Origin of the sequence: Streptomyces sp. NPDC051219 (genome assembly GCF_040682335.1) — a bacterium.
Taxonomy (GTDB): domain Bacteria; phylum Actinomycetota; class Actinomycetes; order Streptomycetales; family Streptomycetaceae; genus Streptomyces.
Window position 1 is genome coordinate 1 of the sequence record NZ_JBFBAS010000028.1, and the last position, 56,737, is coordinate 56,737.

55 protein-coding genes and 3 pseudogenes (1 of these 58 cut by a window edge) are annotated in these 56,737 nt (G+C 69.3%); 21 read left to right on the plus strand and 37 right to left on the minus strand.

The window, feature by feature from the left end; all coding sequences use genetic code 11:
• Positions 1-814: 814 nt before the first annotated feature.
• The gene (locus AB0M62_RS26180) at positions 815-1,732 is read right to left on the minus strand and encodes a hypothetical protein (RefSeq protein ID WP_366076741.1); all 918 of its coding nucleotides are present in this window, start codon (positions 1,730-1,732) and stop codon (positions 815-817) included.
• A 102-nt stretch (positions 1,733-1,834) separates the two neighbouring features.
• Positions 1,835-2,188: a DUF3846 domain-containing protein gene (locus AB0M62_RS26185; RefSeq protein ID WP_366076742.1), complete on the minus strand. Its 354-nt coding sequence runs from the start codon at positions 2,186-2,188 to the stop codon at positions 1,835-1,837.
• A 561-nt stretch (positions 2,189-2,749) separates the two neighbouring features.
• Here AB0M62_RS26185 and AB0M62_RS26190 point away from each other — a divergent pair.
• Positions 2,750-2,998, plus strand: a complete 249-nt coding sequence (locus AB0M62_RS26190) for a hypothetical protein (protein ID WP_366076743.1) — start codon at positions 2,750-2,752, stop codon at positions 2,996-2,998.
• A gap of 63 nt (positions 2,999-3,061) precedes the next feature.
• On the opposite strand, the gene AB0M62_RS26195 is transcribed toward AB0M62_RS26190, so the two are convergent.
• Positions 3,062-4,618, minus strand: a complete 1,557-nt coding sequence (locus AB0M62_RS26195; RefSeq protein WP_366076744.1) for a serine/threonine-protein kinase — start codon at positions 4,616-4,618, stop codon at positions 3,062-3,064.
• A gap of 225 nt (positions 4,619-4,843) precedes the next feature.
• Here AB0M62_RS26195 and AB0M62_RS26200 point away from each other — a divergent pair.
• The 3 genes and pseudogenes from AB0M62_RS26200 to AB0M62_RS26210 all read left to right on the plus strand — a co-directional run.
• Positions 4,844-5,020 (plus strand): annotated as a pseudogene (locus AB0M62_RS26200) (hypothetical protein); the annotation flags it as partial.
• 8 nt (positions 5,021-5,028) lie between these two features.
• The gene (locus AB0M62_RS26205) at positions 5,029-5,253 is read left to right on the plus strand and encodes a hypothetical protein (RefSeq protein WP_366076828.1); all 225 of its coding nucleotides are present in this window, start codon (positions 5,029-5,031) and stop codon (positions 5,251-5,253) included.
• Positions 5,254-5,342: 89 nt separating this feature from the next.
• Positions 5,343-5,630, plus strand: a complete 288-nt coding sequence (locus tag AB0M62_RS26210) for a hypothetical protein (protein ID WP_366076745.1) — start codon at positions 5,343-5,345, stop codon at positions 5,628-5,630.
• A gap of 198 nt (positions 5,631-5,828) precedes the next feature.
• On the opposite strand, the gene AB0M62_RS26215 is transcribed toward AB0M62_RS26210, so the two are convergent.
• Positions 5,829-6,125 carry a hypothetical protein gene (locus tag AB0M62_RS26215; protein ID WP_366076747.1) on the minus strand — a complete coding sequence of 99 codons (297 nt, stop codon included), beginning with the start codon at positions 6,123-6,125 and terminating at the stop codon, positions 5,829-5,831.
• Positions 6,126-6,360: 235 nt separating this feature from the next.
• Complete coding sequence (locus AB0M62_RS26220; RefSeq protein WP_366076748.1) at positions 6,361-6,807, minus strand: hypothetical protein; 447 nt, start codon at positions 6,805-6,807, stop codon at positions 6,361-6,363.
• A gap of 661 nt (positions 6,808-7,468) precedes the next feature.
• On the opposite strand from AB0M62_RS26220, the gene AB0M62_RS26225 reads away from it, so the two are divergent.
• Positions 7,469-8,758: a PIN domain-containing protein gene (locus AB0M62_RS26225; RefSeq protein ID WP_366076749.1), complete on the plus strand. Its 1,290-nt coding sequence runs from the start codon at positions 7,469-7,471 to the stop codon at positions 8,756-8,758.
• 210 nt (positions 8,759-8,968) lie between these two features.
• On the opposite strand, the gene AB0M62_RS26230 is transcribed toward AB0M62_RS26225, so the two are convergent.
• The 5 genes from AB0M62_RS26230 to AB0M62_RS26250 form a co-directional block, all read right to left on the minus strand.
• Entirely contained in the window at positions 8,969-9,121 is a 153-nt protein-coding gene (locus AB0M62_RS26230; protein WP_366076750.1) for a hypothetical protein, read from the minus strand.
• Positions 9,121-11,208 carry a hypothetical protein gene (locus AB0M62_RS26235; protein WP_366076751.1) on the minus strand — a complete coding sequence of 696 codons (2,088 nt, stop codon included), beginning with the start codon at positions 11,206-11,208 and terminating at the stop codon, positions 9,121-9,123. The genes AB0M62_RS26230 and AB0M62_RS26235 overlap by 1 nt, the downstream gene beginning before the upstream one ends.
• 981 nt (positions 11,209-12,189) lie before the next feature.
• Positions 12,190-12,498 carry a hypothetical protein gene (locus AB0M62_RS26240; protein ID WP_366076752.1) on the minus strand — a complete coding sequence of 103 codons (309 nt, stop codon included), beginning with the start codon at positions 12,496-12,498 and terminating at the stop codon, positions 12,190-12,192.
• A 73-nt stretch (positions 12,499-12,571) separates the two neighbouring features.
• Complete coding sequence (locus AB0M62_RS26245; RefSeq protein WP_366076753.1) at positions 12,572-12,832, minus strand: hypothetical protein; 261 nt, start codon at positions 12,830-12,832, stop codon at positions 12,572-12,574.
• Entirely contained in the window at positions 12,829-12,954 is a 126-nt protein-coding gene (locus AB0M62_RS26250; protein WP_366076754.1) for a hypothetical protein, read from the minus strand. The genes AB0M62_RS26245 and AB0M62_RS26250 overlap by 4 nt, the downstream gene beginning before the upstream one ends.
• Before the next feature lie 460 nt (positions 12,955-13,414).
• Between AB0M62_RS26250 and AB0M62_RS26255 the strand changes: the two genes are divergently transcribed.
• The 3 genes from AB0M62_RS26255 to AB0M62_RS26265 all read left to right on the plus strand — a co-directional run bounded on the left by AB0M62_RS26255 (position 13,415) and on the right by AB0M62_RS26265 (position 14,833).
• A complete protein-coding gene (locus AB0M62_RS26255; protein ID WP_366076755.1) occupies positions 13,415-13,594 on the plus strand; it encodes a hypothetical protein in 180 nt (59 codons plus the stop codon).
• Positions 13,595-13,784: 190 nt separating this feature from the next.
• The gene (locus tag AB0M62_RS26260) at positions 13,785-14,630 is read left to right on the plus strand and encodes a hypothetical protein (RefSeq protein ID WP_366076756.1); all 846 of its coding nucleotides are present in this window, start codon (positions 13,785-13,787) and stop codon (positions 14,628-14,630) included.
• Positions 14,627-14,833, plus strand: a complete 207-nt coding sequence (locus tag AB0M62_RS26265) for a hypothetical protein (protein ID WP_366076757.1) — start codon at positions 14,627-14,629, stop codon at positions 14,831-14,833. The genes AB0M62_RS26260 and AB0M62_RS26265 overlap by 4 nt, the downstream gene beginning before the upstream one ends.
• A 63-nt stretch (positions 14,834-14,896) precedes the next feature.
• Here the strand turns inward: AB0M62_RS26265 and AB0M62_RS26270 are convergent, their stop codons facing one another.
• The 6 genes from AB0M62_RS26270 to AB0M62_RS26295 all read right to left on the minus strand — a co-directional run bounded on the left by AB0M62_RS26270 (position 14,897) and on the right by AB0M62_RS26295 (position 19,993).
• A complete protein-coding gene (locus AB0M62_RS26270) occupies positions 14,897-16,297 on the minus strand; it encodes a hypothetical protein (protein ID WP_366076758.1) in 1,401 nt (466 codons plus the stop codon).
• Positions 16,298-16,856: 559 nt separating this feature from the next.
• Positions 16,857-17,234: a helix-turn-helix transcriptional regulator gene (locus AB0M62_RS26275; protein ID WP_366076826.1), complete on the minus strand. Its 378-nt coding sequence runs from the start codon at positions 17,232-17,234 to the stop codon at positions 16,857-16,859.
• A 24-nt stretch (positions 17,235-17,258) separates the two neighbouring features.
• Entirely contained in the window at positions 17,259-18,293 is a 1,035-nt protein-coding gene (locus tag AB0M62_RS26280; protein WP_366076759.1) for a tyrosine-type recombinase/integrase, read from the minus strand.
• 186 nt (positions 18,294-18,479) lie between these two features.
• Entirely contained in the window at positions 18,480-18,710 is a 231-nt protein-coding gene (locus AB0M62_RS26285) for a hypothetical protein (RefSeq protein ID WP_366076760.1), read from the minus strand.
• Between the two features lie 108 nt (positions 18,711-18,818).
• Positions 18,819-19,487: a DUF1963 domain-containing protein gene (locus tag AB0M62_RS26290; RefSeq protein WP_366076761.1), complete on the minus strand. Its 669-nt coding sequence runs from the start codon at positions 19,485-19,487 to the stop codon at positions 18,819-18,821.
• Between the two features lie 317 nt (positions 19,488-19,804).
• Positions 19,805-19,993 carry a hypothetical protein gene (locus AB0M62_RS26295; RefSeq protein WP_366076762.1) on the minus strand — a complete coding sequence of 63 codons (189 nt, stop codon included), beginning with the start codon at positions 19,991-19,993 and terminating at the stop codon, positions 19,805-19,807.
• Positions 19,994-20,124: 131 nt separating this feature from the next.
• Between AB0M62_RS26295 and AB0M62_RS26300 the strand changes: the two genes are divergently transcribed.
• Positions 20,125-20,643: a TadE family protein gene (locus tag AB0M62_RS26300; protein ID WP_366076763.1), complete on the plus strand. Its 519-nt coding sequence runs from the start codon at positions 20,125-20,127 to the stop codon at positions 20,641-20,643.
• Between the two features lie 20 nt (positions 20,644-20,663).
• On the opposite strand, the gene AB0M62_RS26305 is transcribed toward AB0M62_RS26300, so the two are convergent.
• The 3 genes from AB0M62_RS26305 to AB0M62_RS26315 are packed head-to-tail and all read right to left on the minus strand — an operon-like array spanning position 20,664 to position 21,938.
• Positions 20,664-20,999, minus strand: a complete 336-nt coding sequence (locus tag AB0M62_RS26305; RefSeq protein ID WP_366076764.1) for a hypothetical protein — start codon at positions 20,997-20,999, stop codon at positions 20,664-20,666.
• A 36-nt stretch (positions 21,000-21,035) separates the two neighbouring features.
• Positions 21,036-21,572: a DUF4262 domain-containing protein gene (locus AB0M62_RS26310; RefSeq protein ID WP_366076765.1), complete on the minus strand. Its 537-nt coding sequence runs from the start codon at positions 21,570-21,572 to the stop codon at positions 21,036-21,038.
• Positions 21,573-21,620: 48 nt separating this feature from the next.
• A complete protein-coding gene (locus AB0M62_RS26315) occupies positions 21,621-21,938 on the minus strand; it encodes a hypothetical protein (RefSeq protein ID WP_366076766.1) in 318 nt (105 codons plus the stop codon).
• Between the two features lie 354 nt (positions 21,939-22,292).
• Here AB0M62_RS26315 and AB0M62_RS26320 point away from each other — a divergent pair, with 354 nt between their 5' ends.
• The 3 genes from AB0M62_RS26320 to AB0M62_RS26330 all read left to right on the plus strand — a co-directional run bounded on the left by AB0M62_RS26320 (position 22,293) and on the right by AB0M62_RS26330 (position 27,205).
• Positions 22,293-22,745, plus strand: coding sequence for a Tad domain-containing protein (locus tag AB0M62_RS26320; protein WP_366076767.1), 453 nt, complete (start codon positions 22,293-22,295; stop codon positions 22,743-22,745).
• Positions 22,745-26,269, plus strand: coding sequence for a hypothetical protein (locus AB0M62_RS26325; RefSeq protein ID WP_366076768.1), 3,525 nt, complete (start codon positions 22,745-22,747; stop codon positions 26,267-26,269). Before AB0M62_RS26320 ends, AB0M62_RS26325 begins: the two co-directional genes overlap by 1 nt.
• 540 nt (positions 26,270-26,809) lie before the next feature.
• Positions 26,810-27,205 carry a hypothetical protein gene (locus tag AB0M62_RS26330; protein WP_366076769.1) on the plus strand — a complete coding sequence of 132 codons (396 nt, stop codon included), beginning with the start codon at positions 26,810-26,812 and terminating at the stop codon, positions 27,203-27,205.
• A 7-nt stretch (positions 27,206-27,212) separates the two neighbouring features.
• Here AB0M62_RS26330 and AB0M62_RS26335 read toward each other — a convergent pair whose 3' ends face one another.
• The 3 genes from AB0M62_RS26335 to AB0M62_RS26345 form a co-directional block, all read right to left on the minus strand.
• On the minus strand, positions 27,213-28,460 hold the full coding sequence (locus AB0M62_RS26335) for an integrase (protein ID WP_366076770.1): 1,248 nt from the start codon (positions 28,458-28,460) through the stop codon (positions 27,213-27,215).
• 403 nt (positions 28,461-28,863) lie between these two features.
• Positions 28,864-29,178, minus strand: coding sequence for a helix-turn-helix transcriptional regulator (locus tag AB0M62_RS26340; RefSeq protein ID WP_366076771.1), 315 nt, complete (start codon positions 29,176-29,178; stop codon positions 28,864-28,866).
• Entirely contained in the window at positions 29,175-30,239 is a 1,065-nt protein-coding gene (locus AB0M62_RS26345) for a tyrosine-type recombinase/integrase (protein WP_366076772.1), read from the minus strand. Before AB0M62_RS26345 ends, AB0M62_RS26340 begins: the two co-directional genes overlap by 4 nt.
• A 148-nt stretch (positions 30,240-30,387) precedes the next feature.
• On the opposite strand from AB0M62_RS26345, the pseudogene AB0M62_RS26350 reads away from it, so the two are divergent.
• Positions 30,388-30,522, plus strand: a pseudogene (locus tag AB0M62_RS26350) (ATP-binding protein); the annotation flags it as partial.
• 545 nt (positions 30,523-31,067) lie between these two features.
• On the opposite strand, the gene AB0M62_RS26355 reads toward AB0M62_RS26350, so the two are convergent.
• The 4 genes from AB0M62_RS26355 to AB0M62_RS26370 form a co-directional block, all read right to left on the minus strand.
• Positions 31,068-31,577 (minus strand): hypothetical protein, encoded by a 510-nt coding sequence (locus tag AB0M62_RS26355; RefSeq protein WP_366076773.1) that lies wholly within the window; start codon positions 31,575-31,577, stop codon positions 31,068-31,070.
• A 95-nt stretch (positions 31,578-31,672) separates the two neighbouring features.
• On the minus strand, positions 31,673-32,965 hold the full coding sequence (locus AB0M62_RS26360; protein WP_366076774.1) for a DNA polymerase III subunit beta: 1,293 nt from the start codon (positions 32,963-32,965) through the stop codon (positions 31,673-31,675).
• Positions 32,966-33,990: 1,025 nt separating this feature from the next.
• Positions 33,991-34,368, minus strand: coding sequence for a hypothetical protein (locus AB0M62_RS26365; RefSeq protein ID WP_366076775.1), 378 nt, complete (start codon positions 34,366-34,368; stop codon positions 33,991-33,993).
• A 673-nt stretch (positions 34,369-35,041) separates the two neighbouring features.
• On the minus strand, positions 35,042-35,224 hold the full coding sequence (locus tag AB0M62_RS26370) for a hypothetical protein (protein WP_366076776.1): 183 nt from the start codon (positions 35,222-35,224) through the stop codon (positions 35,042-35,044).
• A gap of 358 nt (positions 35,225-35,582) precedes the next feature.
• Between AB0M62_RS26370 and AB0M62_RS26375 the strand changes: the two genes are divergently transcribed.
• The gene (locus tag AB0M62_RS26375; protein ID WP_366076777.1) at positions 35,583-36,566 is read left to right on the plus strand and encodes a hypothetical protein; all 984 of its coding nucleotides are present in this window, start codon (positions 35,583-35,585) and stop codon (positions 36,564-36,566) included.
• A gap of 187 nt (positions 36,567-36,753) precedes the next feature.
• On the opposite strand, the gene AB0M62_RS26380 is transcribed toward AB0M62_RS26375, so the two are convergent.
• The 4 genes from AB0M62_RS26380 to AB0M62_RS26395 form a co-directional block, all read right to left on the minus strand.
• Positions 36,754-37,323 carry an HNH endonuclease signature motif containing protein gene (locus AB0M62_RS26380; protein ID WP_366076778.1) on the minus strand — a complete coding sequence of 190 codons (570 nt, stop codon included), beginning with the start codon at positions 37,321-37,323 and terminating at the stop codon, positions 36,754-36,756.
• Between the two features lie 183 nt (positions 37,324-37,506).
• Positions 37,507-38,913, minus strand: coding sequence for a hypothetical protein (locus AB0M62_RS26385; protein WP_366076779.1), 1,407 nt, complete (start codon positions 38,911-38,913; stop codon positions 37,507-37,509).
• 53 nt (positions 38,914-38,966) lie between these two features.
• Complete coding sequence (locus AB0M62_RS26390; RefSeq protein WP_366076780.1) at positions 38,967-39,365, minus strand: hypothetical protein; 399 nt, start codon at positions 39,363-39,365, stop codon at positions 38,967-38,969.
• A complete protein-coding gene (locus tag AB0M62_RS26395; RefSeq protein ID WP_366076781.1) occupies positions 39,362-40,216 on the minus strand; it encodes an IS5 family transposase in 855 nt (284 codons plus the stop codon). The genes AB0M62_RS26390 and AB0M62_RS26395 overlap by 4 nt, the downstream gene beginning before the upstream one ends.
• Positions 40,217-40,507: 291 nt before the next feature.
• On the opposite strand from AB0M62_RS26395, the pseudogene AB0M62_RS26400 reads away from it, so the two are divergent.
• From AB0M62_RS26400 to AB0M62_RS26410, 3 genes and pseudogenes are all read left to right on the plus strand, one after another.
• Positions 40,508-40,605: pseudogene (locus AB0M62_RS26400) on the plus strand (transposase); the annotation flags it as partial.
• Positions 40,606-40,888: 283 nt separating this feature from the next.
• Complete coding sequence (locus AB0M62_RS26405) at positions 40,889-42,157, plus strand: ATP-binding protein (RefSeq protein WP_366076782.1); 1,269 nt, start codon at positions 40,889-40,891, stop codon at positions 42,155-42,157.
• 53 nt (positions 42,158-42,210) lie between these two features.
• Positions 42,211-42,999 carry an HNH endonuclease signature motif containing protein gene (locus AB0M62_RS26410; RefSeq protein ID WP_366076783.1) on the plus strand — a complete coding sequence of 263 codons (789 nt, stop codon included), beginning with the start codon at positions 42,211-42,213 and terminating at the stop codon, positions 42,997-42,999.
• 298 nt (positions 43,000-43,297) lie between these two features.
• On the opposite strand, the gene murF is transcribed toward AB0M62_RS26410, so the two are convergent.
• The 4 genes from murF to dapF are packed head-to-tail and all read right to left on the minus strand — an operon-like array spanning position 43,298 to position 47,149.
• The gene (gene murF / locus AB0M62_RS26415; RefSeq protein WP_366076784.1) at positions 43,298-44,689 is read right to left on the minus strand and encodes a UDP-N-acetylmuramoyl-tripeptide--D-alanyl-D-alanine ligase; all 1,392 of its coding nucleotides are present in this window, start codon (positions 44,687-44,689) and stop codon (positions 43,298-43,300) included.
• A complete protein-coding gene (locus tag AB0M62_RS26420; RefSeq protein ID WP_366076785.1) occupies positions 44,686-45,237 on the minus strand; it encodes a cysteine peptidase family C39 domain-containing protein in 552 nt (183 codons plus the stop codon). The genes murF and AB0M62_RS26420 overlap by 4 nt, the downstream gene beginning before the upstream one ends.
• A 23-nt stretch (positions 45,238-45,260) precedes the next feature.
• A complete protein-coding gene (locus AB0M62_RS26425; protein WP_366076786.1) occupies positions 45,261-46,346 on the minus strand; it encodes an ATP-grasp domain-containing protein in 1,086 nt (361 codons plus the stop codon).
• Positions 46,343-47,149 (minus strand): diaminopimelate epimerase, encoded by an 807-nt coding sequence (dapF, locus tag AB0M62_RS26430; RefSeq protein WP_366076787.1) that lies wholly within the window; start codon positions 47,147-47,149, stop codon positions 46,343-46,345. The genes AB0M62_RS26425 and dapF overlap by 4 nt, the downstream gene beginning before the upstream one ends.
• Before the next feature lie 130 nt (positions 47,150-47,279).
• On the opposite strand from dapF, the gene AB0M62_RS26435 reads away from it, so the two are divergent.
• From AB0M62_RS26435 to AB0M62_RS26450, 4 genes are all read left to right on the plus strand, one after another.
• The gene (locus AB0M62_RS26435; protein WP_366076788.1) at positions 47,280-48,695 is read left to right on the plus strand and encodes a Tat pathway signal protein; all 1,416 of its coding nucleotides are present in this window, start codon (positions 47,280-47,282) and stop codon (positions 48,693-48,695) included.
• 215 nt (positions 48,696-48,910) lie between these two features.
• Entirely contained in the window at positions 48,911-50,101 is a 1,191-nt protein-coding gene (locus AB0M62_RS26440) for a dsDNA nuclease domain-containing protein (RefSeq protein ID WP_366076789.1), read from the plus strand.
• On the plus strand, positions 50,088-50,651 hold the full coding sequence (locus tag AB0M62_RS26445) for a hypothetical protein (RefSeq protein ID WP_366076790.1): 564 nt from the start codon (positions 50,088-50,090) through the stop codon (positions 50,649-50,651). The genes AB0M62_RS26440 and AB0M62_RS26445 overlap by 14 nt, the downstream gene beginning before the upstream one ends.
• On the plus strand, positions 50,648-52,570 hold the full coding sequence (locus AB0M62_RS26450; protein WP_366076791.1) for a hypothetical protein: 1,923 nt from the start codon (positions 50,648-50,650) through the stop codon (positions 52,568-52,570). Before AB0M62_RS26445 ends, AB0M62_RS26450 begins: the two co-directional genes overlap by 4 nt.
• Positions 52,571-52,696: 126 nt before the next feature.
• Here AB0M62_RS26450 and AB0M62_RS26455 read toward each other — a convergent pair whose 3' ends face one another.
• The 3 genes from AB0M62_RS26455 to AB0M62_RS26465 form a co-directional block, all read right to left on the minus strand.
• Complete coding sequence (locus AB0M62_RS26455; protein WP_366076792.1) at positions 52,697-53,584, minus strand: hypothetical protein; 888 nt, start codon at positions 53,582-53,584, stop codon at positions 52,697-52,699.
• 401 nt (positions 53,585-53,985) lie between these two features.
• Positions 53,986-54,324, minus strand: coding sequence for a DUF192 domain-containing protein (locus AB0M62_RS26460; RefSeq protein ID WP_366076827.1), 339 nt, complete (start codon positions 54,322-54,324; stop codon positions 53,986-53,988).
• Between the two features lie 36 nt (positions 54,325-54,360).
• Positions 54,361-56,737: the 3' portion of a LysM peptidoglycan-binding domain-containing protein gene (locus tag AB0M62_RS26465; protein ID WP_366076793.1), read on the minus strand. Its footprint extends 1,355 nt past the window's final position; only the last 2,377 of its 3,732 coding nucleotides appear in the window; the start codon falls outside the window, past its right edge; the stop codon is at positions 54,361-54,363.

The window sequence follows — 56,737 nt, forward strand, 5'->3', positions numbered from 1 at the left end:
GGGGGCGGAGGGAGCTAAAGCTCCCTATTGAATTCCGCCTTTCGGCGGAATTCCGCAGGAATTCGCCTGTCGGCGAATTCGGGGTGGTTTATGATAAGCCCCTTCGGGGCTTATTCTGGGCGGGGTTGAATTGCCTTTCGGCAATTCGGGTTGTGGGGGTTTTGAAAGCCTTTCAGGCTTTCTTTCGAATTCCCGCGTTGCGGGAATTGATGGTGTGTGAGGTGACGGGGTGTCCGCCGGTGGCGGACACGGTGGGGGTGGGGGTGGGGCCCCTGTCGGGGCCGGGGGGTGCGGGGGTGTTTCGTAGTGGGGGCGTGGCTAGAGTCTGGGTTCTGTCCCCATATCCCCTGCCTGCTCGGTGGGGTGATGGTGTGTCGGGCGGTATGTGGGGGCCCCTGTCGGGGCCGAGGGGGCCGGGGTGGGGTGACGGTGCCGGTACGGCGGTACGTGCCCGGGAGCCGCCGCCCCGTTCCGGGGCGCGGCGCGGAGTGACTCCCTGCCGCCCTGACGGGCTCACCACTTCCCCCCCAGACCGCGCCGGAATTCCCCCGCACAGACAGGCCGGCCCCGGAATTCAGACACGGCCTTACGGCCGAAAATGCGGGGCGAAGAAATACCGACCGAAGGGGCGCATCCCCCGCCCGGACAATTCCTCGCACCACCACCTGACACCCTCTCACATCTCATCGAAACTGACGATACGTCACAGACAATCTAAAAGAATTGGAGCGTCACAAGAAAGGAGAAATGAAGGGTAGAAGAAAGAGGGCAGGCAAAGGAAAAGGCCCCTTTCGGGGCCGTTTTCCGGTCGGTTTCACATGGCCAATTCGAGCTGCTGCGCGCCCGGTTGCACCGGGCTGGACGTCTCCGGGCCGTAGACGACGTTCCACGGGCCTGCCGTGGGCTTCGCTCGGGGCTCCAGCACCATCACGACCGGCTCGCTGCCGTCCGAGGGGATCACCGTGCGGCGGGCCGGGTCGGTCCGCTCGCCGGGCAGCCACGTGGTGACGATCCCGGTGAGCGTCTGGCCGGTCTCGGGGTGCTGCCACGTCACCCAACTGCCGGGCGAGTAGCAGCCGGTGGCGGGCTTCGGTGCGGTGCCCTTGCGGCGGTCCCGCTGCCATGCCTTGCGCACCCGCTCCGGGGTGTCGGCGGCGGCGCGGACGGTGCCCAAGACGCGCGGGATGCGCTTCTGAGCGTCTGCCAGGATCTCGTCCCGCCTGCCGGGCAGGCCGGCCGCGAACGCCTCCCGTACGGCCGTGTGGTCGGTCCCGCTGACGGACACCGTGACAGTCCACTCGCCCTGCACGCGGAAGATGCGCGTGGACTCCTCCCACTCGACCGGCTGGAAGGCCGCGCCCTTGGCGGCGATGGCGGCCAGAGCCTCCCGGCGCATCTCGCCCACCACCCGCTCGTACGCCTCCTTGCTAGCGGTCCGGCGCGTCTCCGCGACCGCTGCGCGCCGCCAGCTCTCCACGGACGCGTACAGGTGCGCCACGTCGGCCGAGGGCTCGACCGTCGCGATCTCGGCGAGCAGCGGGGCGACTTCCTGGTTCACGCGGGCCTCTGCCACCCGCTCCCAGGGCTGTTCGGCTCCGGCGTAGTGCGCCGCCCAGCCCACGGGGCGGATGCTCTCGGGCAGGTGCGTGATGCTGCCGAACTCGGCGATACGGGCCGACAAGGTCAGGACGCTGACGGACTGACTGACGGTCTCGGCGGTGCGCGCGCTCATCACAGGTGCCCTTCTCGGAGTGGTGTTCTCGGCGCGACGGAGGTGCCACTCCCCCACCGCAAGGGGCCGGAACAGCCCTTCCGGCTGCTCCGGCCGTGGGGCTTAGAGCTCCTCTTCGAGGCTGGTCAGCAGTGCCAGGAGCTTGTCCTTGCTGAGCGGCACCGTCTCGCCCTCGGCGTCCGCGCCGCCGGTCAGCAGGACGGGCCCGTGGTAGTCCTGGTAGGTGAAGCCGAAGCGGAACGCCAGCACCGTCGCGAGCTTGTTGACCGGGTGGTTGTAGAGCCCTTCGTCGTCCAGCCACATGTCCACCTGGTCGGTGAGCGCCACGACGTCCACCCGCTCGCAGCGGATCACGGAGCGCATGACGACCAGCCGGTTGTCGGTGTCGGCGGGCAGGTTGACCGGGACGATGTCCGCCTCGGGGGTGATGAGCAGGGCGCCGGGCGTGTGGGTCATGGTGACTCCATCTCTCGCAGAGGTGTGTTCTCGGTGTTGGCCGACTGCCACCGCCGACCAACAAGACAACTATATCCCATACAGATCACTGACGTCTATGGGAACTGCCCTTCACCGGCAGGGAATCGCTCCGCCGATCCGGGCCGGGTGGGGCGCAGCCGGTCGGGCCGCGCCCCGGTGACCGGCGTCAGGCCTCTACCGGGGGGGCATCGGCATACTCCGCGCCCCGACTCGGGCGGGACTGGAGAGGTGAGGGACGCAGCCGGAGGCGGCGGCAGAAGACCGCGGCGGCGGCCGGAAACCGGGGGGGCCGGGCGCCCGCTCTGCCGCACCATCTCCGGGACCGCCGAACGGCCGAGCCCACCAGGCCATGGAGTGGCCGACCAGGTGAACCCCTTCGCAGGGCGCGTACCCAGCGCGCACCAAAGCAAGTTGAGCGTGTGGTCGGCGAAGGGACCGCCATGGCAAACAAGCCCCGGGAGCATCATCACGCGCGTCGCGAAGCAGCAGCGACAGGCCAAGGCCGCTGCCGCGCGGCATGCCAACCTAACCGTGACTGCCATGGCCGCTGCTGTGCGGCTTGACTCGTTCCCCGTACTACACGAGGGACAAATCAGAGTCCTCACCGCCGAACGGATCCGAGCCCGCTTCGAGGCCGAGCTCGCCGCCGATGGCGAGCCGCCCCTGGACGGCGACCGCGAGTTCAGGAGCATCCTCACCGAGGACGGTCACAACGGATCGCTCCGGCTGCGGCGCGACGGCTATTGGGAGTCGGACGTCGACTACTTCACCGCGGCTCCCACCCCCTGACCTGCGCCATGCCTCCCGACACGCGCGCTACGCCGACGGCGCCCCGCTGCGCGGAATGACGGCTCATCCGGCGGGCGTTCGGCTGGTGAGGGCGCGCCACCACCGCGCGGCCCGGGGGCCAGCGGCGGGGTCCGGCGGAACAGCGGCGGTCGTCCATGCCCGGTGGACGGCAGTGGGCAGCTCCGGGAAGTCGGGGTCGTGGCGGGCTATGTGGTCGGCGATCGTCGGCAAGGCGTCGTAGGTGGCGGCGATCAGCCGGTCAGCGAGGTAGAGCGCGTTGCCCTGGTAGCCAGCCATCTTCAGCACATAGGCGCCTGGACCGCGGAAGTAGGCAACCGCCTCGACGGCCTTCCGCGGGTCTTTCCGCAGCATCCTGTGCAGATGCTGCGCGCTTTGCGCATCATCGCCAGCCCGCAGGCGCATGGCTGCCAGGAGAGCGCTGCTGTTGTGCGAAGCGATGAACGACGTCAGGGTGCTCGCTTCAAAACGGCCGGAGTCGTGGGTTGTGAGGCTGTCCGAGAGCCGCATGGCAGTGCGGAGGGCCTCCTCGCCCACCGCGCGGATTTCCTCCAGGGCAGCTACCAGTTGGGCCCGCGGCTCCGTCGTGGCCGGAGCCGCGGTGACCGTGGCGGAGCTGGAGATGCCGGGGCCGGAGTCGGGTGCGGCGGTAGGGAGGGCCCACAGAGTGGTGGGCAGCGGCGAGAGGCCGGCGCCGCGGGCATCGATGAGCGTGGGGAAGGCCGCGGCACCGGCGGGTCCGTGGAGGGTCGCGGCCTGGCTCGCGAGTTCGGCGGCCGGGCGCCGTGCAGCCGGGTCCTTGGCCAGGGCCGCGGCGACCAGGCCAGCCAGACCGGCGGGCACGCCGTCGAGTTCGGGCTCCGCGGCGATGATGCGGTACTCGATGCCGGTGGGCGCCCCGAACGGGTGCTGGCCGGTGGCGGCGTACGCGATGAGGAGGCCCCAGGCGAATAGGTCGGAGGCGGTCCCGGTGGCGGCGCGCTCCAGCTGCTCGGGGGCCATCCATCCCGGCGTTCCCGTGGTCACGCGGGTCGCGGTTATAGCGGTTGCGTCCAGGTGATGTGCGATTCCGAAGTCCACTACACGGGGGCCGTCGGCGGCCAGGATCACATTCGCGGGCTTAAGGTCACGGTGGGCGACACCGGCACGGTGGATACAGGCCAATGCGTGCGCGGTGGCCGCGGCAAACGTCGCCAGGGAGGCTCTGGTGAGCGGCCCATGAGCCTGGACGTGCTCGGCCAGGGTGCTGCCCGCTACGTACGGGGTGGCCAGCCAGGGCCTGGCGGCCGAGGCGTCTGCGTCGGCCAGCTCGAGCAGGTACGGGCCGGAGACCTTGGTCAGGGTGGCGATTTCACGGGCGAACCGGCGGCGGTGCACCGGATCCGCCGCGAACTCCGGGTGAAGCACCTTCACGGCCAGAGGCACACCGCCCGGCGAATGCGCATAGTAAACAGTTCCCATGCCGCCGGCCCCGAGGCGGCGCAGCGGACGGTAGGGACCAATCCGATCCGGCAGTCCAGCCGTGTCCACCGCAGGTGTCCTCCACGCATCTCGATGCCGGTCAGGCAGTGATCGTAGCCATGCCCGGGGCAGGACAGGCATCAACGGATGCCAGCAGACGCCCTGGCAGTCTCAACGGTCAGCCATCGCTCCCGTGGCTCTGCTCGGAGGAACGTAGACGTAGCGCCGCCTACGGGAGTGCACTGAACGCGGCGCAGCAGATTGGTGTGGTCGTACCGCTCGATCTCGCCTGACTCTTGCAACTCGGTGTAAAAGCTTGCGGTACTGCTGGCGACGGAGGTCCTGTTCATCGTCTGGTTCCACCGCGTGCGCACGAACGCCGACGTCTTCGCTCCGTACGGCCATACCCGGGGCCGTGGCTGGGCGATCGGCGCGTTTCCGATCGCCAACCTCTGGATACCGCGCGGAATCACTGTCGGCAGCTGGCGGGCGAGCGTCCCGGAGGGGCCTGACCTCGAACTGCGCAAGGTCTCGGCCGCCGTCGTCAACGCGTGGTGGACGCTGCGGGTCGTCGCCGTGCTGACCGGCCGGATGACGTCCAAGAGTACGTCAGGGCCGCGGAACCGTGGGACCTGCCCGAGGCCGCGGAGCTGCTGGTCGCCGCGAACATCGTCGACATCACGGCCGCGGCTCTGGCCATGATGTTCGTACGGACGCTGACCTCGATGCAGCACCGCAAGATGCAGCGCAGCGCATCGGCGGCGCTTGCCGTCTGACCGAGAGCCGGAAGGCGGTCGGCGAAGACGGCGACCGGAGGAGGTACCAGTGTCTGGCCGATACGTTCTGTCGACGGGAAGATGAGGCCATGGCCAGACGGGACCGCAAGGCTGATGAGCGTCGACTCCACGCCCTTCAAGAATTCATTGCGGAAGATGCCGCGAGGCGAGGAAGGCCGACGCCCCCGCCGTTGCCGCCAACTCGTCCGACGCTAACGCAGCTCGTCGAGCCATGGACGCAAGCAGCCAAAAAGGCGGCCGAGGACCCGCTCAAAACAGTGGTCGTCGGGATCTTCACGATCAAGGTGATCGCGGCGGTCCTGTTCGTGCTGGTAGTAGCCGTCGGGGTCGTCTACACAGTCGTCGCGGGCACCTGACCCAGAGACCAACCACGGTTAAGGGGCGCGACCCCAGAAACGCCATGATCAAAGAGACGGTAACTCCCGATACGCTCAATGAACCTGGCAAACCGCAGCTCAGACGCGACCACCCTCGCCACCTCCACAACGAATGAACAAACCGAGCGGCCGATCCGGGCGGGCGCAGCCGGTCGGGCTGCGCCCCGGTGACGGGCGTCAGGCCTCGACCGGCGGGGCATCGGCATACTCCGCGCCGGGCTCCGGCGGGATCGGCTCACCGGTGGCGACGTCCGTGCAGTAGGCGCTGAAGATCTCGGCCCTGCCCAGCGGGTGGGCGGTGCAGTCGCTCAGTCGCCAGCCGAGGACACGGGAGGTGTCATCGGCGTGGTTGGTGCGCACGACCGCACCGCCAATGCGGCCGGACGTCAGCGCCAGCAACGCGATGACGCCGAGGGCGGCTTCCGCGTCAACGTCGGTGTATTCGCCGAAGTTGTGGAACGGCAGGACGGACACGGGCCCCACGGGCGCGGCCGGTGACCGAGACGGTCAGGGTGTGGCACCCGTCGCCGACGGCACCGAAGAGGCCCATCAGCAGGTCGGCGGCGCGCTCCGGGGTCGAGGGCCTCGGGGGAAGGCTGTAGGTCATGGGTCTGCCTCGCTTTCGAGTGGGGGTTCTCGGCGCGGCGGGGGTGCCACTCCCCCACCGCCGGGCCGGGGCGCAGCGGGTCGGCTGCGCCCCGGGATGGGGTCAGTCCTGGACGAGTCGCAGGGCGCGGGCCTGGGCGGCCACATCGAGGGCCGGGGAGCACCACTGGATGCTGTCGAGGACGATCAGGTCGGTGACGTCGTCGAAGCCCTTGGGGGCGCTGGCGAGCATGCGGAGGTAGTAGGAGAACGCGAGCGCGTCCAGTTCCCTGGCCGGGCCGGTCTTGGGAAGCGGCGGGTTGGTGCGCAGGGCCGCGACATAGGCCAGGGCGAGCAGGCCGAAGATGTCCGATTCGATGATCTCTTCAATCGTCCAGCCGGTGCGCTGCGTCAGCGGCACCATACGGGCCAGGAGATAGCCCATCGCGTCCTCCATCTCAGCCTCGGTGTACGGCATTTCCGGCGCGGAGGCCGGAGCCGGGACGGGGACGGGGACGGGGACGGGGACGGGGACGGCGCAGAGGTGACGGCGGGCGTTCTCGTTCGGCATGGTTCTCCCTCGGATCGGAGTGTGCGCTTCCGGCTGCGGACCGACTGCCACCACCGATCCGCATACTTCAATTATGCATTCTCCAAGTATTCATTTCAAGGGTTCTGGAACAATTCGCGGCCGCATTTCCCGTGGTCGGGGCGGGTTTTGGACCCCGGGTGCGGGGCACCGTGCGGGCCGTGCCGTGCCGTCGCCCCAAGGCGCGCAGCGCCGTGGGCCGAAGGGAACGACAGCACGAAACGAGGCAGCCGGGGCGCACAGCGACCCCGCCGACCGACCGCCGGCCCCCCGTGCGTGAGAGCGCGCAGCGCACGGACCGGGCACTCCGCTGCGCTCCGACCCGGGGAGAGAACGGGTGCTGCGCCCCCAAGGTGATGCGCCTGCCGGACTGCTGCGCCCGGGCCCCCCGCGGGCGGTGACGCGGGGCCGGCGGCTTCGGCGAGGCTCCGGCCGGCCTCCCCCTGCCCGGCGGCCAAAGGGGGGCCGGAGAAGTGAGGGGGCGCAGCCGGACGGCTGCGCCCCGTGGATCAGACCTCGTCGTCCCACCTGCGGCAGTGCTCGTAGGCGAGGGCGACGGCCGTACCAGTCAATTCTCGTACACAGAACTTGATTCGGGGTGCTATTCCTTGCGGGACATACGGCACCACCCAAAGGCAGCCTCATGATCATTCTGGACACCTGTGTCATACGCGGCATGAGCCTCGACAGCAGCGACGCCGAGGTCCTCCGCGCCATCAGGCGGACCAAGACGGAGCGCGTCGGTGCCCCTTGGATGGCTGTGGAGGAGCTCGCGGCCCAGAAGGCCATCGAGTACGTCGAAGCGCACCGGGCGGCGGCGACCGCCCTTACCCAACTGCGGCGCAAGAGCCACCAAGTGGAGCCGGTGCTCGGCGCGGCAGACCCCGAGGGGGTACGAAAGCTCTGGCGGGCGAAGCACGGCGAGCTGCTGGAAATACTGCCCACTAGCGAGGCGGCGCTCCGCGAGGGCATGCTCCGGGAGGCTAACGTCCTGCCCCCTGCCAAACGGAGGGGCGAGGGCAACAGGGCCGTGAAAATCGGCGCCCGTGACGTGGCGATCTGGCTGACGGCCGTGGAGTACGCGCGGGACCACCCCGACGAGACGGTGTACTTCGTCAGCAGCAACCACAAGGACTTCACCAAGGGTGGGGGCGCTGCCTATCCCCCTCCAATGGACGCTGACGTCGAAGGCCTGGGCGACCGGTTCCGACACCTGACGAACCTCGGTGAAGTCCTCGCGTTGGTCGCCCCTCGAGTCGAGGTCGACGAGAGCGAGGTGCGGACGGTGCTGGCGGAGCACGCCGTCCTGTACGTCCACGACATGGCGCGCGGCATCTGGGGCAGTCTCGACGCTCAGCGGCCGTTCCAGGTCATGACGCAGGCCGGCACGGTCGACGACGCGCTGGGCTGGCTCGGTCACGGGCACCTGCCCGAGGTCAAACTCGTGGACGTGAACGATGTTCAGGCCTACCGACTCGGTGACGCGGAGTATTTCGTCGCCTCTACTCGCTGGCAGATCGCCGGTCCGACACTCGTCGGCGGTCGCTTCGTCATGGCGGCGTGCCACTGGAACCCACGCCTCCTCGCCAACGTCACGCCGGAGAACCGCAGCATTCAGATGCTCGCCCACGGAACCATTCAGGCCGTCCCCAACCCGGAAGAGGTCGACTGGCGGTCGCCTATCTACAAGACCTTCCCGCCGGACGCCATCCTTCAGGTGGCAAAAGACCAAAACCGTAAGCCGACATGGTTGGAGGTCTTCCTCGCAGTGACGGCGACGCTGGGGATGACGCCCAGCGAAAGGCAGTCGTACCTCGACGCCGTGCAGCCGGGCCTCGACACCATGTGGACGGACGGGGACCGTCACCATCTGCTGGAGGCGAAGGGGCACTCGTCAGCACCCGTCGACGACGAGCCCGACAACGACGCGTAGCGGTACCGGTCTGGCCGGTGTGGCATCACCGGCCAGACCCAGCACATCACCGCCATCGCAGTCTCCGGCGGGTGCGGAGTTCGAAGGCGACTCATGGTCGGCGGGTGCGACGGGCTGGTGAGATGCGAGCGCCTATGGGACAGCGCCTTGAAGAGCACGGACCCATAGGCGGAATCGCGAGACGCTGCGTTCCAACTTACGGCTGACGTATTACTTGATCAGCTGGTTCGCAAGTGCCATCACTACCACGCCGATTCCGATCGCCACGCCGATGGCAGGGTGCTGGAGCGACACGTACACGGTGAATCCTCCGAGCAAGAGAAGGACGACCATGCGAAGGCTCATCTGCCCGTCGTTGTCCATCACGCCTCCCTACGGTCGGCGTCTTCGGACTGGCCCGGGTCGGGTACGGCGGGAGGGCGCACATCGATGAGGAGGTCCTCCAGGGCGCGCACAGTCTCGTGAATCGTCCGCCACTCGGCCCGGCTGCCCATGGGGTGCGCCTTGAGCGGGTGGGGGAAATCGGCCGCCTCGGTGATCAGGTTCTTCACGACGCTGGCAACCTGTCCGAGCGTGTGGAGCAGGTCGGTCCGGCGCTGCTCGTTGCGCCCTTCCCTGGACTGCATCCGTCCCGCGGCTTCCGCCTGAGCTGCCCGACGCTTGCGCCGTTCGTCAGCGGTGCGCTCGGGGTCAGCCTGTTCGAAAAGGTCGCCCTCGAGCAGAGTCTGGAAGGCGGCACCATCCGGGACCGGTCGGCCATCGGCGTCGACGTAGAGATAGGTGTAGTCCGCCTTAACGGAGCGTCCCTCGCCTGTGCCGCCGGCCTTGGTGGGGTCAAAGGTCTCGACCACGGCCTGGGCCTGCCGACGTCCGTGGGCGGTGGTGACCCAGGAGGAGAGGAGGAGCGACGGGGTGGCCCGGTACGGGACACGGCCGTCGTCGACCTTGCTACCGGTGTCCCGGGTGAGCACCGCGTCGGCCATCAGCGCGGTGCCGGCGAGGACAGCCAGCGTGGTGGTCGCGTTGGTGTCGCCTGCGTCGGCCTCCTGGCGAAGGTGCTCTGGGGAACCGAGGACCGGCTTCCAGTCCAGAAACACCGGGGAGCTCAGCGCCCCGCCGTTGCGCCAGGCACGGCGGGCGACGTCAGTGGTGCCCGGCTTGGCGGCGCGCCAGGGCATGTCGATCAGCACGCCCAGGAAGCCGGCGTACCGCTCGTCCCGCACCTGCCCGAAGCCACGGTCGCTGCGGATGAACCGCTTGGCCTCGACAAAGAGGCGCGGCCTCGTCAGGACGTAGACGATTAGCAGCGCCCGCCACAGCGGCGTGATGCGTCCGTCAGTGCCGCACAGGCGACCGAGGTCCACATCCAGTTCCTGGGCGAATGCCTTGACCTGTTCAGCGGTGAGCGCCTCGTCAGCGACCAGCGCGGCAAATTCCTGGCTGACCAGCCCGCGGCTCAGCAGGTGACCCACCATCCGTCGGGCGGTCATCGCGTCCTGGGCGGCGTCCCCCCACGGGTTGACGCTGATGTGCCGGGCGCTCTGCGCGGTCGCGATCGCGGCCGGGAGGGTGTCGGGTGCCGCGTCCTCGGGGATCACGGCGCCGACGACCAAGCGGAGCGGGACACGGCGGGCCTGCAGCTGGCGCAGGGTAGCCATGCTCAGGCCATCCCGTTCCAGGGCGGCGTTGTGCTGCTCAGCGTCCTGGGTGTACCGGCGGCGGCGGGCGGTACGGGATGCGACGAAGTTGTCGCCGAAGGATGCGGCGACCAGCCGGGCCACGTCCGCCGCGGTGGCCGTTGGGTTGTGCACGCGGACTCGGCAGGCGCTCACCGACCGAGAGATGCCGTCGAAGAGGGACGCGATGATGGTCGGCTTGCTGCGATCGGCGTAGTGCGCCTCGACGATGACAGCCTCAACCGGCGTCATAACTCCGTGGCTGAGGATGGAGTCGCTGTAGTCGGCCCCCTCCTGCCGCAAGGTCTCGCGAGCCACGGCCTCTACGACCTCTCGGGCCGCTGCCGGGGTGGCGAAGTCCACCCGCAACTGGGCCAGTTGCCGGCCGACGGAATCGACGACCCCAGTAGCCGCTGGAGTGCTGGGGGCGTTGACCAGGTGCGACAGCCGGGGGTTCCCCAGCACTGTCGACAAGTTGGCACCGTCAGCGACGCCTTCCAGGACGTACAGCGCGGTCGCCCCGGCGTAGAGGGTGCCAAGCCCGTCGACGCCGTCCTTGTGGGCGGCCAGGAGAGTCAGGCGGGGAACGTCGATGAAGATTCCCGTAGCCGTCTCGATCGCCTCGGGAGAGAGGTTGATCCGCGGGTTGTCCCGCATGGCCCGCCGGAGCGCTCCGAGCGCCTTGGCCTCAGGAATGGGGAGCGGTTCAGGGACCCGCTCGATGTCCAGGACGCTGCCGTCCTCGGACGTGATCTGCACAGCAGCAGAACTCATGATCGAGCTCCTGCTCGTCATGTCATGCGTGCCCTCGTACCGTACGAGGGCGACCTCCCGCACCAAGGCGGACGCGGGCCACCGCGAGGGGGCTTCCACGCGAAACCGTCCACGTCAGGCCAGGAACGAAGAGGTCATTAGGGAGGAATCTGTTTTCCATGCAGCTTTCCCACGACCACCGCAGGCTGCCAGCACACCAACTGTCAGTGGTGTACGCGTCCCTCGCTGAGCGCTTCTCTGTTCAGTCGAGCACATACTCTAGCGCCCCGAACGAGCCGGCAATCACTACAACTCAAGTCCCAGACCGAGCAGTTGCCAGAACCGTCACCAAGTCGGCAATGTCGCCAGGTCATCGCGCCATACCGAATCCTGGGAACATCCACCACCAGGGGAATCGCTCCGAGTACGGCGAGTAGTGGTCGCGGCTGTGAGAGGCGCAGGTGAACCTGACTGCGATGGACCGGTTCGTGACGAGGCAAGCCTCCCGGCGCTGAACCCGACGCAACCACGGCGCCCGCAGCGGATTCGTCAGATGGCACGCAGCGACGTGGGGCAGGGCGCAGCGAACCAACCTACCTGGCGGCACGGACGGCAGCGCCCCGCCCCCGGGGGAAAATGCGGGGCTCCGCGCCCCACGGTGCTGCGCCCGACCGACCGCTGCACCCAGACTCCCCGCAGGCCTGCCGCCAGCGCCGGCGGACTCAGCAAGGTCCGGCCCGCCTCTCCCCTATCCGGCGACCGAGGGACGTCGGGAGAGACCGGACGCAGCCGGACGACTGCGCCCCGTGGATCAGGCCTCGTCGTCCCACCTGCGGCAGTGCTCGTAGGCGAGGGCGGCGGCCGTGTCGGGGTCGGGGGCGTCGAACTCCTCGGCCCAGCGAGTGAAGTCGGCCTAGCTGGTGGCGAGCAGCTCGATCTGGTCGGCGACCGGGCCGGGCAGGACGGCGGCGATGAGCAGCTCGGTGCAGTCGACGTCCAGGGTCAGGCCGATGACGGTGAACATCTGGGCGCCTGCTGCGGACATGCGATCAGCTCGAACGTCGCGCTCTCGATGGCCCGGGTTCGCAGGTCTCCCTCGAACGCCGCGACGACGTAGGCGCCGTTGTCGCCACCCCACAGGGTTTCGGGCCTCTCGCCGTCCTCGCCCTCGGCGCGGTGCGGGAAGCGCTCCAGAACGGCCTCGGCCGCGTTCTGCTTGGCCTCGTCGAGGGTTTCTCCCTCGACGACGACGGCGAAAGCCGAGGCGAGATCCCAGCAGTCGTACCAGTCACCGACGATCGTGCATTTCATGGATTTCCCCTTTCTCGGTTATCCGGAGGGACGGGCCCCGAAATGCACGTCCGGAGCCCGGGGCGACCTGGCGTCAGAGGCGCCGCGCGACCGGTACGCGGGCGTTGATACGCAGCAGGTAGAGGTCGAGCAGCGTCAGGGCCTGGTCCTCGGCGAGCCCGTGGACGGTGTCGGTCCTGGAGTCCGTGACGCCGGTGAAGACGACGTCGCCGAAGTGCAGGCCCGGGTGCGGCTGATAGGCCAGCAGCAGGGCCGAGGCGTGCGGGTTGCGCGGGCGGCGCAGCCCGATGGCGACCTCGTCCGCCCACATCGTCAGCTCGCCCGTGAGACTCACCGGCCGGGCGGTATCGCAGCGTGCTGCGGGGTGGTGACGGTGCCCCAGTCGAGCAGACGGAAGATGCCGGTGGGCGACACCCAGAGCGCGAAGGTCCAGGCGGCCGCTGCAGTCGCGGGCATAGCTGCCCCCTTTGATCAGAGTATGGGTTTCGGTGCTGGCCGACTGCCACCGCCAACCAACAAGACAACTATACCATTCATGCGTCACATTCGGGGGTATCGGGTGCTGCTCTTCTCTCAGCGTTTCCCGAGGTCAGCGGCCATTTGGGGGATAGCCGGCCCTGCATCGCCGCGCACCGCCGACGCATCGACGAGCGGCCGCCACGGGCCGGGGCGGCCAGCCAGGCAGACAGGCGCGCCCCGGCGCGGCCGGTTCCTCAGGCGGTCTTTTGCAACGGTGCCCGGGCCCGCGGCTTGTCCTGCCTGTCCTTGCCCCGGTCAGAGCCAGGGAGCCACACAGCTCAGCTTCCCGACGCCGGAGCTCGTCTCAGCGGCGGCCGGACTCTTCCAGAAGCGGCCCGGATGGGCCGGGGAGGAAGGCCCGCGCCCGCTGCTGACGATCACGCCCGGCGTCGTCTCCGTGTCGTGGCCGGACGTGGCCCGGCGGGAGCGGACGGCGGAGCGGGCACACGAGACCGCCCCGAAGCGGGCCGAGGACCTGGCCCGGTACCTGCGGGAGCACGACCACCTGCCGGAAGACACGGGCCGCTCGCCGCGCTCGGGCGAGGCGTGGCCGGGCAACCTGGGCGGCCAGCGCTGAGGACTGCCCCTCATGCCTGGATGGGTCATCAGGCAGATGGCGGCTGCCGCTTGGCGATCTGTTCGATGAGCTGGCTCTGGAGACGGATGCCCATGGTCTGGTCAACAAGCGATCTGCTTCGCAGCTCTTGCGCGCGACTCAAAAGCGTCGTCGGAGGTCGGGGGCAGACCACGACGAGGGGGCTTATGCCATGAGTGTGGATGCAGAGATCGTCGAGGCCGTTGACGCGGTGCTGGGCGGGGAAGACGCGGCGCGGATCGAGCAGGACGCTGCGCGAATCGAGGAGCTGGCCTGCGGTGCGTTCGAGGGGCTGGCCTACGAGGCGTTCGAGATCGAGATTTACCGGGAGGCCGAGCCGATCCTGCTCGGCATGCTCCGCAAGGGCACGCTTGCCCGGCTCGCCCTGAAGCAGTGCAAGAGCCGGGGCTGGAAGTTCTTCGTCCACGAGGACGACATGCGCCTGCTGCACAGCAGCAGCAGCGAGCGGGACGTCATCATGGTCGACGTGCTCGCCGAGGCGATGCGCAAGTTCCGCCGCGACCTGCAGAGCGGGCGGGGCTGGACGGCGGACTACAACGGACCGCGCGGCGCCTGCTGCCTGATGACGTACTTCATCGGCCAGTGCGTGTGGGTGTTCCGGCGCGCGTACGTGAGGTGGGCCAGGCAGCGGGTCAGCTGGGCGCGGCTGCACGCCGTGTACGACTTCACGGAGGACGCCGCGAACGAGGCCGGTATCGGCGGGCTGCTCCAGGCCACCAGCTACGAGATCGAGTCGGAGGTGTTCAGCACGGACTTCGAGGACATCCTCGAAGAGCAGGCGCCGGAGACGCAGGCGGTCGTGCGCCTGACGGTCATGGGATTCCCGGACACCGAGATCGCCGAGCGGCTGAAGCTCACCAGCGCCACCGTCCGCAAGCGTAGGTCGCGGTTCAGGACGGCCCTGTACCAGGCTGCCCGCGAGCGCCGGATCTGGATCCCGGGGCAGCTGCACACGCAGGCCGTCTCCCGCAGGCAGAACCAGCGGGGTGCGGCGTGAGCGTGCAGAACCTCCTGATCCTGCTTCTGGTCCTGGTTGCCCTCGTGGCCCTCTCCGCCATCGCAGGTCTGATCGGCTACAACGTCGCCCGCGAGGGGGGCTCGTCGGTCTCCACGGCCATCGGCCGCGGCAGCTTCGTGTTCTTCAGCGTCATGACGCTGTTCATCGCGCTGCTGGCCGTGCTGGTCCCGGCCGTGACGTGAGGCAGGGGTACATCGGGTCGGCCGAAACCTTCGGCCGACCCGGGGCCTTGCGGCGACTGGTCGTCACCCGGAGGCAAAGCCCCCAGCGGCGGTGTAGCGGGTGGCAGCCTGGATGCTGAGCCCGAACAGCTCGCAGATCATCCGGGCGTCGCCGCCGGCGCCCTGAACTTCGTCGACGATGCGGTCGCCGCGCAGCAGATGGCTGGAGGCGGGGTAGCGCCGGTACAGCCAGGGGCGGCTGACCGGCACGGTGGACAGGGCGGTGCGGCTGGTGACGAAGAAGTACCGGTTGGTGGTGTTCGGCCAGCACTGGGTGCGGTGGGCGAGGTAGACGGCCAGGCGTACGCGGACCGGTTCTGCGAGTGTGATGGTGCGGGCGGGCAGGTGCAGGCGGTCTGTCTCGAGGTCGCGGGCGTCGTTCAGGGTGAGGTGGCGGATCTCGCTCGCGCGCAGGGCGTGGAAGGCGAGCAGGGCGGTGACGGCGGCCCGGGCCGGGTCCGGGCCGGTGAGGGCCTGGCGGATCGGGGCGGTGTCGGCGGGCAAGGGAATGGTCTTCGAGGGGGTGCCGACGCGGAGGTGCACGGCCGGGTTCGAGGCAATGATGCGGTGGGCTGCGAGGGTGGTGAACACGGCCCGCAGGCCCGAGGCGGTGTGGGCGTAGTCGGTGCCGGTCAGACGGCAGGCGGTCAGCTGTATGCGGAGCTGGACGGGAGTGACGTCGGTGAGGTCGCGGGTGCCGGCGTCGGCGAGGCGGGTGAGCACGGGCAGCGCGAAGTGCAGCTGGTGGCGCACCGTGACCGCAGAGCGGGGCCGGCTGCGCGGGGGCCGGGCGTGGCCGTTGAGGCGGACGGTGAGCCAGTGGGCGAGCTGGCCGGTCATCGGCTCAGGCAGGCGGGCGGTGATGCGGGCGAACCAGGCGTCGATGGTCTGCGTGCGGTCGTCCTCGGCGAAGTGGTGGGCGGCGAGGAACTCGTGCAGCAGGCGGGCGGGCAGGCCGAGCCCGGTCAGCTGGTCGATCAGGCTCACCGGGACAGCAGAGCCGGGGGTGTCCTGCACCGCCAGCAGAATGTGCAGGCCGCGGCGGGCCCTGCTGAGCCTGCGGCGCGTCCAGCCGCGGGACGCGGCCCAGCCGGTCAGCTCCTGGACCAGCCATGCGGACGCAACCGGATCGGCCACCGCGTTGCGCTGGGCGGCGGCGAGAGTGCGGGGCGGCGGGGCGAACAGGACCGGCTGCCGGTGGGTCACGGCCGCCACCGGCGCCAACGTGTCTTCCGCGCCCGGCACCGCCGGCCCGTCAGCGGGGAGGCGACAGCGTTCCTGCGGGCGGGTGTTGGCCAAAGACAGCTGCACCCAGCCGCCCTCGAGGGCCTGGGCGTAGGACAGGCGTGTATCCCCCGTCGCGCGGCGCAGCCGGGCGCGCTGCAGCCAGCACATCCGGCACACCTGGTCGTGGTTGACCGCCACCGGCCGCCGGCACCACACGCACGGCCCGCCCGGCCCCGCCTTCGAGAACTTGCGGTGCCAGCCCAGACAGCCCCAGCAACGCCACCGCGAGGCCCGGCTGGTGCCCCACGCGAAGCAGTCCGGACACGAACCGCGGTGCTCCGGCGAGAACGGATGGCAGCCGGTGCACAGGCCCTGGTGATAGAAGAACCCCGCCCTGCCGCATGCCGAGCACGGCGGCGGAACATGCGGTCCCCCGGGCAGGCAGGCAAAGCAGACATCGACGCGCGGCACGGTGAACGCCACCGGCCGCACCCCGCACCCCGCACACACCGCAGGCCTGCCCCCACGCCTGGCCAGATCCTTTGCCCGCTCCGCCTCCCACCCGCTTCCCGCCCCACCCGGGAGTCCGGGCCCGGCGGGCGCGCCCCGGTGCCGCATCAACCGCTCCTCATCGTCACGCCTGCCGCACCGGACGGCCCAGCCCCGGGCCCGGCAGCCGGACCGGGCCAGGCCGCGCCGCGCTACACCGCCGCCCAGCAGCCCTCCAACCCGTCCTTGAGCCTTCGCTGCCGACCGCTTACACCGGTGGCAGCGACGGCCGCACCACGCCATCCCGGCCAGGCCCCTCCCCGGGCCCTGCTTCCCCGGGCCCGGCAGCCGGTTCGCCGCCGGCCCACGTACGGGCCCCTCCCGCGGCCGGGGCCGGCCCGTCCGCGGGCGGCGCCCACCCGGCAGACGTGTCCAGGACGAGCAGCCCGGCCGCGTCGCAGCCCAGCACCCGGCACAACACCTGAAGATCGTCCAGCCTCACCGACACCGGCGGCACCGTCGCCGACCACAGCGCCGACATCTTCCCCGCGCTGATCTCGAGCCCCGCCTTCGCCAGCAGCCGGCGCATCTCGACCGCCTTGAAAACGCCCCGCTCGGCCGCCCGCAGCCGCAACTCCCACCGCACGCGCTCCACCCGCTTTCTCTTCCCTCACGCCCACAACGGCCCCGCAGCGGCAGCGGCATACGTATCCGGGCCCATGAGACGCCCGGCGACCCGGGCGTTCGCCTCCTGCCAGCACCGCTCGATCCGCTCGGCGGGCACATGCACATACCGGGCCGTCGTCGACAGCCACACATGCCCCAGCAACGCCCCCACCGCCTCCAGCCCCACACCCCGCTCGTACAGGTGCGAAGCGCAAAAATGCCTGAGCGGGTGCGGCGTCAGCCTGCCCGACCACGCCGGCAGCCACCTCTCCACCGCTCCCGCCAGCCCCTGCCGCAAGGTCACCGCGCACGCCGCGCACCATCCGCCGCCGGGCGCGTGCCGCCGGCTCGGCAGCAGCACCGCCCGCCCACCCGCCAAGTCGTCGCCGAACTGCGGCCGTACCTCGGCCAGCCACCAGGCCAGCAGCCGGTCCACCCCGTCGATCGCCGGTACCAGCCGCTGCCTGGGCCCGCTGCCCCTGGCGCCCTTGCCCCAGCGCACGTGCAGCACCCCGTGCGCGCCCACCTGGGGATACCAGTCCCCCACCTCAAGGCGGACCGTCTCGTTGATCCGCAAGCCCACCCGCCGCCACAACGACGCCGCCACGTAATCCCGCGCCGCCACCAGGAAGCCCCGACCCGGCGTGCGCGGCAGCCAGGCCCGCCACGCCTGGAACAGCGTCTCCACCTCCCGCGCCGAGGGCGGAACGCGCACCCCCGCCCGGGCCAGACCCCGGGGCCGGTTGAACTCATCCACCGGCCGCGGCACCGGCCGGCCCGTCACTTCCTGAACCAGCCGCCCGTGCCGGGCCTCGACGAAGGCATAGAACCGGTACACCGCCTGCGCCATCTGCCCCCGCGTCTGCGTCCCCGCGCCACGATCCCGGGCCCCCGCCAGCCAGCCGTCCACATCCGCCGGCCCAACCTCCCACACCGAGCCCCGGGCGAACGCCAGCAACTCCCCCACCCACGCCCGCTGCTGGCCCACCCACCGGTCCGTCGCCCCCCGCGCCGCCAACGCCAGCACAAACTCATCCACCCACCGAGCCCCCAGCCCAGCCACCCCCACCCCCACCCCACCCGCAGCAGTCACCCGGCCACCCTGACCCCGCCCCAACAGCAATCACGACGAAAGATCAGGAATGCCGAACAACCGACCACCTCCCCGACCTGGAACACACCCTCCCTGACCAGCAACGACCACACAGGGGCCGAACCTGGCCTTTTAGGTAAAAGCCCGTGAGTTCACCAATACCGACGTGTTGATCCCGTTGAACCGAAGGGTGGTGGATCGATGACGACCCTCACCGTAGGGGCGGCTCGCGGTGCCCGAGGCTCCGTATCGGTCGAATGCCTCGCGGGCGTCCGGGACGAAACCGGGGCAATGGAGGAGGTCTTCCAGTTCGGGATTGGTCAGCCAGTCGAACCAGGCGACTTCCTCGGGGTCGGGCAGCACCCGTGCTGTGATGACAGCTGCGTGAGGGCCCCGCACATAGGGGCTGTTCACACCCTCGCGCAACAAGTCAAGAACGCTGAGGACAGGGCTCTGGTTGACCACTGCCAGTCACGAGCAGTCGAACCAGTGCCCGATGGGGCGGTCGGGGCAAGCACGGCACTCGAAGATGTACACGCCTCCGGCGTCGCCGAGGCACAAGCCCGCGGGGTTGTCCGCGGCCTCGGTCCAACCACTGTCGGTCCGGTCCTCTACCGGCAGCCACGTACGCCAGGATTCACCGTCGAACTCCCAGCTCGCGACGGTCAGCAGATGTTCCATGCGCCCACCGCATGCTTCGCAGTCGGGCCAGCATGGCTCCTGTGTCCAGCCAGGGTAGCCACCCAGCTTGATCCCAGGCGCCTCAGCCAAGTGATACCCGTAGTACAGACCGGTCGTGGCATGCAGCTCATCGAAGCGTTGCCGCAGCACGTCGCGCATATCCCAGGAAAGATCATTACTGGGGTACTCGGTCACCTGCTCCGGGTGGACCACGCAAGGGTTCGGATACCAGTCCTTGGGCAGCCCTTCCACCGGCGCCGGTGTGGACAGTATGCCTTTGATCCCACGAGAGTCCCTCCAGTGCACCTGCGGCAGGGGGTAGCAGTACTCGCCGTGCGCGTAAGGGCACCACAGCACCTGAAGCAGGTCGGTCCCCTCGGGGAACGGGATGCCTGGGGCATCGGCCTGGTGTACCTGAACCACGGGGACCATGGGCACGGCGGCTTGGAGTTCGCTCACCGTGTCGGGGTCGTAGTGCTCCTCCGCGCAGACAGGCCAAGGCTCTGCCGCAGGCCACAACAGTGGTCCTCCAACAGAACTGTCGTGACAGGAAGGGGAGCCGGCACGTGGGTGCAGGCGGACAGACTCACGGCGGAAGGGGATCAGCTCAGGGAAGAGCTCTTCCACGTTCACCGGGCGGGCAGGAGTACGACGGGGCATGCATCGGACTCTAGGACCCGGGTATGACAGCCAACCCTCTCGGCCCCCGGAACCGCGTTTCCCGACCACCGCTCTCCGTCGCGGTCACCTTGCGATACCGCGTGCGGATGTCCGCCCTACCTCGCGCCATGGGGGCCCGAAGTCTCGACGGAGTCGTCGGCCAAGGCGGGATGCCCGAGGGTGTTGGCGTAGCGGAGTGCGGCGGTGATCGAGAGTCCGAACTGGTCGCAGATGCGTCGGGCGTCCCCGCCGGTGGCGTGGATCTCCTGAAGGATGCGGTCTTCCCTCAGAGCCTGCGGCTTCAACTGGGCTGCGATCCATGGGAAGTTGCGACTAACCGGCGTGGTTCGCGGTGCGGTCCTCCGGTTGATGAACCTGCAGGTCACCACAACGTGCCCGCGGCAATCGAACCCGCGGGAGTAGAGACACCGGGAGGGTGAACTCCGTGCGAAACACGGCCCGATGGGCTCGCAGGCTTCGCAGCGATGAGGGCAGTGCCGCGATCGAGACGGCCATCATCCTCCCGTCGCTGATCATGTTCCTGTGTCTGGCTATCGCCGCAGGACGCCTCGTCACCTCCGGCTCGAAGATCGACGCGGCAGCTGAGGATGCGGCTCGGGAGGCGTCCATTCACCGCACGGCGGGGGCCGCCCAGGGGGCCGCGCATGCGGCGGCCGCCGAATCGCTGAACGATGAGGGCATCACGTGCGCGTCGAGCCGCGTCAGCGTCAACACCGGCGGCCTCAGCGTGCCGGTGGGCCAGGTAGGGACGGTCACCGTGACCGTGACCTGCACGGTCAATCTCTCCGATCTTCTGCTGCCGGGCGTGCCGGGGGCCCGCACGCTCACGTCGACGGCGACTTCGGTGGTGGATCAGTACAGGCAGAGAGCTCTTGGGTTCGCGAATTCTGAAGGGCAATGGAGTACGAACCGAAGCAGGGAGGCCGTGCGGTGAGCGGGCGAGAGTACTTGGGTTCACGCTCCTCGCGTCGCGCGATTCCGGGATCCTTCTCGGCAGGCTGCTCGTGCTGCGAGCCAGATGGCCTCGAACTCTTCGAGGGTGAGGTCGTGCGGCTCGTGTCCGTCCCACTCATGGAGGGGCACCTCGGCCGTGGCGCCGAACGTCGACTCGTAGTACGCGAGGGTTCCGGCCTGCTGAGCAGCTTGCCGTTCGGCCAGGGAGGCTGCGGCGATCGGCTTCTCGTGGGGGCCTTGGAGCTCGACCTGGCGGGTGACCCAGCCGTCGGCGTCGATCTCGAAGTAGAACCAGGTGTCTTCCTCGGTCCAGTAGCTGCGGAACCAGTGCTTCATGGCGTTATTGTCCGCGTCGGCGCCGTCGTCGTACGTTCACAGGTTCTGCGTCCATACGCCGGAAGGGTGTTCGTCGGGGTGCAGGTCCAGCCTGGGTTGGTGGGTCAGGAGGCTTTCGCCACCGGGCTGCCAGGGGAGGACTCCGTCGCTGTCGGGCCAGACGACCTGGAGGACTGGGAACGGCGGCTTGCAGTAGAAGTTGATCGCGGTGCCGAAGAACGCTTTGTACCAGCGGTAGTCGACAGCTTTGAGTACGACCGGAACAGAGGCGATGTCGTGCCGTTCCTGGTCCGCCTCCAGGCGCTGCCCTTCAACAGCCCGCTGGCCGAGGTCGTTCAGGAGTGTCTGCATCATGCGGACATCCAGACCGAACATCGCGAGCTCGGGGAGCCGGTGGCCATGCCACAGGCCGATTGTGTACGCCCAGCCGGGTGCCTCGTCGCGGCCGACGGGGACCATCGTGACCTGCCACCCGTGCTGCTGAATGACATCGACCGTCGACTGGATGCGGGGATCCAGCTCTTCGATGTCCTGGCAGACGACGCAGTGGCAGAGGGTGTGACCGGTGGGCATAGCCGTGAGGCTACGGGAGCGGTTCGGCCCCATGTTCAGCGGGATCGGTCAGGCGGAGGGGTTGGTGTCGGTGAAGCCGGGGTGGTCGACGACTTCGGTGTAGCGGAGGCTGGCGTTGATGGACAGGCCGAACATGTTGTGCAGGCGTTTGGCATCTCCGTGGCTTGCCAGGGCTTCGGCGAGGATGCGGTCTTCGCGGATCGAGCGGCAGCTCACGCCTGGGCCGAGGAGGAGTTTGATCCAGCGGATGCCGACGTTGCGGGTCTCCATCGCGCTGCGGCGGTTGATGAACAGGTGCGGGTTGGCGGTGTTGGGCCAGGTACCGGTCGGCGTCTTCCGCTCCGACCGCCCACAGGCGTCGATCACTGGACCGCACGAGTTCCACCGCCGCGCGGCAGTTGAACTCCACCGTGCTGTCCCCCGCTCCCGCGGCTGCGAGGGCCAGCGCGTATTGATCGACGATTTCCTGTTCGAAGTCCTCTTCATCAACCGCCGAGCTCAAGACCCGCGGCGAGGCCAGGTTCCGCACGGCCGCCAACGTCATGACTGCTCCAGTTCATCGGGAGTGCCGATGCTTCAGGAATATCGGAAGGCCGACACGATTCGTGGAGATGCTTCAAGAACTTCACCCCATCGAGGCACGCCCCTGGCCAGCACCGGAACACGGCCTGCAACAGCGGGGGCTGCCGAACCTACGACTTTTCCGACACGAGGTGACTGATGATCTTCCGGCAGAAGAGGCTGAGCCGGGCACGGTGGGATGACCGGGGAGGCGTCACCGTGTTCGTCGCCGTGTGCGTCATCGCGCTGATCGGCATCATCGGCGTCGCCGTCGACGGCGGCAGCAAGATGCGCGCCACCGAACGCGCCGACTACATCGCCGGCGAGGCCGCCCGGGCAGGCGGACAGGCCATCGACCCCGCCGAGGCCATCAGCGGCAACGCGATCGTCGTGGATCCACAGGACGCGGCTGCCGCAGCCCAGGCCTACCTGCGCTCCGCCGGCGCCACCGGCACGGTCAGCGTGTCCGGCGACGGCAAAACCCTCAACGTGAACGTCACCGGCAGGTACGACACGAAGTTCCTGTCGGCGGTCGGGATCGGCTCGTTGACGGTGACCGGCCAGAGCAAGGCCACCCTCCTGCACGGCGTCACCGCTGTCGAAGGAAACTGATGCGCACCACCCCCTCCCCCGGCGCAGCGGCCGGCCACACCCTGGGCCGGCTCCTGAAGGCCGGCTTGAGTTTGCTCGTCCTGGCCGCCGTGGTCGCCGGGCTGCCGCTGCTGCTGGCCTGGGTGACCCCGGTCATCTGGGAGGCCGGCCACGACGACCTCACGCACCTGTTGGACCGGCAGGACACCGGGGCGGCGTTCTTGTTGCTGCTCGTCGCGGTGGGCTGGGTCGGGTGGGCGCAGTTCGCGTTCTGCGCCGTACGCGAGCTGCTCGCACAGCTGCGGGGCCGGACCTGGCACGCCCCGCGCGCGCTGGGCGCCTCCCAGCGCGCCGCGGCTGTCCTGATCGGCAGCATCCTGGTGCTGCTGCCCACGAGTTCGGCGCTGGCCTGCGACGCCCAAGCCGCACCGGCCACCACCGCAGCCCACGTCCCCGGCCCAGCCCAGGCCCCGCAGGCCGCCGAACCCGCTCAGGCCTCGACTTCCCCGGCGAGCACACCGGCGGCCAGTACCACGTACGCGGTGCGCGAGACGCGGCCGGCCGAGAGCCTGTGGGGCATCGCCGAGCAGGAGTTGGGCGACGGCGAGCGGTGGCGGGAGATCGCCACCCTGAACGAGGGCCGCACCATGGCCGACGGCCAGGTCTTCAAGGCCAACAGCTTTCTGCAACCCGGCTGGCAGCTTCAGATGCCCGATACCGCCGCAGCGGCGAGAGACGTCCGCACGCAACCGGGTGCCGGCGCTCCTGATGCTGCCGAGGAGAGCAAACACGTCGTCACGGTCCACTCGGGCGACTACCTCTCGAAGATCGCCAAGGAGGAGCTCGGCGACGGCGACACGTGGCCGAAGCTGTTCGAGGCCAGCCGCGGCAAGCCCCAGCCGGACGGCCTGCCCCCCATCTCCGACCCCGATGTGATCTACGCAGGGCAGCAGGTCACTGTGCCCGGCGCCCAGCCCGACCAGCAGGCTCCGCCCCGGGACAGTGACCAGGGCGATGAGGCGGCCGGCCGGGAGACCACACCCCCCGCCACCCAACAGCCGGACGGCGAACAGCAGCCGGGCGATGGCACGGGGGATGAGCAGGCACCCGCGCCGGGCCACACCACAGCGCCCGCAACCCAGTCGCCGTCCCCCAGCACACCGGCCAGCCGCCCCGCCCAGCAGCCCGAGCAGCCCGAGCAGCCCGAGCAGCCCGGGCAGCCCGGGCAGGATCAGGCTTCTCCTTCCGCCACGGCCTCCGCGACGCCCCGGCCCGGCGCCAGCGCCTCCTCCTCTGCTGCCTCGCCGTCGGCGTCGGCTGAACCGTCCGGCTCCGCTGCCTCCTCCCCCCTCGCCACGGCGTCCGAGACCCCGGCGCCGGCTCCGGCCGGCAGCCCGCTGAACCTGCGCATCGTTCTGGGCGCCGGCGCGCTGCTGGCCGCCGCGGTCACCGGTGCTCTCGCCCTGCGCAGGACGCTGCAGCGCCGCCGCCGCAAGCCCGGCGAGAAGATCGCCATCGCGGCGCAGACGTCCCCGGCCGAGGCCCAGTTGACGGCGGCCGCCGAGCCAGGCGGAGCTGCCCGCCTGGACCTGGCCCTGCGGACCCTGGCCCACCAGGTGGCCCAGCAGGAGGACGCCACAGGCCTGCCGCCGCTGCGGGCCGCTCGGATCGGTGCCCGCACGGTGGAGGTGCTGCCCGAGGACCTCGCTCAGGAACCGCAGGCGCCCTTCGTCTGGGGGCAGGGCGGATGGTGGGTCCTGCCCGCCGATGCCGGACTCCTGGACGACGAAACCGCCCACGAGGTAGCGGCACCCTATCCGGGACTGGTCACCGTCGGCAGCACCGAGGCAGATGACCTCCTGCTGCTCAACCTCGCCCACGTGCCCGCGCTGCTGCTGGACGGCAACCCGGTCCACATCACCGAGGTCTGCACCTCACTCGCCCTGGAGCTCGGGATGAGCCCGTGGGCGAGCGAAGTCGAGATCGTCACCGTGGGGTTCGGCAAGGACCTGCCGCAGTTGCTGCCCAAGCCGCGGATCGCCCACATGCGCCACGCCGCGCACGCGCTGCGCGATCTGAGCGAACGGCTCCTGGAAGCCCACCAGATGCCCGAGACGAGTCACCAGCCATATCTGCTGCTGTGCGCGTCCCCTCTGGACGCGGACACGGCCTGGGAGTTCGCCGAAGTCATCGACAAGGCCGCAACGGTCCCCGTCACGCTGATCGCCCCGGCGAGTACGGCGGCCGCGCACTTCCCCGAGGCGCAGATCCTCAACGCCTCACTCAGCGAACCGCAGCACCTCGACTACGCCGGCGCCGACATCACAGTGCAGCGCCTTCAGCACGCCGCCTACCTCCAGATCACCGCCGCGCTGAAAGTGTCCGCACAGCCGGCCCACCCGGCCGAGGGCCCCTGGCAGGACGTCCCGGACGAACCCGACCACGTGGAGCAGCCCGCGCAGACCGCGCCGGAGAAGCCCGCCGCGCCTGCGACCGACGTGGCCCCAAGCTCCGCGTTGACGCCGGCCGGGGACGTGAGCGGCGAGGTCTTCCCGGCCCTGCTCGCCGCCACCACCGATCCGTCCGGACTCCGGCCCCTGCCCACCGCCCAGGCGCCGGCTCAGGCCGAGGAAGAACACGGCCCGGACACCGAAGCGACAGCGGCCCCGGCACCGGCGACCGCGGCGGCTACGCAGACGGCGGCCGCCCGGCAGGCCGCGCAGGCTGACGACAACGAAGACGCCGTCGAGGAAGGCAAGGCACCAAAGACGGAGGAACCCCAGGCTTACGACCTGCACGCGCCGGAGATCCGGGTCCTGGGCCCGGTCGAGGTGACCGGCGTGGACAGTACCGGCCACGGGCCACGGATGGCACAGCTCGCCGCATTGCTGTTCTTCCGGCCGGGGCGGAGCGCCGACGTGCTGTGTTCTGCCATGGACCCCGTCAGCCCCTGGTCATCGAGCACCCTCAACGCCCGATTGCAGGGCCTGCGTCGCTCCCTGGGCAGCGATCCCTCCGGCAGCCCCTACGTGCCTCGCCGCAGCTCCGGCGAGGACCCGTACCGGCTCTCCCCCGGCGTGCGCTGCGACTGGACCCGCTTCCTTCAGCTCGTCGAACACGCTCTGCCGCTGGGCCCGGCCGGCCTGACCGATCTGGAAAAGGCGCTCACTCTGGTGCGGGGCCGGCCGTTCGGAGGCAAGCCCCTGCCCTGGGCCGAGCCCTACCAGCAGGAAATGATCACGCGCATCATCGATGTGGCGCACACCGTAGCCACCTACCGCACCCCCGCGGGCCCGCACCACGACCTCAGCGCCGCCCGCCAGGCCGTCGCCACCGGTCTCGACGTCGACGACACGGCAGAGCTGTTGTATCGGGACTGGCTCCGAATCGAGCACACGGCCGGCAACCGGCAGGGGCTGCACACCGCCATCACCCGCATCCAGCAGATCAACCAGGCCCTGGACTGTTCACCGGAGACGGAGACCGAACAACTCATCAACGAACTGCTCAACGGCTCCGGTACGGCGGTGCACAAGGACCTGTAGCCGAGGGGGGCGCAGAGGCGCAGAGGCGCAGCACGTCACGTCACCACCGGCCGGAGGCGACATCACGGGCTGCGCACGCAAGCAGTTCACTGACGGCTGCCTTGTTTGAGGCGGGAGGACGTGTCCGCCACCCCGCCAGCGTTTTTGCGGACGCTCTGCGCAACCGCCTGCGCGCGTGCTGCACCAGCTCGTCCTCGAGCGCCGACACATCCCCCGGTTCCCGTGCGACGACGACGACGGCCCCGGCCAGCAGGTACCGGGCCCGCACCCGCGCCAGGCGCCCGCCAGGGCCCATGCGGGGCAGGTACCGGGAAAGCCCGACCGTCCACCCGCTGCCGCGCACGCGCAGAAACGGCCCCCTGGTGCGCCCCCTGCTCGATGGCGCCAGGGGACCCGACACATGCCCGGATCGCCGACTGCGCATCGCGATTGCCTCGAACGAGTCGTTCGGCAAAGCGCACATGTTCCGGCGAACCTGTGCCAGGCAGCGCCGAAACTTCACAGGTTCCGGTGGCGCCTCGGATACTGCATGATCGACCCGTGCTGATCGAACTGGTGAAGGTCGCGAGGTTTCCCGGAACCTCCTGGCTGGCCGATGTCCGAACCTCGTTCGGTCACACGGCAGTCCGGTGGTGCGGGGACCGGACCGCAGAGCCTGGCGAGTACCACGTCGAGTGGACCATCGACGAGGACATCGTCTGGGGGCGGAACGCCAAGCCAGCTGCCGGTATCGGCCCTGGGCTCCGGACTGGCGGGCACTGCGTTGTGCTGCGGGGCCGGTTGAGCCTCACAGAGGACGGTGCCGCCCTGCTGGACCTGGACGGCACCACTATCCTGTTGGACCTTGCCGATCAGCTGCCCGAAGGTGTTGCCGGCACCTGGGTCGAGCTCTTCATCGAGCGCGAGAAGATCGCTCTCTACCCCTACGAACTCTGACCACAGGTCACTCCTTGGCCGTCGTCCACTCCGCCAGGCGGGTCTCATCAATGCGATCAGACAGATAGATCATGGTGGCCTCGGGATCCATGCCGAACGCGGCGGCGACGAGCTTGGGATCCATGGTGTTGACCAGGTCGAGCAGTCGAGTGCAGCGGATCATTCGGGGTGGGAAGCCGCAGGCGTCGAGGACGTGACTGACATAGGCGGTGGACGCCGGGCCCCGGCCGGACTTCGTCTGGCGGGTGACCATGACGTGGGGATTGTCTGTCCGCTGGGCTTCGCGATGAGCCAGACAGCGTTCCAACACTGCCCACGACGCCGGGTCCAGGGGAACCGGATGCGGGCGGTCGCCGAGCCGGGTGGTCCGGGCGTGAGGGTCGAGGTCAGCGGTCTGCAGCATCTTGACTTCGCGGCTTGATGCGCCGTGCAACAGCGCGAGCATGCCCAGTAAAGCCTCGTGCGGGTGGACGGCCGGGCCGGTGGTCCAGCGGCGGAACAGAACACGTTGCTGGTCGAGTGTCAGCGTCGCTCCGGTGAAGCCGCTCACTCCTCGGGAGGTCAGACCGCGGGAGGGATCGACGAGCACGATCTTCCGGGAACGTGCGAAACGGAAGAACTGCCCGAGCACGACCAGCCGACGTTTTCGGGCCTTGGGTGAGCCGGCGAGGAAGGCTTCGACGTCGTGGACGTCGGTCAGCGCCCAGTCCTGCTTGCCGCGTTCACCGGCGAGGAAGCGGGCGAGGTCACGCATGATGGCCAGTGCCGCCTCGATGGTTCCATCGCTGCGAGGCCGTGTTCCGGCACGGCGGGCTCTCTCGCGCGAGCGCATCATGAAGTCGGCGAATGCGTCCACCGCTGACCGCAGGGTCTCGGGGACGGCATCGATGCGGCGCTGTCGGCGGCCGGCCGCGAGCCGTTCGGCCTGATCGGTGGCCATAGCCATGCCGTGACCGGTGAAGAAGGTTTCCAGCGCGCGGGCGAGGGAGCCCATCGAGCGTCCCGAACGACGAGAGCGTTCGAGAAGAGCCTGCGGGTGGTTGGGCTGCTCGTCCAGGAGAAGTCGTCCCAGGGAAGTGATCATGGTGCAGGCGCGGCTGACGCAGTACTTGGCGGCGAGATCAGCCGCGAAGTCCCGCAGCCAGTCCGGATGTTCACCGAGTTCGGCGATCAGGCTCTCGGCCCGGACGAAGGGCCGGTCGGGATGACGCTGCCAGCAGGCTGAGCACAGTCCCAGCCCGGCATGCCGTCGCACGCAGCCGCATTCGCGGCAGGGCCGGGGCGGCTGTTTGGTCTGGCGGGGACGCGAGCAGTGCCCGCACCAGCCGGTGTCCTCGCGCAGATAGCCGGGCCGACTGCAGCGAGGACAGGGCGCCTTGGCGGCGTCGCGTTCAGCCGTGCGCGAGCAGTCCCGGCACAACGTCGCTGTCTTGTCTCTGACCGGATGGCCGCAGAGGGTGCACACGCGTGAGCAGGTGATGCACCGGCCGGTGTCCTCCTGGAGGACACGCTGCTGGCCGCAGCGGGGGCAAGCCGCCATGGCCGCCACTTCTTTCTGCCGGGCCGTGCAGCGACAGCAGTACTGCCGGTCGATGAAGCCGACCGGGGCCCCGCAGCCGACGCAGTCGCTCTGTTTGACGCCCACGATGCCACCCGGGTCAGAGCGGCGGCATTGAACGGCCGTGGGCTGAGGCTGCCTTGGGCAGGTCAGCGACTGGCCGCGGTGGGGCGGCCGGACGCTCGACGGGGGTGGTGTCGACCTCGAACAGGTCGTTGGGAGTGCATTCCAGCGCGGTGCACAACGCGATCAGGGTGGACATTTTCACCTGGGAGGGCTCCTTGGTGAACAGTGCGGACACCGACGCGGAGGACATCTGCAGGTCGGCACGTTCGGCCAGGAGCCGCTGCAGCTGGGTGCCGGTCCAGACCTCACGCTGGGCGGCGGCCATCCGCAGGCGCCATCGGATCTTCATGCGGGGCTGCCCTCCTCGGCGGTGAGTTCGCTCAGTGTGGTGGTCACCGCGCGGCGATAGGCGTCCTCGATGAACGTCGCGGACGGCCGGACGTATCGCATGGTCGAGCTGACCGTCCAGTGACCGAGGAGTTGCTGGATCGCCACGAGGTCCACGCCGCGTTCGTAGTTGTGGGTCGCGCAGGCCCGCCGCAGGGCATGCGGGCTGAAACGGTCGGCGGCCGGGCGTCCTTCGAGTTCCATCAGATAGCGCAGGCGGTTGCGGATCGTCCCGCGGTGCAGGCTGCCGCCGGACTCGTCCGCGAACAGCACCGGCGAGTCGGGGAACTTGCCCCGCACGTCGTCGAGGAACCAGTGCAGGACGAGGTCGAGGCCGTCCAGCATGGGCACCCAGCGCGGCCTGGGGCCGGAAGTGCGGGCGCCTTTGCCAAAACGCACGTGGAGTTTCCCGAACGGGCCCCGCGAGAAGTGGACGTCGGGACGGTCCAGCAGGGACGCCTCTTCCGAACGCAGGCCGGCGTGATACAGAGTCCGGAACATTGCATAGTCCCGGGCCGCGGGCCCGTACTTGCGGGCGGTGGCGATCCGGGTCTTGAGGAAGTCGAAGAACTCCGCCACCCGTTCCGGGGTCGGCGGCGGCAGTTGAGCCGGGGAATCGTCCCCGACATGCCGTGAGGCGTTGAACTCGTCCACCGGGCATACCAGACGGACACCGAACCCGGCCTCGATCTCAACAGCCTTACGGACCTGCAGGAACCGGTGGAAGCCCTTGAAGATCTGCACATACTCGCGCCGGGTCGAAGCCGCCCGCCCCGCGAGGGCCAAGTCGCCGACGACGCGATCGATGTCCTCCGGAGTGACGTCCCACGCGGGTCGGCCCAGCGCGTTCAGCGTCCGTTCCAGCAGGCCAATGTCGTTCTCGACCGTCACCGGGCTGAACCCGCGGGCCCGCCACGAGGCAACGAACGCCTCGACACACTCGGCCTGGAACTCCCAGGGATCGGCGGTCACCGGCTCCGGCAGGACGGCACCGCCCTCGATCATCCGCAACTGGGATGTCACCGGCACACCTTCCTCGCACCTGACCGATCAAGGCAGCACCTGGAGAATCCGAGCGCCACCGTGAAGACCAACGAGGACCGCAGGAGATGGATACGGGCCGGTGGCAGCAGCGATCCTCGAAAAGGAACATGTGCCAGCCCCAGATGAGTGGAAGCAGACATTCACCGACCCTCGGCTCTGCACGGCGATCGTGGACCGCGTCACCTTCAACGCCCACATCGTCGAGACCGGCACGGACTCCTACCGGTTCGCCCAGACCCAGAAGAAGCAGCGGCGACGCTGACCTGACCCTCATGACCACTGCGGCCGGCACCCCTTCGGGGTGCCGGCCGCAGCCATATCGGGCCCGACCGCAGGGTCCCAGTGCCGGCCGGGCCATCGCCCGTTCTCGTCCAGACGCCACGGGCACTGGGAGGCCTGCGACCTGAGTCGAGTCGGGTCGGCAGACTCCCGCACCTGTCGGGGGCGCGATTTCGAAGCCTGTCCGAGGCCTCAAAACTACCGCCCGGCCCCCCACCCCCGGCTAGCGAAACCACCCGATCGAAGTGGGGCCAAAACAACTTGCCACGGGGGCGCGAAGCACCCTCCCGCACGCCCCCAGCAGCCCGCCAGTGGGGCCAAAAGAACTCCGAACACTGGTCCCCAAACAAGTCCTTATAAACACCCGCGCACGCCTGGCCTGCCGCACGCGACTGGGAACTCCACGCACGGCGGCGATCGGCCCACGCCTGCCTGTCCCGGCCGCGAACGGCTTGGGCTGCCTGTTGAGTCGACCGACCAACAGGCAGACGGCCGCACCGACAGCAGCAACGGCGAGGGTGATGGTGATCAAACCGGCTCACCGTTCCTTTCGATCAGAGTGATGGCATCTCCGTCCTCCAGGGAGACGGACACCTCAGTCAGTTCCGCGGACTCTCCGAGCACTGCCTGGACGTCGTAGCTCTGGACGGCTTCGGCCACCTCACGTGCGCACCTGTAGGACGGGGCCTTGACCCGCACCACAGCGCTCAGCTCGAGCTCGAACGCGTACTCGTTCATCTCCGCGGCAGGCGATCCTTCACTGCGGTCGACGGCCCCCGGCCGCTGCCCTTCTTCAGCGGGGACGACCGTCACGCTGTGCGCTGGAACTCCGTAACAGGCGCTGGCCGTGCCTCCTCCCGAGCGAGGGCGGGAGTGGCGCAGGATCTCCACGTTCACCCGTCCTGCCGGGGTGAAGCCCTTGACGGTTCCCTCAGCCATCTCTGTGGAGTGGGCGCTGCGTCCCCACTTCCGCGGGAAGAGCACTCGGGATTCGGGGGCGATCGGTGTGCCCCTCCAGTCGAGCAGCGGGGTCTGCATGGGTGCCTCCTGTTCGTGTGGTGTCTCCGGGGCGGCGGGGTGCCACTCCCCGCCGCAGGGCGGGGCGGGACCGTTGTCCCGCCCCGCTGGGGTGGCTACTTGGCCTGGTCGAGCCGGATGGGCATCAGTAGGTGCCGGTAGTCCTGGCCGACCATGTCGGGCCCTTCGGTGAGGAGCACCGGCTTGGTGGTGAGTCCGTCCTTCATCTCGCGGATGTGCAGCGTGATGGTGTCGCTGGTGAACGTGCCGAGCGCGTCCAGGAGGAAGGCGGGGTTGAGGGCAAGCAGGTTGCCCTGCAGGGTGTCGGCGCTTCCGTGGGTGATCGTGGACGGGATGGTCATGCCCTTGGTGCGGGCCTGGTCGTCAGCGGTCCCGATGCGCGGGGCGAGGGTGAGGGTGCCGTCAGCGTCCCACCCGAAGCTGACGGGCATGCCGTTCTCGCCCTTGGCCTTGACGAGGGCCTGGCACTTCTTCGCAGCCCGTACGACCGTGGCGCGCTCCACCCGGACGGATGTGTCGCACACGGTCGGGAACAGGCTGCCGTGCTTGGGCAGGCTGCCCTCCAACGGGCGCATCGTGATGGTGGTGTCGCCCATCGACAGGGTGGCCCGGGCGACGACGCCCTCACCGTTCTCGATGATGCCAATGCCCACGGGCCCCTCGTACGACTTCAGGCGCTTGGCCAGAGGGGCGAGGATGCCGGCGGGGATGAGGGTGGTCAGCGGCTTCTGAAGCGGCTGCACCGTGGCGGTGGCGGGGACTTCGGCGACCGCGAAGCGGTAGCGGTCGGTGGCCGCCATCGCGAGCGTCTCGCCCTCCAGGATCATCTGGACACCGGTGAGAGTCGGCAGGGTCTCGTCGCGGCCCGCGGTGGGCAGCACGCGGTTCAGCTGGGCGAGGAGCACCCTTGCGTCCATGGTGGCCATGGCGGGCACGGCCTCCGGCGGGTGCGTGAACTCGTGGATGTCGAGCGCGGTGATCGGCACGGTGATGTGCTCGGTGGCCAGCAGGTCCCCCGCGAGCGAGACCGGCGTGCGGGCAGCGACCGTCTTGGGCTCGCCCGCCACCATCGCGGCGAGCGCCTTCTTCAGCTCCACGAAATCGAGCAGCGAATATCCCTTCGCGACGGGCGTGCCCACGGGCACCGTGACCGACACAGCGGTCCAGAAATCGAAGGTGCTGAGGGTGAGCCGGTTGCGGCTCGTCTGGATAAGCACGCCGCGCTGTGCGAGCGGCTGAGCCTGAGTCGGTACACCGAATTCGGCGATGCTCAGCGCCTCGGTGATCTGCGCGTGCATTCCGGCGAAGTGCGCGGTCGGCTTGACGGGCTTCTTTTCGTTCTTCGCGGCAGTCTTCTCGGCGGTGACCTGAGTCTCGGGGTGGGACATAGCTCTCCCTCGGGTTGGGGTGTGCCTTCGGTTCGTTGGCCGACTGCCACCGCCGACCAACAAGACAACTATACCATTCACGAGTCACTAAAGGGGGGTGTTTCGCGGCGGTTTCTGGGGTCAATCTCCGCTGGTCGCCTGGCATATGGGTGACGGGGGCGGGGCACTGCGCGGCGGGCGTCGGCGGTGCCCCGTGGCGCGTAGCGCCGAGGGCAAGGAGGCGGGCAGTGCGGAGCAAGGGAGCGGGGCGCGCAGCGCCCTCAGCGACCGGCTGACCGGCCTCCGCGGTGCGTGAGAGCGCGCAGCGCTCGGTCCGGGCCGCAGCGCAGCGGAGCGCCCGGCACGCAGCAAGGGGCGAGGGCCGCGAAGCGGGCCAGCCCCGGCCGCCGTGGTCCGCCGCGCGGCGCCCCGCCCCCGTCAACGAAAGTGCTGCGCACATGCGTCACTCGCGGCGGTGACAGGACGGGCGAGCATTGACCGAGGGGCGGGTAGGCTCCGGGCATCCGCGAAGCGGCCACCTCAGCGGCCGGCGGATTGTCTCGGCGCCCGCGGCCCGGACTTCATGCTGAGCACATGAACGACTGGGACGGTCCCGATCCGCCGGACTGGCAGCTGTACGTCGTCGGCCGACTGGGGCCCGGCGAAGGGCCGGTCAGTGGTGAGAGCTATGTGGTCTAGGTACGGCCGTGCTGGCAGTGCGGAGCGCCGGTCGGCGAGCTGTGCCTGCCACTTGCGCGGGCGCGGCGGTTGCGAGGTGCCCACGCAGCGCGGTACGCGAACCTGACGTCGTACGACATGGAGCGCAACCGGGAGGCTCTCCAGCGGCCGTGCCCGCGATGCGCTGCGGCCGCGGGGGCGATGTGCCGGATGGTACCGATGGACGGGAGCCGGCCGCGGGAGCTGCGGCAGACCGTGCACACGGCCCGCGAGGGACGGCGCCATGGGCTGACGGGACGGGCTGCGCCGCCGTCTGACCTGCGGCGGTTATAGAAATTCGACCGTGAATGAGGCGGCGCAGCAGAGGTCTAGGGCTGGGGCTCGGCAGCTTCCTTGTACGAGACGTGGCCGATCGCGCGGTACGCCTTGTCCAGGCCCTGCTCGACGGCCTGGACGGCTTCGCTGGCTTTGGCGAGGCCGGCGCGGAAGTCCTGCAGCTTCTCCGCCAGCGATGCGCCCCTGAAGTCTGTTTCCAGGCGGTCGCCGGCGCGCAGCCGGTCGATGCCGCCCTCCAGGAGCTCGAGCAGCTGGGGCAGTTCGTGCGCGCTGCGTGTCAGGCCGCTGAGGATCCGGTACGCCTCCAGCGGGTACTCCAGCGGCACGTCGACCAGCCGCCGGGCCAGCTCGGTGTGTGCCTGGGCGGCGTCCATCGCGTACTGCTCAACGCGCTTGTCGTCTTCGATCACGAACAGGCCCTTCTTCGCCTCGGCGAGATGGTGCCGAGTCTGGCATCGGGCGAGGTGTTCCGGGCCGGAACGGCGTATCGCGCGGCAGCGATCGCGGGCTGCCTCGTTCGGCCCAGACTGCGGCCGTGTTCACGGTATCCCGGCCCGCGACAGGGCAGCGTGGGGAGCGGAGTCCGCCCGGGAGTCCTTCGCACGTCGACCGGGCGGACCACTCTTCGCGGTCCTCAGAGAGCGCGCAAGACAGCAACCACCTTGCCGGGGTCGGGTCATTCCCAAACGAGGCGCAGGGCGCGGGGCGGGGACTGTCGCCCGGCCCTCCTGGGAAGCCCCACTGGATGCTGTCGAGGACGATCCGGTGACGTCGTCGAAGCTCCGGGGCGCGCTGGCAAGCCGGCTGGTGAGCCCCACCACGTCCACCCGCTCGCAGCGGATCACGGAACGCATGAGGTCAGCCGCGCGTCGGAGTCAGCGGGCAGGCTGACCGGGACGATGTCCGCCTCGGGGGTGATGAGCAGGGCGTCGGGCGTGCGGGTCATGGGTGACTCCATCTCTCGCAGAGGTGTGTTCTCGGTGTTGGCCGACTGCCACCGCCGACCAACAAGAGCAAGGGGCAACTGTCATTCCTGGTAGGCCGGACCACCGCCACGCAGCGCAGGATCCCCGTCCAGCTGGTTCATCGCCGAGGCCGCCGACGCAGCCGAAGGAGCGTCGCGGTCAGCTCCGGCAGAGCCTTGACCACAGCAACCGTGTCAGTGCGATGGGCCCGGATCAACGCGACGACACAGACAGCCGCCGCGCACAGGATGCCGAAGCAGACCACGAGGAGCGGCAGCAAGAACAACGGGTCGATGGGCATGACGGGCCTCCAGTCGGTTGAGAGAAGTCCGTCCCCTCACGGGCGGACGGAAGGACGATGGAAGCCGAGCGCCCCAGGCCCGCAAGGGCGGCGGTGTGCGTCTGGCATCCGAGCTCAGTCAGCCATGCAGCCATTGCGTGCTTTCCGGATGCTTCGCGGGGTTCTAAGGTCCCGGGTTGTGGTCAGAGGTGAGCCCAGTGGGGCGGATCGGGAGTTGGTCGCACGCCTGTCGGCGCTAGGGCTGACGGTGTCGGCGGCACAGTTGGAGCGGTGGCGGGCAGCCGGGTTGCTTCCAGCGCACGAGCGGCGGTGGCTGGGGCGCGGGCGGGGCTCAGTGTCAGTGCTGCGGGAGCCGGTGGTGGACGTCGCGTCCGCACTCGCGCGGCACGCGCGTCAGGGGCGCGATCTGCGATGGGCGGTGATCGGCTGGTACGCGCAAGCCGGGCGCCAGCCGTTCCCCGGTGGCCAAGCAGTGCCGGAGCCGCCGTGGCCGGCCGTACGGGAGGCCCTGCTGTGGGCCATGGAACGTTCCAGGATGCAGCGGCTTATGACGCAGGCCCGTACGGGCGGCGAGCGGCAACAGGACGCGTTCTATGCGGACGCCGAGCGGGCGCTCGCGCACGGGCCGGCCGGAATGCCGGACCCGGACCAGGTACGCCGGCAGCTGCAAGACGGCGCCGACCTGGTACCGATGGTGCGCGGCCTGGACGCGGCGCGGCGGCGTGCGGGCACGCACCTCATGGCGGCCAGCGCGATGGGGGCGGACGAGATCGGCAGCCAGGTGCTCGTCGAAACCCTCCGCGTGCTGATGCCCGACCTGAGCACCGAGGCGCTCGCCGCGGCCGCCGAACAGGCCGAGACCGACGGCACGCTCGGCACATGGGCCATCGCTGGCGCGTACGATCCGCTCGCCCTCCTGGCCACCGCCGGCGAACAGGACATGGCCCGCGCCCGCCAGCGGGCGCAGCAGCTCGCCGGCATCGCAGGGCTGCTGTTCTTCCACGGGCTGCTCATGCCGAACACCCCCGCCCTCGCAGCCCTCCGGGCCGCGTTCACCGCCACCGGCCTGGCGCCGCTCCTCCAGCTGATGATGCCCCAGATGCTCAACCCCACCGGTGTGCCCCACGCCCTCGCCACCTGCCTTACCCCCGCCGGCGCCCAGCTCGCCGATCTCGTCGAGGCCCTCCTGCTTCAGCACGCCGAGCACGGGCTGCTCACCGGTCCCGGAAGCCAGCACCCCACCGCAGAGGCCTACATGGCCGCCTGGCTCGATGCACTCGACGACGCCCTCGCACGTACCAGGACCGCCAGCCCGGAGCACGGCGGGCCAGCGGGCGCCTGACGCCCGCCGCCGGTCCTGCGGCGTCGCAGGCGGGGAGCCACTGGCGACGTCGATGCGGCGCCCCGCACGTCCTGTGACCGCTGCGGCAGCGCGCCCAAGGCAGCCTCATAGACGGCTGCCTCGCCGCCTGACGATCAACCCCTGACCACAAGAGACGACATCACGAGTTCAAGCTCAGTAGTTTGTGCTACAGATCGAATGTTGAGGTGTCTATTCCGCGACTGGCAAGGAGTTCCTTCACTTCGACGTTCAGATCCGGATACCCCTTCTCCTTGCCTTTCTTCACCCGCTTCTCTGCCGCCGCCCGTGCCCTTGGCACGCCATACGAGGCAGACGGATAGCCATATGACTTGTACCTGTCGTTGAACCAGGCAATGCGCTTCTCGTCGGTGATCTCGGCAAGAACCTCATCGATCTGGTCAAGAACATCCAGGACATCGGTATGCGCCGACAGGTACAGGTCCCGCAGGCTGCTGTCCTTGTACATGGCACCGTCCCGCGGGGTCCCTTTCCCGTCCCAACGGATGCAGAGGTCCATGGACACAAGCCAGACGACGGGGTTCTTGTCACTCTTGGCCCGATTGCACTTGTGGCAGATCGGCAACAAGTTCGGAAGGTCGTCCAGGCCACCATCCGAGAACGGTATGACGTGATCCATTGTCTGGGACGGGTTGCTGCACCAGAAGCACTGACCGTCATTCGCGAAGAGCACGGCCAGCCATTCCCAGATCATGAAGCGTCGCCGCTTTCTTCCCACCCTTCAGTCCTTCCATGTTTCGTCATTCAATTTCCGTATCCTGCCCGACGAAGCCGGCGGGCAAGCGGCCCGGCGTCGGGCTGTGCCCCTCGGCCGACCGCCCTGGATCGTCCTTCACTGAAGCTGGCGCGTCGTCGACGGCGACGCGGTAGCAAACCCGGTCGGGTGCTGCGCCGGTCCGGGTCAGTAGCGGGGGCCGTAGGGGCTCAAACCGCCGAGGAAGGGCTTGAGATCTTCAGCCCGTTGTTCCGGGATATCCGGGAGTCGGAGCCCTCGAGCCAGAGGGTTGCCTCGTGCCACATGCCGCATGGCCCACTCCACCCACTCCTCAGCCTGGGTCCTTGTGGAGCCGGGTGGGAGGGACGCCACGTGTGCTCGGGCGGCCTCCAGATAGTCGCCCAGCCGGGTTGCGTGGCGCCAATCGGCATGCTGTGATTCCAGCTGCTTAACGCGGTATGCCTCGGCGTACCGGTCGCGGGCCTCTGCCATCGCAGCTTCCCAGCGCAGACGCTGTTGCCGAGCTGCTTCAAGGTCGGCCTGGCGTTTGCGCTCGGCGGCCTGTCCGCGCAGTCCGATCTCCTGCACAATCTCGGCGAGCTGGTCTTCCAAGCTGCGTCCGGAGCTATCGGCCCACTCGGACGCGCGGTGTGGCTGGCCACCGCTGAGGACGAGGCGCAGCCGCTCCGAGGGCGTGTAGTCGAAACGCGGAATCCGCGCCCATGAGTACTTCTTCGCTTCGGCGCGCTCCTTGTCCGTCGGGATGTGCTCGCTTCTGTCCTTCTCCTGAAGGACACGGAACTCCACCGTCTGCCCCTGGGCAGTGATCGTGAAGTGCGGCCGAGCGCTGAGCCGGCGGTAAGGAAGTGGTGCGGCGTCCACCACGCCGGGTCTGCAGGTGTGGCCATCCGCTTCCACGGTTGTAAGGAGGGCGTGGAGAAGGCGGAGTGTGCGTTGCTGGACGGGCTTGGTCAGGCCGAGCGGGTGGCGCACCTTCTGTATGGCCTGGACGACAGGGTGCGGACGGGTCAACCGTGCCGACACGACCACCTGTTCCAGCACGGCCAGACGCCAGGCTGGAATGTCCACGAGCTTGATCTCGACGCCTTCCCGGCACCGGTACCAATGCAGCTCCTTTGTCTTCGGGATCCGTTCGGACCTGCTCGCCAAGGAGGCACGTCTGTACCAGGCGTCTGTGTCTGGTCCGGACTTCACGATCCTGCCGCCGGCTGCTTCCAGTTCCTCCAGGAGCTGGTGGGTGAAGGTCTTGCGCGGCTGCGACGGCCCACATGGCGGCGAAGTCGTGGCCGGTCCCGAACTCGTCGGCGCGGGGACGCGAGGCAACCGGGGCATGGGCAGTTTTCTCGCCGGCGCATTCTGGTCTGGGTAGGTGCCGTGGGCCAGGTAGTGGCGCCCGGTGTCTGTCAGCACCGCGTTCCACTGACCGCCGCGTCTGGACACCTTAACCAGCCCGCGGTTCTGCAAGGCCTGGCAGCTGGTCTTGTGGGTATTGGAGTCCCAGATTCCGTCCGGACAGCCCTTACCGACCCACCGCAGCACTGCCAGCTGCCGTTCGTTGAGCTTGTGCCTCATGCCCTGCCTTCGACCGGTGAACAAGCGCCTGGCCTGGATGCTGTCAGAGGGCGTTAAGTCCGTTTCTGGTAGTGGCCTCGTCCGGGTTGGGTGAGGAAGCCTTGGCGGGTGAGGCGGCCGAGGCGGCTGCGGGTGATGTTGACGGACGCCTCGTCGGTGGGCATGCCGAGGAGTTCGTGCAGCTCGCGAGCTCGGAACACCTGGTCGGGGTGCTGGTTGAACGCGTTCACGATGTCCTGATAGGTGGTGTTCGCCTCGGGTGGGCCGGGCTCTGTTTCCGCTGGTGCGATCTCCATGATGATCTTTCGGGTGGTGTCCAGATCCGTGAGTCGCGCCTCGTTCTCGGCCAGGGCGGCGGTGAGGTGCTCGATCTGGCCGCGTAGTTCCGCGGCCCGCGCGGTGGCCTCTTCCTGCTGGGTTTGAAGGCCGGCCAGGAGCTCGGGGACGTTCATGCCGCCAGCCCGAGGGTGTCGCGCCAGGCCGGGGCGGGTGTGGTGAGGCGGCGGGCCATGTTGGCGGTGGAGGCCCAGTAGACGCGTGAGGCGGAGGTGTCGAGCCGGTGGTCGTATTCGCGGGCCAGGCGCCGGTGCAGCATCAGCGTGCCGTTCGTCTGCTCGACCACCCACCGCTTCGGCTGTGGGACGAATCCTTTGCCCTGGTCAGCGGGGTTGCGGCGGACGACTTCGACGTCGATGTCCAGCAGGGCGCCGTGGATGATGACTTCGTCTTTGAAGCCTTGGTCCACCAGCGCTTTCTCCAGGCGCATCCCGCACCGTTCGGCGGCCTGGTCGAGCAGTGCGGTGCCGGCGGCGTTGTCGTGTGCGGAGGCGGCCAGGACGACGACGCCGATGATCAACCCCAGCACGTCGACGGCCAGTCCCCGCTTGCGCCCCGACACCTTCTTGTTCGCGTCCAGCCCCGTCGTGGTCCTGGGAACACCCGCCGCGGCGCGGATGGACTGGGTGTCGATGATCACGAGGGACGGGTCCTCTAATCGGCGCGCCTTCTCCCGCACCTGGCAGCGCAGGAGTTCCTGGATCCGCTGGTCCAGCCCGTCCTGGCGCCACAGGCCGAAGTAGTAGAACACCGCCGACCAGGCCGGGAAGTCATGCGGCAGGAAACGCCACTGACAGCCCGTCCGGTTCTGATAGAAGATCGCGTTTACGACCTCCCGGAGGTCGCAGGACCCTGGATCTCCGGTCGCCGACCGCGCCACCCGGTCCTGCTTCCAGGCCGTGATCATCGGCTCGATCAACGCCCACTGCTCGTCTGATAAGTCGCTGAGGTACGGCTCTCTCTTCACGCCCTCATCTCAACATGGACATGCCCACCAGACGGCCCGGACAGCGATCAGTACCACGATCGAGCGATCACGAACCGAGGAAGACCGGACTTAACGCCCACTCAGAGGCGGGGCCTCTCGCATCGCCGTTTTGCGGCCGGATTAGCCCTACGAGGTGGATCGGTTGCCGACTCCACGCGGCCGGAACTCGGACAATGCGGGCCGGGTGTCGTTGGCACCTGGAATGGGGCGGGCGGAGTGATCTGACGGGTGCAGTGGGAACGGCTGCGGCCGTGCCTGCCGGTCAGCAACGGTCGTTGTGGCCGGTGGCGGGGCCGCAGGTAATCAACGGAATTCTGCACCTGGTGCGGGCCGGAGTGCAGTGGCGTGATCTGCCCGAACGGTTCGGCCGTGGATCAAAGCGGTCGTCCGATCTCGGCGCTGCCGTGTTGGGAGCGCTGGTCGGTGCGGCCGCCCCAACATCTTCATGACCGTCGCCCCATTGTCGTTCTCAGAATGCGTCGACAACCGCTCCTGCTTGTGACCTACGCAGCTAAGCAGGACCTCTCTGCGGGCCCACGGGCCTCGTGATCTCGTCGTGGCTGACATGCACCAGGTGCTCGTCTGCGAGGTGGGCCACCCTGCGGCGTACGACGACGTACAGGTGCAGGGCGGGCACCGACCTGCCTGGCCATGCCCGCGCACTCCCAGCTGCGCAGCGTCGAGCCACAGACCGTCGAGGTTCAGTTTCGGCGTATCGCCCGGGGCGGGACCAGGCTGACGGCGTATCACTTCGACTATGTCGCACCGACAGGCACCGCACTCCAGGACACCACAACGCACGTAGGGCGGCTGTTTTTCTCGGTCACACCGCACTCTTGGCCCCCGACCAACATCCACGTGCTGATCGGCCGCAACGGCGTGGGTAAAACGACCCTGCTGGGCAATATCGGCGAGGCGGTGGTGAACCCAGCTGCGGAGGCCAGCGACGTCGGTGAGATCGTCTGGGCCGGTGACGGAAGTGGATCGTTCACCAACGTCGTGTCCGTCACGTTCAGCGCCTTCGACCCCGCTCAGGAAAGCGTTGAGGCAGAGGCAGGAGGCAACGGCGAGGATCGACACCCGCAGGTGAGGGGCTGGGATGGGGGCAAGGACGTTCCGGGCGACCAGACGCCGCCGGCTGACCCGGTCGAGACGCCCGTGTCGTACACGTATGTAGGCCTGGCCAAGGTCGATGTCTTCGGGCGTCCTACCAGGGAGCGCAAGTCGTACGACGACCTGAGCGCGGAGTTCAGCAAGAGCGTCGAGGAGGTTACTGCCGCCGGGCGGGTGGGCCGCTGGATAGCCGCGCTGGACGTGCTGAGCAGCGACCCGCACTTCTACGAGTCCCCCATCCATGCCTTCGCCCGGTCCATGCAGCGCCGCACGACCTTTCATGAGCGGGACGAGAAGAAGGCGCGGGAGATCTTCTCCGGCCTCAGTTCGGGGCACGCCATCGTGCTGCTGACCATCACGCGACTGGTGGAGACCGTTGCCGAGCAGTCCCTCGTACTCCTGGACGAGCCCGAGGCCCACCTGCATCCACCGCTGCTGGCGTCCTTTGTGCGGGCCCTGTCGGACTTGCTGACCGACCGCAACGGCGTCGCGTTGATCGGGACCCACTCCCCCGTGGTCTTGCAGGAGGTTCCTCGTTCGTGCGTGTGGAAGGTAAGCCGCTGGGACCGTCACCCGCCGCAGCGGCCCGATCTTGAGACCTACGGAGAAAACGTCGGGGTCCTCACCCACGAGATCTTCGGCCTGGAGGTCAGGGAGTCCGGATTCCATGCCGAGATCGCCAAAGCCGTTGACGAGCTGGGGTCTTACGAGCAGGTCCTTGACCGCTTCCGGGGGCAGCTCGGCGGGGAGGCGAAGGGACTGGTCCGGATCCTGCTGGCATACCGGGCCGCGGCCAGGTACCGCTGATGTGGCCCCTTGACCCGCCGGCGCTTTCGGCCAGGGACAGCTATGACGCGTGTGTGCGCGGCACCAGGAATCTGCAGCGGCGCAGTCTGCTGCAGGCTGCCAGTGACAGTGTCGAAGCCGCGGGCGAGCGTTTCCGGCAGGCGGCGCGGCACGGCAATCTGCACGAGCTGAACAGTGCGGAGTTCACTGTGCCGGGAATCTCAGCGAGCGATGCGGTGCGATGGGCCTATGAGAGTGGCATGGTCAAAACCCGGGACGGCCGAGCCGTCTACGACCAGATCATGGCCGCTCCCGCGGACGAGAGATGCCCTCTGTGCGGCCATGGCATGGTGCGCACCCTGGACCACTTCCTGCCCAAGAAGATGTTCCCCGCGCTGTGTGTTGATCCGCTGAACCTGGTACCGGCCTGTGCCGATTGCAATCACGCCAAAGGCGAAGGCCTGCCCTCGGGCGCCGAGACCACACCGCTGCACCCCTACCTGGACCGAATCGACCACGACCCCTGGCTCGATGCGAGGATCGTAGACAGCAGTCCCCTCTGGCTCGACTTCTTCGTCAGCCCACCGCCTGGGTGGGAGCCGATCCTCATCAATCGGACCCGGCACCATTTCGACCTGTTCGGGCTGGCCAGACTCTTCGCTGTCCAGGCCAATCGCACCGTAAACAACATCCGCCAGCAGCTCACCATGATGGTGGACGCTGGCGGGAAGGACATGGTCCGCGCCTATCTGTCGGGCGAAGCAGCAACGCGCCTCGCTCACCGGCTCAACGGCTGGGAAGGAGTGACCTATCGAGCCCTGGCACGTGACGACACGTTCTGCAGCGGCGTCTTCACCTCATGACCAAGGGGCAAGGATGTCGACACCATCAAAGCGCCAGAGTTCATGCCCGAAGCCATCCGCTGGGAGGCCCAGCCCGGCCAGCCGGTCGCGTCCGTGCGATCCGCCGTACGGGACGCGATCGGCGACGTGTGGAGTGCCGGCAGGCGAAGCGCAGGGTCCGGTCCATTGGTCTCAGGACCGCATCCCGCAAGCGCCACACTGGGGGCAGGTAGCGGGTTGCCGTGCAGGTAGGCGAGGTGGAAGGCGGTCCACTCGGTCTGGGTCAGCTTGCGTGGCGTGGTCACCTGTCCTCGCCGTCCTATGCCGGTACTTCGGCGTGCAGGATGTTCGCGAACTTCTCAAGGCCAACGGATTTGGACGCCTTCACCAGGACGACGTCGCCGGGGGCGAGCAGGCGGTTCAGGAGTGGCAGCAGCGCATCCGGGTCGTCGGCTGACTCGATGCGCAGGGGCGAGAACGGGCGCGCGGCGTCGGCTAGCACGATCATCTCGTCGGTGGTGCCGACGGTGACCAGGACGTCGATGCCCAGGTCTCCGACGAGCCGGCCCACCTCCGCGTGGGCCGCCTCGGCGGTGTCGCCGAGTTCCTTCATCTCGCCCAGTACGGCGACCGTCCGCCGGCCCCCGGCAACGGAGGTAAGGGCTTCGAGCCCAGCGCGCATGGACTCGGAATTGGCGTTGAACGCGTCGTTGATGATCGTCACGCCGTCCGGACGCTCCAAGACCTGGAGCCGCCCGGCCGACACCGGATCGGCGGTGGACAGCGCGTCGGCGATCTGGTCGGTGTCCATGCCTACGGCGTGGACGGCCGCGGCGACGGCGAGGGCGTTGTGGACCTGGTGAGCGCCGAGGAGCCGTAGCGCAACGGGGGCCGTGCCGTGTGGGGTGTGCAAAGTGAAGGACGCGCGGCCCGCGCTCACCTGGATGCCGGTGGCGCGGATGTCGGCGCTCTCGCCAGTTCCGTACGTCACCACAGCGGCCGAAGTCCGGAGGGCCATCGCGGCCACCAGCTCGTCGTCGGCGTTGAGGACCGCGACACCACCCTGGTCCGCCGCAGGCAGCGCCTCGACCAGCTCGCCCTTGGCCGTCGCGATCGCCTCCCGGCTGCCGAACTCCCCGACGTGGGCGGAGCCGACGTTGAGGACGACGCCGATCTGCGGCGGAGTCAGCGACGCCAGATACGCGATGTCGCCCTGGTGGCGGGCGCCCATCTCCAGGACCAGATAACGGGTGGACTCATCCGCGCGCATCACGGTCAGCGGCAGGCCGATCTCGGTGTTGAACGAGCCGGGTGTGGCGACGGTCTCCCCGTGCCGGCTGAGGACCTGCGCGAGGAGGTCCTTGGTGCTGGTCTTCCCGGCAGAGCCGGTCAGCGCGATGATCTGCGCGCCGGTGCGGGTTAGGACGTGCTGGGCGAGGCTGCCCAGCGCCGTGGTGACGTCGGGGACGACGACGGCGGGCACGCCGACCGGGCGGGTGGCCAGCACGCAGGAGGCGCCGGTGGCCACCGCCTGGTCGACGAAGTCGTGACCGTCCACGCGAGCCCCGTTGACCGCGACGAACATGCCGCCGGGGCCGACCTCGCGGGAGTCGCTGGCGCTGCGGCCGGTGATCCGCAGCTGCGGGTCGGGAGCGTCGTGGAGGGTGCCTCCGGTGGCGTCGGCGACCTCGGCGAGCGTCAGCGTGATCACTGGGCGGTCCTTCCGGCGGTGAGCAGAGCGAAGGTGATAGCACGTCCGGTGTAGGAGGCGGCCAGGCGGCTGAGCGGTACCCGGTCGTGACTCTGTCCCCAGGCGGAGGGGTCGCGGATGAGGATGTCCGGGTCCTGCCCGTCCCTGTAGCCGCGGGCGATGACGAGGTGACCGCCCTTGCGGCCGTCGTCGGGGAACTGCTCGGTGACCGAGACGATCAGCGGAGCGTCGACGAGTCGGACGAGTAGGTCCCCGGCCGTGACGGGCTCCGCGCGGCCGGGGACCTCGAAGCCGGTGGCCAGGTCGGCGATGCCGGCGTGGAGCCAGCCCCGGTCGGTCAGGGCCTCGTGCTTGACGCCGAGCTTCAGCAGCTCGGTGACCGACGGCGCTTCACGGCCGTAGGCGAGAAGGATCATCCGCAGCGCTGCCATGCCGCACGCCCGGTTGGACCACTCCATCCGATCCCCCAGCGCCCACCCTCCGTGGAGGTCCCATTCCGCGGGATCGACGAGCTGGCGGACCATGGGCACATCGTGGGCGTGGGACACAGCAGCGAACTCCTGATGTCGCGTCAGGCAGCGGTCTCCCGCACGCTCGGTGTCGCAGTCAGTACGGGAATGGGCAGGGGTACATCGTATGTGGGGCGGGTCATGGCTTCGTGGAGAAGGGCCCGCACGACATCGGTGTGGCTCAGCGAGCACAGGGCGGCGCCGGTGACGAAGTTCGACTCCCTCGACATGCCCGGCGTTGTGTTCACCTCCAGCGCGTACACCTTCCCGTCGGTGGTGACCATGAAGTCAATGCGGGCCGCGCTGCGACAGCCCAGGCCGTCCCACAGTGTCCGGGCGTGCCGGGTCAGCGCGTCCAGTACCTCGGCGGGGAGGTCGGCCAGGGCGACGGACACGGTGCCCTTCGCGTCGGCGTCGAGCTTGGAGGCGGCGTCGTAGAACTCCCCGTCGTGGACTTCGGTGGCCAGCGGCGGGAACGCGAGGACTCCGCCGGGCAGCTGGAGCAGGCCGACGGTGACGGGCAGGCCGGTGACGTACTCCTCGACCAGAACCGTGGAGGGGTCTGTTTCCCAGGCGTGTTCGAGAGCCGGTGCGAGCGCGGCTTCGTCGCGGACCAGGCTCATCCCGACGCTGGAGCCGCCGAGCGCCGGTTTGACCATCACCGGCCCTCCCTCCCAGCCGGCCGCTTCACCCGGCTTCCACGCTTGCCAGGCGGGTGTGGGTACGCCCAGGCCCTCCATGGCCTGCTTGCACAGAATCTTGTCTGCGGCGATGGCGGAGGCGGCGACCCCGCTGCCGCAGAACGGTTTGCGCAGGTAGTCCAGCAGCCCCTGGAGGCGGCCGTCCTCCCCGTAGGGGCCGTGCAGGTTCGACAGGGCCACGTCGAAGGTGAGGAGGTCCCGGATGAATCCGGGGTCGCACGGGTCGAGGATCTTGAACGTCGCGCCGATCTCGATGAGGGACTCCGCCAGGGCGGTGACCGACATCTGCTCGGTGGGGCTTTCGGTGATGTAGAGCCGGTCCTCGGCGGACAGGCCGCCGTAGACCAGCGCCACGTTCAGGGTCTGGCCGTCCTGCTGCCACGTCCGTAACACCTGGGCCTCGCGGTGGATGGCGGCGGCGTCGAGGGGGCCGATGACAGTGGTCATACGAGTTCTCCTTGGTAGGCCTGTGTGACCGGGCCGCCGATCCAGAAGGCTTTGCCCCGGCGCTGGGAGTACGGGCGCACCATCAGCGGTGTCCCGGAACGGTTGTGGACGGTGACCTGCTTGTCCGCGACGAGCCCGCGCATGGTCGCGATCACGACGGCGGCGACGGCTCCGCTGCCGCATGACAGCGTCTCGGCCTCCACGCCCCGCTCGTAGGTGCGGATCTTCAGCTCTTGGGCGCCTGCGGCCTGGACGAAGTTGACGTTCGTACCCAGCGGTGCGAGGTCGGGGTGGTTGCGGACCAGACGGCCGCACACCACGGCGTCGACGTCGTCCACATCCGCCACGACCGCCACGACGTGCTCGGTGCCGGTGTGCGCGGAGTCGAACCAGATGGGGCGCCCATTCAGCACGGCCTGGACGCGCCGGGGGTCGACGGCGCCGACTTCTGCCGTCACCCACACACCGTCGTCACCCACCAGCGCCTGGTGGGTGACGCCGGCCATGACCAGACTCATCTCCTTCACCAAGGCGCCGGAGTCCTCGGCCGCGCACCAGGCGGCGCACCGCAGGGCGTTGCCGCACATGGTGGCGATCGACCCGTCGGCGTTGAAGCAGGCGACACCACGCAGGCCCGGGTCGGCGAGCGGGGCGCTGATGACCAACCCGTCTGCACCGATGCCGGTACGCCGGGCGCACAGGTCTCTGGCCGTGTCCGACCAGTCCTTTTCCAGGTCCGCGGCGGTGCCGGTGAGGAGAACGAAGTCGTTCCCGGCTCCGTGAACCTTCCGGAAGTTCAGCACGGATCTCTGCCCTTCGATTGAGGCGGTCAGGGATGAGGCGGCCCCGGGCCCTGGGCCGCCTCTGGCTCTGAGAATCCGCCCGCCGCACATGGCCTGACGAGTACCGTGGGTGTCGCGAACCGTGGCGGAAATGCCACGCTCCGTAATGGAGTTCAGGGAGGGTGAGGCCACGGTGGGCAGCACGAGCACCAACCCGTATCTGGCGCTGTGGATCGCCGCGACGGGCCTCTCGCACGGCGAGATCGCCCGCCGAGTCGCCGCCGAAGCGATGCGCCGAGGTCACCGTCAGATCGCCCCGGACGCCACCCGCGTACGCCGCTGGATCGACGGCGAACGGCCCCGCCCACCGGTCCCCGAACTCCTCGCGGCCGCATTGTCCGAAGCGGTCGGCCAGACGCTCACACCCGGTGACCTCGGACTGACGGCCGCCGGGGCGGTGCTCGATACGATCCAGCTACCGCTGCTGACCGAGGCAGCCGCCCAGACCCTGGCCGGATGGACACAGATGGACCTCTTCCTGGACCGCCGCGAAAGCCTCAAGCTCGCCATCGGCGCCCCGCTGGTCCTGGCCGCCGAACGGATGCTCGGCGGTGTTGCCCGCCGGCTCAACCCGGGACACCAAGGCTTCGATGCCGACACCGTCACCGCGCTGGAAGAGGTGACGACGTTCTTCTCCCGCGCGGACGCCTCCAAGGGCGGCGGCCTCTACCGTTCTGCGATCGTCGCCCAGCTCGCCGAAGTCGCCCGCCGGATCCAGGACGGTGTCCCCGCCTCCCTGCGCGCCAGGATCTTCGCCGCGACCGCCGACCTGGCGGCGCTGGCCGGGTGGGTCAGTCACGACTCGGGCCGGTACGCCACCGCCCAGCGGTACTGGAGTTACGGGATCTACGCGGCCGGTGAGGCCGGCCAGCGTGACCGCGGGGTCGAGATCGTCACCCGCATGTCCCACCAGATGATCTACCTCGGGCGCCCCGACGACGCCCTCGGCCTGCTCGAAGTGGCCGCCGCCAAAGCCGACCGGCCCGCGCTCAAAGCCCTGGTGGCTTCACAGACCGGCCGGGTGCACGCCGCCCTCGGACAGGAACAGCAGGCCGATGCCCACCTCGGCCGCGCCGACGAACTCGTGGCCGCCGGGCTCGGCAACGACGTTCCCGAATGGGTGGCCTACTTCGACGCCGCCGAACACGCCGGCGCCCGCGCCGTCTCCGCCCGCGACCTCACAGCCTTCAACCCCAGCACCAGCAGGCGAGCCAGCACCCACTTCCGGGACGCACTGCGGCTACGGGCGCCCGGCTTCGACCGCGTCCGGACCATGGACCGCATCGGACTCGCCGCCGCCCTCTTCGACGAAGCCGAGGTCGAACAGGCCACCACCGCCGCCCAGCAAGCCCTCACCGAGGCGACGAGGGTCGACTCCACGCTCGTCGCCTCCCGCCTCAACACCCTGCTCGGCGCCGCCCGCCCCTACAAGACCGCCGCCGTCGACGAACTCCGCACCCGCGCTCGCGACCTTGCCAACACCCAGCCCACCACGATCGCGGCCTGAGACGTCGCCGCCTCGTATACGTCGCGACAGGCTCACTCTCCACCTCGCATGGCTTCGCCTCGGCCTCTAGCCGTAAGCGCACCCCCGCGGCGCACTGACCGTCTGGACACCGGAGTGACCTCGGTCCGTTCCCAAACTCCCTTGACCCACGCCGTCGACGAAAGATCGAAACCGCCTTACGCTACGTGCCCGGAGGGTAACTAGCTGGGGGGCGAATGGCCGATCCGATCGAGATCGAAGCACCGGACGATACGGGCTCGCCCACGTTTCGCCGGTACGAGTACCAGGTCCACATCGCTGTGCAGGCGGTCTTGGAGATGCTGGCGAGCGGGACGGTCCAGCACGTCACCTGCGAGCACATCGAAGACATTGTCGTAGCGCGCAGCGGTGATCCCCGATGTGTCGGCGGTGGCCTGTTCTGGGACTTCCAGCAGATCAAGACCCGCGATTCAGTCGAGCCCTGGTCCCTGAAAGACGTGATCTCCAAAGGGCCGTTGAAGAGCCTGTGGCGCACTCACACCGCCGTACAGGGCAGCGGACTGGTGCTCATCTACCAGTTGACCGCTGGCATCGAAGGCCATCTCGATCCTGCCGACGCCCCGGTCACCGCGCTGTCGAGGGGAGAGGGCGCAGCGAACGCGAATTGCCGCAAGCGAGTCGCCGCGCACCTCGGCGTACCCCAGGACGATGCGTTGGACGGCTTCCTCGGGCTCGTCCGTGTCCGTACCCTGGCCCGGCGCGAAGACGTCGAAGCGCGCAACACGCGCGTCCTGGCTGATCTGGCGGGTCCAGAGATTCCCATAGGCACGGTCGACGCGCTGTACACGGAGTTGCTGCGCCGCACCCGCGAAGCCACACAAGGCCGCCCTCCGGCCCGATGGACCGAGTTGCTGGCCGTCGATACCTCTCCGCCAGCCGTGCTGGGAAAACGGATCACCATGACTGTCATCGCCGACGTACGCCAACGGCTGACCCGTCCCGACCACGTGCTGCTCGAGGACGTCTCCGAGGCTCTCCATGGGCCCGAGACCGCGCTCGTACGCAAACTCCGCCAGGGGGCCGCCTCCAAGGACGTGATCGAGGACGCGAAGATGCTCCGGGCTCAGGCAGACCACCACCGGCTGAAGGAACAGGCCCTGGGAACCTGGCCCGACAACCTGGCCGTCCAGACGGACCTGGACCAGCGGCTGCTGCTGCTGGCCCGCCGCGTCGGGCGCTCCCACAAAGAGCACCCCCAGCCAGCCGACGCCATCTTCGACGGCCTGCAGGCAGCACTCCAGGACAACCCAGGCGCGTACGACCGTCACCCCCTCTACGCCCAGGACGGCGTCCTGCTCATGGGACGGGCATGCGCCGTGTCGGACGAATGCCGATTCAACTGGGGGGACGTCCGTGACGCCTCCTGACACGGTCGCACCCCCGGCCGCAGCGCCGCCGGCCGACGGCCAGCCACCCTCTGCCGACGCCCAGGCACGCCTGCTGCTCCTGATCGACGTCTTCTCCGAGACCAAGCGGAGCAAAGGCATCGAGGGCCGCATGAAGCTAGCCAAGCTCGACTTCCTGCTGCGCTATCCCCAGCACCTCAGAAAGCTCATGGCCGTCCGGCGGCCCAATACGGACGTCGGCGAAGACCCCTGGCTGACCGGCGCCATCGAACAGAGCATGATCCGCTACCGGTACGGGCCCTGGGACCCGACCTACTATGCGCTGCTCGGTGCCCTCACAGGCAAGGGCCTGATCGAGCCCAAGCACGAGGACGCCGTCGCCACCTACCGCACCACCGCCGCTGGCCACGACATCGCCGTCGCCCTGGCGGACACCGAAAGCTGGCGCCCCGTCCGCGACCGCGCGCGGCTCCTGCGCCGGCACCTCGACCTGAGCGGCACCACCCTGAAGGACCTCATCTACGAGACGTTCCCCGACATCGTCGAGGCGGACTGGGGGACCCACCTGTGAGACTTCGGATCGAAGAACTGACCCTGGTCGGCACCAGCCGCACCGTACGTTTCGAACCCGGCATGAACGCCATCGTCGGCGCGATGAGCGGCGGCAAGACCGCCACCGTCAGCTGCCTGCGGGCCCTGCTGGGTGCCGACGTGAAGGTCGTCCCCGAGCTGAGGGGACGGACGATCTCCGGCACCGTGCTCATCGGCCAACGCCGCTTCCGCATCGTGCGCCAGCTGGTCACCACCTCGACCTCCAAGGTCGACATCGCCGAAATCGGCGGCCAACAAGAACTCTGGCGACTCCCCGCAAGCGAGCTGCAGGCCGGCTACGACCAGACGTTCCGCAACTGGTGGCTCGACATGCTGGACCTGCCCGCCATCCGCGTCCCCCGTGCCCCCACGGATGACGCGAGCCCCCTGGTCCCCGTGACCATCAGCGACTACCTCATGTACTGCGTCCTGAAGCAGAAAGAGATCGACAACTCCGTCTTCGGCACTCCGGACAACAACCACAAGAACATCAAGCGCAAGTACGTCTTCGACATCCTCTACGGCCTCTACGATCCCGAGGCAGCCGGACTACGCGAACACCTGCGCAAAGTCACGACCGAGCTCAACGCCCTGACCGCGGATGCGGCCACCCTGGACCGCATCCTCGAGAACACGACCTTCGCCTCCCGTGCCCACCTCGAAGTCCAGCGGCAGCAGGCCGAGCAAGAGCTCGCCCAGGCCCGGCAGACCGATCTGAACCTGACCCAGGAGCTCACCGACACCGCCACCGTCTCGCTGCGCACGCAGATCAGCGAGACGGAAGCCGAACTCGGCCGCATCTCCGACGCCGCCGCGGCCGAGGCCGTCTCTCGATCCCGCCTGGAGGAACTGCGCGACCAACTCATCGCGCAAAGCCGCCGCCTCACCCGAGCTCTGGTCGCCGAGCGACTGCTGAACGATTTCGAATTCCATACCTGCCCGCGCTGTGGCGCCGGCGTACCCGACCGGGGCGACGCGAACAGCTGCAGGCTGTGCCTCCAGACCCCGCCCCAGACGCCAGCGCCTTCCACACTCGCCGCCGAGCAAGACCGCGTCATCGAACAGGTCACCGAGACAGAAGAACTCATCAAGCGCAGCACGAGACGCCTCGACGAACTCCAGGCAGCCCGCTCCGCCCAGGCGCGCCGCCGCACCGAGCTCGGCGAGCAACTCGACCGTGCCACGGCCACCTACCTCACTGACGAGACCGAACGCATCCGTGCGGTGGCCGCCCAGCAAGCCCGGCTGGAGGAACACCTCGCCCGCCTGGACGACGCCCTGGCCCTGCACGAGCGACTTCAAGGACAGAACGAACGCATCGCCGAGCTGGAGCGGGAGCAGGAAGATCTCAACGACCGTATCGCCGCCTCCCGGCACAGCAACGCGGCCGTGCACGAGCGCCTGGACACGCTCGACGCCGCCTTCGAAGCCACCCTCCGCAGCTTCGACGCACCCCGCTTCGACAACCAGCCCGGCTCCCGCGTCAACCGCGAGACCTACCTGCCCGTGGTCGACGGACGCTCCTTCGGCGACCTTCAGTCCCAGGGGGTCGAAGTCCTCGTCAATGTGGCCCACGTCCTCGCCCACCAGAAGGTGGCGCTCGACGACGACGCCATCCCCCTGCCCAACCTTCTGATCATTGACGGCATCAGCAGCAACGTCGGTCACGAGGGCGTCGACCTGGAACGGCTCCGCAAGATGTACGCCACCTTGTTGGAGACAGCCACCGAACACATCGACCGTCTGCAAATCATCGTCACGGACAACGACTCGCCGCCCATCGACGGCATTCACCGAGCGCTCGAGCTTTCCGACACAGACCGGCTCGTCCCAGCAGCACCATCAGCCGCTGAAGGCGATGAGGCTGAGCCCGGGAACAACGCCCGCGACCCTTCGTGAACTGCCTCCCCGACCTCCTCGCCGCCTCGTCCCACATGCTCGCCATCGCCCGCACCGTCAGGTTCCGCCGCAGATGCCCTGACGGGACAGCTCGCGCAGCCGGCGCCGGGGGCGGTTCTCCGCTCCTCACCTTCGTCGACCGAACCAGCGCCGCAAGCCTCGCCCACGGCCGGGCGGGGCAGCCGGCTGCTGGGGGATCGGCGGAGCAGGCGGCATCGGCGGTAGTGCTGGCGCTGTGGGCTGCGGCGGGGCCTCGGGCATCGGCTCGGCTGCTGGTGAGGGTTGGGCCGGGGGGTCGACGCGGGCGGCTCGAGTTTCGACGGCCGGTTCCTCATGCGGGTTCGCGGCAGCGGGCGCTGAGGTGGACTCGGCGGGGGCCGGCGGTTCGGGCAGGACAGACGGCGTGGTCGGCGAGGCCGGTGCTGCGGGGCGCTGCTTTTCGATGCGTCGCTTGCGGGCTTCGGTCTGGACGATGACTCGCTGGCGCGCGGTGGTGGGGGGTGGGCTGGACGGTTCGGTGAGTTGGCCGGTGCCGTCATCGGTGGTCCAGTAGGCGATTTGCCAGTGGTGTTCGGCGAACAGTCTCAGCTGAGGGGTGAAGCCGCCGTCGAAGATGCTCCAGTCGCCGACGGCCAAAACGTGAGTGCCGACAGCGAGCGGGCGGATGAGGGTGTCGAAGTTCGAGCGCAGCAGGATGTGGAAGCGTTCGTCGTCGGCGGGAACGTTGACCGCGAGTGTGGCGTAGGGGAGGCCGTTCTTGTCCCGCGTGATGCGTTGGACGGTGCCCTGTAGGGCGATCGGGTGGGGACTTGTCTTCCCCGTACGTAGTCGCTGGTACAGCGCGGCGTAGGAAGGGTGGGCGGGCCCGTAGCAGAACCTGCTCCAGGCTATGGGCCGTTGCCCGTGGGGCTTGACGCGGAAGCGGTCGACGGTGTCCGGGTCGAAGCCGTGCATCTGCAGGAAGCGGGCGATCTTCGCGGCACTGGTGATGGCCGGTGGCAGGTAGGGCCGCACGGTGGTGGTGTCGCGCTTGCGGACTGGGGTGTCGGGGCCCGTTTCGTCGTCGGGGGCAGGAAGGGCGGCATCGCGTCGATTCGCTCAGGCAGCTCAAGGCGGAGAATGCCCTGGTCGGTGACGTGGGCCAGGCCGTGGGAGCCGTGGGCGATGCCCCGGACGAACTCGGTGGGGTTGAGGGCGCAGCCAGGCTGGTGAAGCGTTCCCTTGAGCAGGCGAAAGAGGTTCGGAACGGTCTTGTAGCCGCGGACGGGGCCGACGGCGCTGTCACAGAACTCGCAGGCCAGCGGTCGCTTGAACGTCTCGGGTACGGGCCCGATCTCGTCGGCGGAGACGAGCCTGCCCCAACCATTCGGACGCTTCTCCCGTGCGTTCTTCATCTACTCCCCCGCTGCTGATGATCAGTGGTCGATGGCCAGCTGCACTCCGGTGTGGATGCCCCAGCGAACCAGGGCACCAGCTTCCGCTTCCAGGACGTGGCGGGCGCGCCAGCGGGGCAAGCCGAGGCGGTTGGGCTTGATCGTGTGGACGTCGATGACGCGCATCTGCCGGTCCAGGTATGCGACGTCGATGGCGAAGCGCATACGCAGGGTGTGAACGCTGCTGGACGGCGTGATCAGGATGGCTCCGTCGATGCCGTCTCGGCCCAGTAGCCCGCGGGTTCGGGCTCGGGGCGAAGCCGCAATCTCCAGCGGCACCAGGTGGCCAGCCGCGCGCAGGCGGGCTGGCCCGTCGTGCAGCTCAGTCGTCCAAGTGGGCACGCTGGAGTCCTTCCGTCAGCGGGCGCGGGTCACGGGGCGGGGCAGCAGGTTCCGCAGGAGCTCGGCGGTTTCGGCTTCCATGTCGACGCCGCCGAGGAGCTGTTCGTTGATGCGGGCGAGGCGGGCGGCGGCCTCGCGCAGGGCGTCGATGTCGCCAGCGCCGTGGTGGGCGAGGAAGATCTGGCGGTGCAGCATCTCGCTTTCCTCGGCGGCGAGCAGTCCTCGCTTGGCTGCCCACAGGGCGCCGGGGATGTCGTCGGCTTCCCTGCGGCGGGTGGACAGCTCGTACGCGACGTCCACGACTGCGGAGACCATCTCCTGGATGGCCGGCTCGGCCCAGGCGTAGCGCTGGGGGTCGATGCCGGTGAAGGGCCGGCCGCGGACCAGGGCGAGCGCGCGACGCAGAGCGAGGTCGCCGTCCTCGTCGTGGCGGGCCAGGCCGGTGCGGGCGAAGCGCTGGAAGCGGGTCCAGTCGCAGGTGACGGCGGGGCCGAGGCGGTATCGGCTGTCGCCGGTGTCCTGGACGCGCGGCAGGTGGGCTTGGCCGTCGGCGTCCTTGCCCAGCCAGGAGCGGGTCCTGCTGATGACGGCGTTGCGCATCTGCTTGTTGACCAGGCGTCCGGGCCAGAGTGCGTCGTCGATGCCGTGGTGGTCAACGCCTGGGTTGAGGGCAAGGAAGGTGACCAGCTCGATGCCGGCGCTGCGGCGGCTGGAGTCGATCCGGCCGCTCGCGCCTTTGATGCTGATGGGCCCGAGCAGCAGGACGGCCGGCCCTGCGTCGGCGGCTGCTTCAGCCCCCGGCTCAGGCCGCCCGGCGGCGGCTGTGTCTGCTGCCACCGGTGCCGGCGGGTCGTCGTCGGCGGCGGGGTCGGTGTCGCCAGCGGAGGCCGGTGCGGGGATGGTGACGTGGACGGCCGGCGCGGCAGGCGTGGCACAGGGGCTGGTCAGGGCGAGCGCAACGTCCGCCGGTCCGGAGGCGGGTCGGGGGCCGTCGTCCTTCGTGTCGCTGGCCCTCGGGGCGGCTGTGACTGCGTCGCCCTCGTCGTCGGCGGCCAGGACCTCGGCGAGCGAAGGGCCAACGGGGGCACCCTCCGGCCCGTCCTCGTCCTCGTCCTGGCGCTTGACCAGGTCGGTCGCCGGGGCCGGGACGGCGCCTTCTTCGAAGCCGTCAGTACCGGGCAGCTGCTCGTCGTCCTCGGAGGCGGCATCCTGCTCGAGCTCGGCATACTCCGCAGGCAGTCCGTCTTCGTCCGCTGCGCCCTCGTCGGCGACTTGCTCGGCCTCTTCATCGGGCCCTGCTCCTGCAGCATCCGCGCTGCCGGCGCTGTCGTCGACGCGCCCGGGCCCGTCCTGCTCGTGCTCGCCTTGCTCGTACTCGTCGTCGTCCTGGTCGTCCGCGGCGTGGGCCCAGTCCGGGGCCGGGACGTCGGCGTCGCTGGCCGCGAGGACGAGCAGCTCGATGGCGTCAGCGAAGTGTTCGTCGCTCAGGCCTTGCAGTTTGACGGGGAGGTTCAAGCCGGGCAGGGCGATGGTGTGGTCCGGGCCCTGGCATTCGAGGGTCCACGCGGTGGCCGGAAGCTCAGCTGGGGCGCTGGCCGTGATGACCGCGCCGGCAGCGCGGGGTTCTTCGGTGAGGGAGTCGAAGAGCGCGGTGCGGTCGGTGCCGTCCGGCAGGGACTCCGCAAGCAGGATGTGCGGTGTCCAGGCGCCGGCGGCGTCATCCATGAGGCGGGCGGCGCGCAAGCTGTTGGCGCCGACGGCGGCCAGGGCGCGGCGTTGGTCGTCCGTGTGGCTGGCCAGTTCGGCGGCGGCGTCGGCGATGTCGGCGATGCGGACGACCCGCTCGGGGGCGGCCGCATCCAGGCCCGGCGCGGTGTCGTCCAGGGCGGTGACTTCGAGGTGACCGGGCAGCGGGGTGCTGGCCAGCTCGACCGCGATGGCCTGCAGGACGTGCCGGGCGAAGTCGTCGTCGCCGGCCAGGTTCAGGATGCCGACGTGCTCCAGGTCGACCAGGACCAGGTGGCCGGTGCCGTCCCAGCCGATCGAGACCAGCGCCGGGTACGGGGCGTCGGCGTCCTTCAGCCGCTCTTCGTCGGCCAGGTCCGGACTGGAGGCTGGGCAGACCCATAGGTCCTGACGGCCGGCCGTCTGGGTGAAGGGCTTCATGGGCGGGGTGTCCTCGGCCAGGTGGAGTTCCACCTTCGCTTCGTGGAGGACGACCGCTTCGATGACGGGCAGTTCGCGGCCGGCGGTGGCGAGGTTGAGGGCGAGGGAGCGCAGGGCGGTGCCGAGCAGGTCGAAGCCGGTGGGGTGCTGGGCGGCGCGCAGGCCCTGTTCGGTTGCGGCCGCGCGGCCGGCGGGCATGGGGATGCGGAGGCCGGGCCGGCGGCGA

Coding starts and splice junctions, on each gene's coding strand:
- AB0M62_RS26385 (WP_366076779.1), bottom strand. CDS start 38,913: ATGAGGCACAAGCTCAACGAACGGCAGCTGGCAGTGCTGCGGTGGGTC.
- AB0M62_RS26180 (WP_366076741.1), bottom strand. CDS start 1,732: ATGAGCGCGCGCACCGCCGAGACCGTCAGTCAGTCCGTCAGCGTCCTG.
- AB0M62_RS26220 (WP_366076748.1), bottom strand. CDS start 6,807: ATGCCGAACGAGAACGCCCGCCGTCACCTCTGCGCCGTCCCCGTCCCC.
- AB0M62_RS26210 (WP_366076745.1), top strand. CDS start 5,343: ATGGCCAGACGGGACCGCAAGGCTGATGAGCGTCGACTCCACGCCCTT.
- AB0M62_RS26260 (WP_366076756.1), top strand. CDS start 13,785: ATGAGTGTGGATGCAGAGATCGTCGAGGCCGTTGACGCGGTGCTGGGC.
- AB0M62_RS26425 (WP_366076786.1), bottom strand. CDS start 46,346: ATGACCACTGTCATCGGCCCCCTCGACGCCGCCGCCATCCACCGCGAG.
- AB0M62_RS26360 (WP_366076774.1), bottom strand. CDS start 32,965: ATGTCCCACCCCGAGACTCAGGTCACCGCCGAGAAGACTGCCGCGAAG.
- AB0M62_RS26235 (WP_366076751.1), bottom strand. CDS start 11,208: ATGAGTTCTGCTGCTGTGCAGATCACGTCCGAGGACGGCAGCGTCCTG.
- AB0M62_RS26325 (WP_366076768.1), top strand. CDS start 22,745: ATGCGCACCACCCCCTCCCCCGGCGCAGCGGCCGGCCACACCCTGGGC.
- AB0M62_RS26305 (WP_366076764.1), bottom strand. CDS start 20,999: ATGAAGCACTGGTTCCGCAGCTACTGGACCGAGGAAGACACCTGGTTC.
- AB0M62_RS26390 (WP_366076780.1), bottom strand. CDS start 39,365: ATGAACGTCCCCGAGCTCCTGGCCGGCCTTCAAACCCAGCAGGAAGAG.
- AB0M62_RS26340 (WP_366076771.1), bottom strand. CDS start 29,178: ATGAAGATCCGATGGCGCCTGCGGATGGCCGCCGCCCAGCGTGAGGTC.
- AB0M62_RS26320 (WP_366076767.1), top strand. CDS start 22,293: ATGATCTTCCGGCAGAAGAGGCTGAGCCGGGCACGGTGGGATGACCGG.
- AB0M62_RS26435 (WP_366076788.1), top strand. CDS start 47,280: ATGCCACGCTCCGTAATGGAGTTCAGGGAGGGTGAGGCCACGGTGGGC.
- AB0M62_RS26310 (WP_366076765.1), bottom strand. CDS start 21,572: ATGCCCACCGGTCACACCCTCTGCCACTGCGTCGTCTGCCAGGACATC.
- AB0M62_RS26195 (WP_366076744.1), bottom strand. CDS start 4,618: ATGCCTGTCCTGCCCCGGGCATGGCTACGATCACTGCCTGACCGGCAT.
- AB0M62_RS26440 (WP_366076789.1), top strand. CDS start 48,911: ATGGCCGATCCGATCGAGATCGAAGCACCGGACGATACGGGCTCGCCC.
- AB0M62_RS26230 (WP_366076750.1), bottom strand. CDS start 9,121: ATGGACAACGACGGGCAGATGAGCCTTCGCATGGTCGTCCTTCTCTTG.
- AB0M62_RS26250 (WP_366076754.1), bottom strand. CDS start 12,954: ATGCCCGCGACTGCAGCGGCCGCCTGGACCTTCGCGCTCTGGGTGTCG.
- AB0M62_RS26185 (WP_366076742.1), bottom strand. CDS start 2,188: ATGACCCACACGCCCGGCGCCCTGCTCATCACCCCCGAGGCGGACATC.
- AB0M62_RS26405 (WP_366076782.1), top strand. CDS start 40,889: ATGCCCGCGCACTCCCAGCTGCGCAGCGTCGAGCCACAGACCGTCGAG.
- AB0M62_RS26225 (WP_366076749.1), top strand. CDS start 7,469: ATGATCATTCTGGACACCTGTGTCATACGCGGCATGAGCCTCGACAGC.
- AB0M62_RS26355 (WP_366076773.1), bottom strand. CDS start 31,577: ATGCAGACCCCGCTGCTCGACTGGAGGGGCACACCGATCGCCCCCGAA.
- AB0M62_RS26370 (WP_366076776.1), bottom strand. CDS start 35,224: ATGCCCATCGACCCGTTGTTCTTGCTGCCGCTCCTCGTGGTCTGCTTC.
- AB0M62_RS26190 (WP_366076743.1), top strand. CDS start 2,750: ATGGCCGCTGCTGTGCGGCTTGACTCGTTCCCCGTACTACACGAGGGA.
- AB0M62_RS26240 (WP_366076752.1), bottom strand. CDS start 12,498: ATGAAATGCACGATCGTCGGTGACTGGTACGACTGCTGGGATCTCGCC.